This window comes from Rhizobium glycinendophyticum, assembly GCF_006443685.1.
GTDB lineage: Bacteria > Pseudomonadota > Alphaproteobacteria > Rhizobiales > Rhizobiaceae > Allorhizobium > Allorhizobium glycinendophyticum.
In genome coordinates, this window is record NZ_VFYP01000003.1 from 1 (window position 1) to 57,671 (window position 57,671).

The window sequence follows — 57,671 nt, forward strand, 5'->3', positions numbered from 1 at the left end:
TGACGCGTGAAGCTGGTTTGCCCGGCGGTCGGCTGCAGATCGCTCAAGAGTGACAGTTCGGCGTTCTTGTTGCGGGCCTTCAGCGTCTGCTCGAGCTCGAATTGTATGTCGAAATAATCCTCGATGACGGCCTTTCCGCGTCCCGTCACGAAGACGAAATGCTCGATGCCCGCTTCGATCGCCTCGTCGACCACATACTGGATGACCGGCTTGTCGACCACGGTCAGCATCTCCTTCGGCACCGCCTTGGTCGCGGGCAAAAAGCGAGTGCCGAGGCCGGCGACAGGGAATACGGCTTTGCGGAGCTTCTTAGTCTGAACCACTCATTCCTCCTCGAGGATCTAATCGATTTACGCCATCATACCGCAGTCACGGCCAGTAACATAGAATTGCTTAGAATTCGCAAAAGCGAACCGAAGACGGGGGCAGCCGGGACCACATGGTAAAGGTTTGTTGACCGAACAGCATTAACCTTGCGTGAACAGCCTTTGTTCCGGCTGCAAACCGTAGAACGAACGGGAGATGCCCATGAAAAGACACCATCCCAGCCTTCTCGGCGCAATCGCCTTGACCCTGTCGACGGCCTTGATGCCGGTGCAGGCTTTTGCCGATGCCGGATTCCAGAAATGGATTCGCGACTTCTATCCGATTGCCGCCAAGAGCGGCATCACGGAAAAAACCTACCGCCAGGCCTTTGCCGGCGTAAAGGAGCCCGACCAGTTCGTGCTGGAAAAGGCGGCCTATCAGCCCGAATTCAAATCCGAGATCTGGGACTACCTCGACAGCCGGGTCAACCCTTACACCGTCAAGATCGGTCAGGAAATGCTCGCCAAGCACGGCGGCCTGCTGAAGGCGCTGGAAAACCACTTCGGCGTCGACAAGCACGTCATCCTCGCCATCTGGTCGATGGAAACGAATTACGGGGCCGCCCTTGAGCGTCCAGACCGTCTGCACAACGTGCCGCGTTCTCTGGCAACGCTCGCCTATGCCGACAAGAAGCGGGCGAAATATGCCCGTACCCAGCTGATCGCAGCCTTGAAGATGCTGCAGAACGGCGACGTGTCGAACAAGAACCTGATGGGCTCCTGGGCAGGCGCCATGGGGCACACCCAGTTCATCCCCTCAAGCTACCTGCTCTATGCGATCGATGCCGATGGCAATGGCACGAGGGACATCTGGCACTCCGTACCGGATGCGCTGGCGACCGCGGCCAATCTGCTCGCCAAAAACGGCTGGCAGACCGGCCGCACCTGGGGCTATGAGACCGTGGTTCCGCAGGGCGGCTACAAGTTCGCCGGCCAGACCAAGACGCTTGCCCAGTGGCAGGCGCTCGGCTTTGCCCGTCCGTCCGGCAAGGGCTTCAAGAACGGCGCGGAGCGTGCCGAGCTGAAGATGCTCGGCGGCGGCAACGGCCCGGGTTTCCTGATGACCAAGAACTTCTTCGTCCTCAAGCGCTACAACGCCGCCGACAGTTATGCGCTCGGTGTCGGACTGCTCGCCGACGAGATCGCCGGTTATGGCGGCATGCAACAGCGCTGGCCGCGCCCGGATGGCACGCTCGACATGAAGGAAAAGTTCGAGCTGCAGACGCGGATGCAGGCGCTCGGTTACTACGACGGCAAGATCGACGGCAATTTCGGCTCCGGCTCCAAGGCCGCGATCGCCGCCATCCAGCAGCGCCTCGGCATGGCAGCCGATGGCCAGCCGTCGCGTGTGCTGCTCGAAGCCCTACGCAACTGAGACGGCCGACATCAGGACGGACCGCAGATTGACTTGCCGGCCGACGCGCTCCACAACGGGGCATCGCGTCGGCCGCACTTTTTTGGCAGGCAGAGAGCAGGAGCGGAGGAGATCGCAATGACAATTGGGCGCGTCGCTTTCAGCCGCCTGACCCGCCTTGCAAGCCTCGCTTTGGCCGTGGTGATCGCAGCCACCGCCTTGGTGACAGTCGAAACGCAAGCGCAGCAATTGGAGCGTCGCCGTACGCTGTTCGACGTGCTGTTCGGCACACGCCAGCCGGAATACGTGCCCCCGCGCGAGGTCCGGCGCCCGATCAGGGAGCCGCGTCCGCGCAAGAAGACCGGCGGCAGCATCACCAGGATCGACACCCGTGCGCCAACAAGCCGCGCCGTCCCCGCCGCCCCGCCGCCACCGGAGAAGCTGGAGAATGCAAAGAAGGTGCTGGTCATCGGCGACTTCGTTGCAGGCGGCCTGGGTGAGGGTCTGAAAAGCGCCTTCGAAGATGCGCCCGGCGTGGTGATTGAAACACGCTCCAACGGCTCCTCCGGCCTTGTGCGCGAGGATTTTTATGACTGGACCGGAATGCTTCCGGGCCTGATCTCGGAAATTCGTCCAAGCGTCGTTGTGATCCAAATCGGCGCCAATGACCGTCAGCAACTGGTGACACCGGCCGCGAAATACGATTTCCGCACCGACGACTGGTTTGCAGCCTATGCCACGCGCGTAACCGCGCTCGCTGAGATCGCCGTCAAAGCCAAGGTTCCGTTGATCTGGGTCGGCCTACCGGCATTCCGGACGCAGAACATGACGGCCGACGCGCTTCGGCTGAACACGCTCTACCGCACCAACATCGAAAAACTCGGCGGCGAATTCGTCGATGTCTGGGACGGCTTCGTCGATCAGGACGGTCGCTTTATCGTCACCGGCTCCGACATCAACGGCCAGCCCGTGCGCCTGCGCGGCAATGACGGGATCGGCTTCACGGCTCCCGGCAAGCGCAAGCTTGCATTCTATGTCGAGAAATCCGTGCGCCGCCTGCTCGGCGACATGAGCAGCCCGGACCTGATCCGCCTCGACGCCACCAACCTGCCGGCATTGATCGATCTGCCGCCCGTCGAAGAAGACAAAGGCATAGTCAGCACGCCGCCGATCGATCTTTTCGACCCGGAGCTTGACGGGGCAACCGAATTACTCGGCGGCGCGCCCCTGCCCGCCACCGGGCGCAAGTCACCGCGCGACATGCTCGTCCGGAACGGCAAACTCCCCGACCCGCCCGTCGGCCGCGTCGATTACGTGAAGCGCCCACTGGACACCGTCGCAACACCGTGATTCCACAAGAAATAGGGCCGCCCGTGAGCGACCCTTTCAAAGCTTGAACCGAAAGGTGCGTCTCAGCGCGGCAGCACACTTGCGCCCATCAGCGCTTCGTCGATCGCACGTGCCGCCTGACGCCCCTCGCGGATCGCCCAGACCACCAGCGACTGGCCGCGACGGGCGTCGCCGGCAACCCAGAGCTTGTCGACCGACGAGCGATAGTCCTTGTCGTTGGCAACGACATTGGTCGAGCCGCGACGGTCGGTGTTGAGCTCGAGCTTGCCGTCGAGTTCCTTCAGCACGCTGTCGGTGAACGGACCGGAGAAGCCGATGGCGATGAAGGCGAGATCGGCCTTGATGATGAACTCGGTACCGGCGATCGGCTTACGGCGCTCGTCCACCTGGCAGCACTTCACGCCGGTCAGCACGCCGTCTTCGCCGACGAATTCGAGCGTTGCCACCTGGAACTCGCGAACAGCGCCTTCCGCCTGAGAAGACGAGGTGCGCATCTTGGTTGCCCAGAAGGGCCAGACGGCGAGCTTGTCTTCGGTTTGCGGCGGGCGCGGGCGGATGTCGAGCTGGGTCACCTTGACGGCGCCCTGGCGGAAGGCCGTGCCGACGCAGTCAGATGCCGTGTCGCCACCACCGACGACGACGACATGCTTGCCGCCGGCCAGGATCGGATCGGCCGGCCAGCCGGCGCTGTCGATGTTTTCGCGACCGACGCGGCGATTCTGCTGCACGAGGTAGGGCATGGCATCATGCACGCCATGGAACTCGACGCCGGGAATGCCGGCCTCGCGCGGAGTTTCCGAACCGCCGCAATAAAGTACGGCATCATAATCTGCGCGCAGCTTCTCGACAGTCACGTCGACGCCGACATTCACGCCACAATGGAAGGTGACGTTTTCGCCCTTCATCTGCTCGACGCGGCGATCGATGAAGTTCTTTTCCATCTTGAAGTCCGGAATACCGTAGCGCAGCAGGCCGCCGGGCTTGGTTTCGCGCTCATAGACATGCACTTCATGACCGGCTCGGCCAAGCTGCTGGGCAGCGGCGAGACCCGACGGGCCGGAGCCGATGATCGCAACCTTCTTGCCGGTATGGATCGTTGCCGGCTGCGGCACGATGAAGCCGAGCTCGTAAGCCTTGTCGGCAATCGCCTGCTCGACAGTCTTGATCGCAACCGGCGTGTCTTCGAGGTTCAGCGTGCAGGCTTCCTCGCAGGGTGCCGGGCAGACGCGACCGGTGAATTCCGGAAAATTGTTCGTCGAGTGGAGGTTGCGGATCGCCTCCTCCCACTTGTTGTTATAGACGAGGTCGTTCCAATCAGGGATCTGGTTGTGCACCGGACAGCCGGTTGGACCATGGCAATAGGGAATGCCGCAATCCATGCAGCGCGCCGCCTGCTTGGTCACCTCGGCATCCGACATGGGGATGGTGAATTCGCGGAAATGGCGGATGCGGTCGGAGGCCGGCTGATACTTCGCCACCTGCCGGTCGATTTCCATGAAACCTGTAACCTTGCCCATGTCTGTTTTCCTCTAATTCACTTCTGTGTGGAAAATGCCCCTCATCCGCCTGCCGGCACCTTCTCCCCGCGAGCGGGGAGAAGAGGCAGCCCGCGCCGTTGGCGGTCCCCCTCGCCCCGTTTACGGGGAGAGGGTCGCCGAGCGGAGCGGAGGCGGGGTGAGGGGCGGACCCTGATTATTCCGCAGCCACGCCCATGCGCATGCGTTCCATCTCCTCAAGCGCACGGCGGTATTCGACCGGCATGACCTTGCGGAACTTCGGGCGATATTCGGCCCAGCTGTCGAGGATCTGCTTGGCGCGGTTCGAGCCCGTGTAATGCAGATGGTTCGAGATCAGCTGGTAGAGGCGCTCCTCGTCGTGGCGGGTCATGTCGCCGGACACGTCAACCAGGCCCTTGTGCATGAGGTCGCCGCCGTGATGGTGCAGCTTCTCCAGCATGTCGTCCTCTTCCGGAACCGGCTCGAGTTCGACCATGGCCATGTTGCAGCGCTTGGCGAAATCGCCGCTCTCGTCGAGCACGTAAGCCACACCGCCGGACATGCCGGCTGCGAAGTTGCGGCCAGTTTCGCCGAGCACGACGACCACGCCGCCCGTCATGTATTCGCAGCCATGGTCACCCACGCCCTCGACAACGGCGATCGCACCCGAGTTGCGCACGGCAAAACGCTCACCGGCCACACCGCGGAAGTAGCATTCGCCGGAGATCGCGCCATAGAGCACGGTGTTGCCGACGATGATCGAGTTCTCCGCGACGATGCGGGCATTCTCCGGCGGTCGCACGATGATGCGGCCACCCGACAGGCCCTTGCCGACATAGTCGTTACCATCGCCGACGAGGTCGAAGGTGATGCCACGCGCCAGGAAGGCGCCGAAGGACTGACCGGCCGTGCCGTTCAGCGTGACGTGGATCGTATCGTCCTTCAGACCCTTGTGGCCGTAGCGCTTGGCGACTTCCCCCGACAGCATGGCGCCAGCCGAACGGTCGACGTTCTTGATGTCGACGTCGAAGACAACAGGCTGCTTGGCTTCCAGCGACGGCATCGCCTTCTCGATCAGCTTGCGGTCGAGAATGTCGATGATCGGATGGTTCTGCTTCTCGGTCCAGTAGGTGGCAGACTTCGGCGCATCGACCTTGTGGAAGATCTTAGAGAAGTCCAGACCCTTCGCCTTCCAGTGGGCGAGCATCTCGTCCTTTTCGAGCAGTTCGGAAGCGCCGATGATCTCATCGAGCTTGGTCACGCCAAGCGAGGCCAGGATCTCGCGCACTTCTTCAGCAACGAAGAAGAAGTAGTTGATGACATGCTCCGGCGTGCCCTTGAAGCGCTTGCGCAGCACCGGATCCTGGGTCGCAACGCCTACGGGACAAGTGTTCAGGTGGCACTTGCGCATCATGATGCAGCCGGCCGCGATCAGCGGCGCGGTCGCAAAGCCGAATTCGTCGGCACCGAGCAGCGCACCGATGATAACGTCGCGACCGGTCTTCAGACCACCATCGACCTGCAGGGCGATGCGCGAACGAAGACCGTTCAGCACCAGCGTCTGCTGGGTCTCGGCAAGACCGATCTCCCAAGGGGAACCAGCATGCTTCAGCGAGGTGAGCGGCGATGCACCCGTGCCGCCATCGAAGCCGGAGACGGTGATATGGTCGGCGCGCGCCTTGGCGACACCGGCGGCAACCGTGCCGACGCCGACTTCCGAGACGAGCTTGACCGAGACATCAGCCTCAGGGTTGACGTTCTTCAGGTCGTAGATCAGCTGCGCGAGATCTTCGATCGAATAGATGTCGTGATGCGGCGGCGGCGAAATGAGACCGACGCCCGGGGTCGAGTGACGGGTCTTGGCAACGGTTGCGTCGACCTTGTGACCGGGCAGCTGACCGCCTTCGCCGGGCTTTGCACCCTGGGCAACCTTGATCTGCAGCATGTCGGCATTCACAAGGTATTCGGTGGTCACACCGAAGCGGCCGGACGCGATCTGCTTGATCGCCGAGCGTTCGGGGTTCGAGGAACCGTCGGCCAGCGGCAGGTAACGATCGCTCTCTTCGCCACCTTCACCGGTGTTCGACTTGCCGCCGATCCGGTTCATGGCAATGGCGAGCGTCGTATGCGCCTCGCGGCTGATCGAGCCGAAGGACATTGCGCCCGTCGAGAAGCGCTTGACGATATCAACCGCCGGCTCGACCTCATCGATCGACACAGGCTTGCGACCGAGGGCTTCCGCAGACTTGATCTTGAAGAGGCCGCGGATGGTGTTCATCCGCAGATTGCTCTCGTTCACCATCTCGGCGAATTCGCGATAGCGATCCTGGCTGTTGCCACGCACGGCATGCTGCAGGGACGCGATCGAGTCCGGGCTCCAGGCATGGTTTTCGCCGCGCATGCGATAGGCGTATTCGCCGCCGATATCGAGCGTGTTGGCGAGAACCGGATCCTTGCCGAAGGCTGAGTTGTGGCGAGCCACGGTCTCCTCGGCGATTTCGGTCAGGCCAATGCCTTCGATCGTTGTGGCTGTGCCGAAGAAATACTTGTCGACCAGTTCGGACGACAGGCCGACCGCGTCGAAAATCTGCGCGCCGCAATAGGACTGGTAGGTCGAGATGCCCATCTTGGACATGACCTTGAGGATGCCCTTACCGACAGCCTTGATGTAGCGATAGACGACTTCGTCTTCCGATACTTCCTTCGGGAATTCGCCGTGCTTGTGCATGTCGGTCAGCGTATCGAAGGCGAGATAGGGGTTGATCGCCTCGGCGCCGAAGCCCGCGAGACAGCAGAAGTGATGCACTTCACGCGGCTCGCCGGATTCGACGACAAGGCCGACGGAGGTGCGCAGCCCCTTGCGGATCAGGTGGTGATGCACGGCCGCGGTCGCAAGCAGCGCCGGGATCGCGATACGATCCGGGCCGATCTGGCGGTCGGACAGCACGATGATGTTGTAGCCGCCGCGAACGGCCGCTTCCGCCCGCTCGCAGAGGCGATCGAGCATTTCCGGCATGCCCTCTGCCCCACGCGCAACGTCATAGGTGAAGTCGAGCGTCTTGGTGTCGAACCGGTCTTCCATATGACCGATCGAGCGGATCTTTTCGAGATCGCCATTGGTCAGGATCGGCTGGCGCACTTCCATGCGCTTGGCGTTCGCCATGCCCTCATGATCGAGGATGTTCGGCCGCGGACCGATAAAGGACACGAGGCTCATGACGAGCTCTTCGCGGATCGGGTCGATCGGCGGGTTGGTGACTTGGGCGAAGTTCTGCTTGAAATAGGTGTAGAGCAACTTCGACTTGGTCGACATCGCCGAAATCGGCGTGTCGGTGCCCATCGAGCCGATCGCTTCCTGACCCGTCGTCGCCATCGGCGACATCAGGATCTTGGTGTCTTCGGTGGTGTAGCCAAAGGCCTGCTGGCGATCGAGCAGCGACACGTCGCGGCGCAGCGCGCGCGGCTCCACCGGCTTCAGGTCTTCGAGGATCAGCTGCGTGCGATCCAGCCACTCGCGGTAAGGATGGCTGCCGGCCAACGACGACTTTACTTCCTCGTCGGAAATAATGCGGCCCTGCTCCATATCGATGAGCAGCATCTTGCCCGGCTGCAGGCGCCACTTCTTGATGATCTTCTCTTCCGGCACAGGCAGCGTACCGGCTTCGGATGCGAGGATGACGCGGTCGTCGTCAGTGACGAGATAGCGGGCCGGACGCAGGCCGTTGCGGTCGAGCGTGGCACCGATCTGCTTGCCATCGGTGAAGCAGACGGCGGCGGGGCCGTCCCACGGTTCCATCATGGCTGCGTGATATTCGTAGAACGCCTTGCGTTCGGCGCTCATCAGCTGGTTGCCGGCCCAGGCTTCCGGGATCAGCATCATGACCGCATGGGCGAGCGAATAGCCACCGCGCTGTAGGAATTCCAGTGCGTTGTCGAAACAGGCCGTATCCGACTGACCTTCATAGGAGATCGGCCAGAGCTTGGAGATGTCGTCACCGAAGAGAGGCGAGGAGACCGATGCCTGGCGCGCTGCCATCCAGTTGACGTTGCCGCGCAGTGTGTTGATTTCGCCGTTATGGGCGACCATGCGATACGGGTGCGCGAGCTTCCACGACGGGAAGGTGTTGGTCGAGAAGCGCTGGTGAACGAGGGCGACGGCCGACTCGAAGCGCGGATCGGCGAGATCCTTGTAATAGGCGCCGACCTGATAGGCGAGGAACATGCCCTTGTAGACGATCGTCGAGGACGACAGCGACACCGGATAGAAGCCGGTTTCCTGGCCGCCATACTGATCGTAGATGCGGTTGGAGATCACCTTGCGCAGCAGGAACAGGCGGCGCTCGAACTGCTCCTGCGTCGCGGCATCGCGGCCGGCACCGATGAACACCTGAATCTGGCGGGGTTCAGTGGCGGCGATGTCCGGCGCCTTCGACAAAGACGAGTTGTCGACCGGCACGTCGCGATAGCCGAGCAGGGCCTGCCCTTCTGCAAGACAGACCTCGGCGATGACCTTCTTGAAATGGGCGATCTGTTCTTCGTCCTGCGGGAAGAAGAAATGCCCGACGGCGTATTCGCCGGCCTTCGGCAGGGTGACACCCTGCAGCGCCATCTCCTCGCGGAAGAAACGATCCGGAATCTGCACGAGAATGCCGGCACCGTCGCCCATCAGCGGATCGGCACCAACGGCGCCACGATGCGTCAGGTTTTCCAGGATGAACAGCCCGTCCTTGACGATCTGATGCGACTTCACGCCCTTCATATGGGCGATGAAGCCGACGCCGCAGGCATCGTGCTCGTTCTTCGGGTCATACAGACCCTGCTTGGCAGGAAGACCCGCGCGCACGACCGGCGTCTTGCCAGTCGATTCCGCGCCTGCGGACCGCTTGATCTCTTCGGATGACGTCATGCTCGTCATAGCCTTCCCTCCAGTGGGGCCCGGCGAAACCGGGCAGGTTGATCTGGAACCCTTCGCAGCTTCGGGCGCCAGACGACGAAGACCAACCCTGACCGGGTTACATCACCGCCGCATGACACCTGAGTTCGAGGTTCCGAAACTCGAATTAGGTCAATCAATCTGACCTAATTTTGAGGATTTCTATGACAGAATGTAACCTGTCTTGCAAGGGGACGCACGGAAAATTAACCGGCTGCCCGACGCTAAATTGCCACGTAGGGGCCTACGGCGCAATTTTATTTCAAGTCAGCATCCCTGCTATTCGCCTTCTTGCGGAATCGAGTCCTGCGACATAGTCCGCCGCGGACTGGATTGATCGTGTCGCGGAAATGCCTAATCTCGCCCTAACCCTCCCTGGCTCAGGAAATCACCATGTTCTTCGCATCCGACAATTGGTCCGGCGCCCATCCCAAGATCGCCGAAAGCCTGACCCGCTTCGCCTCCGGTTATGCCGCCGCTTACGGCACCAGCGATCATGACAAGCTGATCGAGGCGAAGTTCAACGACATGTTCGAACGCGAAGTCGCCGTCTTCTTTGTGGCGACCGGCACGGCCGCCAATTCCTTGGCACTGGCCAGCGTCGCCAAGGCCGGCGGCGTCACCTTCTGTCACTATGATGCCCATGTGAATTCCGACGAAGGCGGAGCGCCCGAGTTTCTGACCGGCGCCACCCGGCTCTTCCCGGTCGAGGGCGACAACGGCAAGATCGATCCGGAAGCGCTCGACATCGCCGTCTCCCGTTTCGATGTCCCCTCCGTCCATCACGGCCGCCCGATGGCGATCACCGTGACCCAGGCGACGGAAGCCGGGACGGTCTATTCGCTTGGCGAACTGGATGCCATCGCTGCGGTCGCGAAGGAGAAGAGCCTGCCGCTCCACATGGACGGCGCCCGCTTTGCCAATGCTCTGGTGGCGCTGAAAGCGAGCCCGGCTGAAATGACCTGGAAGCGCGGCATCGACATCCTCTCTTTCGGCGGCACGAAGAATGGCTGCTGGTGTGCCGAGGCGATCATCTTCTTCAAGCCCGAAATGGCCGAGGAAATGCCCTATATCCGCAAGCGATCGGCCCAGCTCTTTTCCAAGACCCGTTTCATATCGGCCCAGCTCGAAGCCTATCTTGAGAACGATCTGTGGCTGGAACTCGCAGCGCATTCCAACGCCATGGCCGACCGCCTGCGCGCCGGCCTGACCGCCAAGAACACCACCCGACTCGCCTGGGATACCACCGCCAACGAGGTTTTCGCCGTTGCCGACAAGGATGCGGTGGCCCGCGCCCGCGCCAAGGGCGCGATGGTCTATGACTGGCTGCCGCCCCGCGACATGCCGCACCTGCTCGGTGCAAACGAAACGCTCCTGCGTCTTGTAACGAGCTTCGCAACCACCGAAGAAGAAGTCGATCAATTCATAGAAGTCGTCTGAACAGCACCATTCTTACAAGCATATCGAACATCAAGAATACAATAATCATTGATTTTCCAATCGGTGATCCGCTCGCCATGATCTCCCTGCCGGCACCCATTCGGGCCGGTTTGGGAAACAGCTTCACGATCCGAGGAGAAGCCATCATGAGCAAGACCACCACCAATGCCGCAGCACTCGCAGCCGCCGTTACCATGGCCGTCGGTGCCGCAGCCCTCCTGTCGGGTCCCGCCGCCGCACAGGGAAAGGAAAAGTGCTTCGGCGTCGCCATGGCCGGCAAGAATGACTGCGCCGCAGGCGCCGGCACCACCTGCGCCGGGACATCCAAGGTCGATTACCAGGGCAATTCCTGGAAATACGTCGCCAAGGGCACCTGCCTGACCATGGCGCTGCCCGACGGCCGCATGGGTTCGCTCGAAGCCCTCGATCGCGACCTTCCGAAAGCCTGAGCCTCTCCCGTCCCGGCCCCTGCGGCACACCGCAGCGGCCGGGATGCGGCTGGACCATCCGTCAGGCTGAGGAAACCATCATGCCGTCACAGCAATCGATCCCGACCATTAAACCCATGCTCCCGCCCCGGAGCGGCGCCGGCTTCAAGCCCCAACATGCGGATGCCATCCTCTCGGATGATTTCCGCATCGGCTTCCTCGAAGTGCATGCGGAAAACTACATGGGCGCAGGAGGCCACCCGCACCGCATCCTCACCCGCATGCGCGAGGATTTCCCCCTCTCGGTCCACGGCGTTGGCCTGTCGATCGGCAGCCCCAAGGGCCTTGATTCGGCCCACCTCACGAGGCTCAAAGCCGTCGTTGACCGCTATCAGCCCGCCCTGGTCTCCGAGCACCTCGCCTGGTCCACCCATGACGACCACTTCTTCAACGACCTCCTGCCCGTGCCCTACGACGAGCACACTCTGAACCGGGTTTGCGATCATATCGACCACGTGCAGGACGTGCTGGAACGAAAAATCCTGCTGGAAAACCCCTCGACCTATGTCGCCTTCGAAGCGGCCACCATGAGCGAGACGGATTTCATTCGTGCCATCGCCCGACGTACCGGCTGTGGCCTGCTGCTCGACATCAACAACGTCCATGTCTCCGCCACCAATCATGGCTACGACGCCCTGGACTACCTCGATGAATTCCCGTTGCGCGAAGTCGAAGAGATCCATCTCGCCGGCCACGCGGCCGATGAGGACGATGCCGGCCTGCCGCTCCTGATCGACAGCCATGACAGGGCGGTGGACGATGTCGTCTGGTCGCTCTACCGGGAGGTGCTGGCCCGCACGGGACCGCTTCCGACACTCATCGAATGGGACAATGACGTGCCGGACTGGCCAATCCTCAGGCGAGAGGCTGAGCGGGCGGACGCCATTCTGGACCTCTTCGGCGAACGACGGCTCGGGCTGCGCCATGCGTCCTGATCCCGTCACCAATGGCGACTTCGCCGCAGCGCTCGTCAATCACGACCTCCCCGCGCCTGCCGGTCTCCACCGATCCGGCGCACGGGTGGCCCGCCGCTTCGCCGTCTACCGCAACAATGTCGCGGTATCGCTGGTCGACGCGCTCGCCGCGATCTATCCCACGCTGCAGAACCTCCTCGGCGAAGAGTTCTTCCGCGCCATGGCGCATGTCTATATCCGTGACAACCTGCCGACCTCGCCGCTGATGTTTACCTATGGCGCGAGCTTTCCTGCCTTTGTCGAAGCCTTCGGTCCAGCCCGCGACCTCCCCTTTCTCGGCGACGTGGCACGTGTCGAGCGGGCCTGGCTGGACGCCTTTCATGCTGCCGACCGCGCACCACTTGACCCGCTCGCCCTCGCAGGCGTGGCGCCGGACACTCTGCCCGAGATTCGTTTCGAACCCCATCCAGCCAGCCATTTACTCAGACTGCCACATGCTGCCGGCACCATCGTCGGCCGCGACCGGGCCGGTCTTCCGCTGGATGGTCTGGACCCCTTCCAGCCCGAAGCCGTGCTGATCACCCGCCCTACCTATGATGTCTCGGTCACGGTTCTGACGGCTGCGGCCTCTGTTTTCATCGACGCGCTGATGACAGGAGGCACCTTCGAAGAAGCCTGCGACGCGGCCGAAAGCGCAGATCCCGGGGCCGATATCGCCGGCATCCTCACGCTTACACTCGCCAGCGGCGCTTTCAACGGATTGAGACTTCCACAGAGAGGGGCAGCCCGATGATCCACCAGCTTGTTTCCCTCAAACATCTTTACGACAGGATTGTCGCGCTCGTGGAACGGCTCCTCGATCGCTGGTTCCTCGGCCTCGCAGCCCGTTTCGTCTTCGCCGCGGTTCTGCTTCCTTACTACTGGAATTCGGCGATGACGAAGTTCGATGGTTTCCTCTCGATCAGTGACAGCGCCTATTATCAGATTGCGCTTCCGGCCGTGGATGCAGCTGGCGGCGATGTTTCAGCGGTTGCTCGTTTTCCTTGGGGGCTGATGGTGATCTTCGGCACGTATGGCGAGACGATCCTGCCGATCCTCGTCGTCCTCGGTCTCTTCACCCGGATTGCCGCAACCGGCATGATCGGCTTCATCCTCGTCCAGAGCCTCACCGATATCCTCGTGCACAAGGTCGATGCCGCGACCATCGGCGCGCTCTTCGACCGCTTCCCCGACAGCGTCATCCTCGACCAGCGTCTGCTGTGGATCTTTCCGCTGCTCTATCTCGCGGTGAAGGGCGCAGGCTTCCTGTCCCTCGACAAGATCCTGTGCACGCTCTGGACCAGGCGCTTCGCTTGAGCACAAACGAAAAGGCGGCAGGCTTTCGCCCGCCGCCTTCAACATCCGCATGCTGCTGAGGCTTAGTTCACGTGTGCCTCAATGGCCTTCGGCGCAGCGCCGGCGGCCTCCGCAGCAATTGCGATGCGGCGCGGCTTCATGGCCTCCGGGATGTTACGCAGAAGATCGATGTGCAGCAGGCCGTTCTTCAGGGAAGCGGCGGTCACCTCGACATGGTCGGCAAGCTGGAAGCGGCGCTCGAAGGCGCGCTTGGCGATACCGCGATAGAGGAACTCGCTCTGCTCGGCCTTTTCGTCCTCGGCCTTTTCACCCTTCACGGTCAGCACATGGGCATGTGCCTCGATCGAAAGCTCGCTTTCGTCGAAGCCGGCAACGGCCATGGTGATCCGGTAGAGGTTCTCGCCGGTGCGTTCGATGTTGTAGGGCGGATAGCTCTGAGCCTGCTCCGGCTGTCCGAGGCTGTCGAGCATCGTGAACAGGCGGTCAAAACCGACGGTGGAGCGGTAGAGCGGGGAAAAATCGACGTGACGCATTGTGTCCTCCTGGAAGCGACGTTGGCGTTTTGGGTTCGCCCACATCCCGCAACGGGCGATGCAGGCTAAGGTCACGGACCCTTTCGGCGTCCGCATCAACGATGTGGGAAATCGGTTTTGCGAATTCAAGATCGCCTGCATCAACCGCAGCGTCGTATCGATGAATCCGGCATGAACGGGAGGTTCAAGACCGGTTCAGCCCTTCCCCGCTAAACCATCGGCATCGGTTGTCTCGAACCCGATGGGCCGGAGATATCGCCCCTTCCACTCCGGTCGCTTTCGCCGGGACCGCATTCTCCGTTTGCGGTTCCGGCTTTTTCCTTTGACCTTTTGCGGGGGCCATCCTATCCCGGATCAAGAACACCGCACTCAACGGACAGGCAGTTCTGAGGATGGAAGCGACACTCTACGCCACCCCCGGCAACCCCATTCCCGGAACGCCCCTCGTCGGTTTCTTCAAGGGCCATCGCGGCGTCAATCTGCGCTACGCGGTTTTCAAGTCCACTGCGGAAATGACCCGTGGCACGATCGTGCTGCTGCATGGCCGGAACGAAACCATCGAGAAATATTTCGAAACGATCAGCGAGATGAATGCGCGCGGCTTCTGGGTCGCGACCTATGATTTTCGCGGCCAGGGCGGCTCGGACCGATTGATCAAGGATTCGCGCAAGGGCCATGTCGGCCGCTTTGATCACTACATCAGGGATCTCGAGATCTTCCTCGAACAGATCGTCCTGCCCGACACCCGCCTGCCCTTCTTCCTGGTCGCCCATTCGACCGGCGGCCTGATTGCGCTCAAAGCCGCCCCACGGCTGGCCAACCGTATCGAGCGCATGGTGTTGACGGCGCCATTTGTCGGCCTCGGCGGTCAGAAAACCTCTCCGGATAATATCCGTCGCCTGGCGACCCTTGCCACCTTCACCGGCTTCGGGGGGATTTGCCTGAACAAGGACGAGCCGCGCAAGGATTTCGACGGCAACCCACTGACCACGGATCCGCAGCGCTTCGCCCGCAACCAGCGGCTCGTCTTTGACCATCCGGAGCTTTTCCTGGGCCCGCCGACCGCCCGCTGGCTTTACGAAAGCCAGAAGGCGATTGCCGAAGTGCGCACCCCCCGCCACCTCGCCTCGATCACCGTTCCCACCGTCATCGTGGCCCCCGGCAACGATCCGATCGTGCCCTTTCATTACCAGGAATCCCTGGCGCAGTATTTCCGTGCCGGGCAATTGGTGCCGATTGCCGGCGCCCGCCACGAGATCCTGCAGGAGCAGGACCGCTACCGCACCCAGGCGCTGGCCGCGCTCTTTGCCTTCATCCCGGGCGGAGATCCAGAAGAGACTGATCCTGTCGGGACGCTCACCGACAGCCGCCTCGACGCCTGACGGTCACCGCCGCTTGAGCATCTCCATCACCTCGGCATGCACGGCCTTTGAGCCTGCGGCGATGATCGAGCCGCCGGCTTCCGGCCGCCCGCCATCCCAGGTGGTGATGACGCCGCCCGCCTGCTCGATGATCGGGATCAGCGCGCCGACGTCATAGGGCTTCAGCACCGTTTCAATGACGAGATCGATATGGCCGGCCGCGAGCAGGCAATAGGCATAGCAGTCGACGCCGTAGCGGAAGAGCTTCGCACGATCTTGCACCGCCTGATAGCGCTCGACCTCCCAGCCCTGGAAGAGGTGCGGCGAGGTGGTGAACAGGATCGCGTTTTCAAGACTGCCGCAGTCCCGCACCTGATTCTGTCGCTCGCCGTCAGGCCCGAAATACCAGGACTTGTTCCCATCGGCGAAATAGCGCTCGCCGGTGAACGGCTGCTCCATCAGTCCCATCACCGAGCGTCCATGCTCCTGGAAGCCGATCAGCGTGCCCCAGACCGGAACGCCCGAGATGAAGGCCCGCGTTCCGTCGATGGGATCGATCACCCAGAGCTGCTCGCTGTCCATACGGATATTGGCGTGCTCTTCGCCGAGGATACCATGATCAGGGAACTCCGCCTCGATCAGCCGGCGAATGGCCGTTTCCGCCGCCTGATCGCCCTCGGTCACCGGATCGAAGCCCCGAGCCTCTTTGTTGACGACCGAGAGGCCGGAGCGGAATCGCGGCAGGGTCTCTGCCTTGGCGGCATCGGCGAGGCGAAAAAAGAAGTCACGGGTGGGGCGCATGAGAGGTTCCGCTTAAGGAGTGAGGGCGCCAGTCTTAATGCCTGCCGGGCGGAAAGAAAACCGTCTGAACGGCTGCACTTCTCACGCCACCCTCCAGGCCGGCCAATGGAAACTGCGCATTTTTTCGCCACGATTAAAAAACAGCCGAGATTCACCTTGACAATGGTGCACCGCAACACATAACGTCTTACCTACAGTCTCTGACTGTAAATACCCTCCTTGGGTGTTTCCTCCCTAGACTTGAAGCCGCGCCCCGTGCGCGGTTTTTTTTATCTTCGGATAGCGCGAACAGCCCATCACACGATCCGCAGTGGGACTCGGCCGGCAAAAGCGCATTTGCGGAAAGTTGAAGGAAAGGCGGCTTATTCGGCGGCCAGCGCCTGATCACCGAAATAGTCGGCGACGAAATCGGCCATCTGGCCCATGAAGATGGCGAGAGATCCGGCCAGCATGTCGAAATCCGGCCGCTTCTCCAAAGTTGCCTCGTCGATATAGAGTGAGCGGTTGACCTCGATCTGCAGTGCATGCAGGTCGCGGGCCGGCCGGCCATAGTGTTCGGTGATGAAACCACCGGCATAGGGCTTGTTGCGCACGGCGACAAAACCCAGCTCTTCGAGGAATTGCAAGGCCGCCCGCGACAGCTCCGCCGAGGCACTGGTGCCGTATCGATCGCCGACGATGAAGTCCGGCTTGATACCGCTGCCGGCGACACGGATATTGCCGGGCATCGAGTGGCAGTCGATCAGCACCCCCAGCCCGAAGCGGGCATGGGTGCGGGCGATCAGCCTGCGCAGGCAGGCATGATACGGCTTGTAGCAGGTCTCGATCCGCTCCATGGCGGAAGAAAGCGGCATGCGCCCCTCGTAGATTTCCATGTTCTCGGCGACAATGCGCGGAATCGTGCCGAGCCCGCCGGCCACCCGCGCCGAATTGCTGTTGGCATAGGGCGGCAGCGGATCGGAAAACATCCGCGGATCGAGCTCATAGGGCTCGCGGTTCACATCGACATAGGCGCGCGGGAAATGTGCGACGAGCAACGGCGCCCCAAAACTCGGCGCAGCCGAGAACAGCTCGTCGACGTAATGATCTTCGGATCGGCGAATCGAATGGTCGTCCAGTCGCGACTCATCGAGGAAAGCGCTCGGATAGCAGCGGCCGCTATGGGGCGAGTTATAAACGAAGGGAATGGTCTGGACGGCGGGTTCGCGAATCTCGAAAGGCTCGAATTCGTTGGTCATCCGCTCCCCAGTTCCTCTTCTTTACCAAGTCACAAACTTGTTGTGTTCGCCATGTTGCCAGCCGGCTGTCGCAAAGTCCATACTCCTGAAAATGGCGGAGCAGGCTCACGATTTCGTTGTTCACCGGTTCTTTACTGGGCAGGACCTAGAGTGAGCGGCTGCGAGCGTCCAATGCAATCGAATACAGCGGTCCCTAAATGACACAGAAAATCCTTCTCGCCGAAGATGACAACGACATGCGCCGGTTCCTGGTGAAGGCGTTGGAAAAGGCGGGCTACAAAGTTTCTTCCTTCGACAACGGCGCCAGCGCATACGACCGCCTGCGCGAAGAGCCTTTCTCCCTTCTCCTCACCGACATCGTCATGCCCGAGATGGACGGCATCGAGCTGGCGCGCCGCGCCACCGAACTCGATCCGGACCTGAAGGTGATGTTCATCACCGGCTTTGCCGCTGTCGCCTTGAACGCCGATTCGAAGGCTCCGAAGGACGCCAAGGTCCTGTCCAAGCCTTTCCACCTTCGCGATCTCGTCGACGAAGTGAACAAACTCCTTGCTGCGTAAGGCCTGCCGAAGGGATTGAAAAAATCTCTTCACAAAACTGCAAAATGCCTATTGACGGGCGAAGCGGTTTTGTGGTCTTAAGCCGCCATCGGATGGGCGTGTAGCTCAGCGGGAGAGCACTACGTTGACATCGTAGGGGTCACAGGTTCAATCCCTGTCACGCCCACCATTCGAATTCTTTCAAGGGCTTGCCGGAAACGGCGAGCCCTTTTCGATTTTGCCTCTGCCACCACATCTACTGCCTTTCATGCCGTCACTTCCCTACGCACGAACACCTTTTCACCCATGCTGATTCGGACGTCCGTTGACGCCAAGGTAGAATGGCGATTACCTCAATCAATTTCTGATCGCTGGAAGACCCCGCAAGGCATAAGAGGGGCATATCGTGTCGCATTCGTATGTGGCCTTCATTGATGAATCAGGAGACGACGGGCTCGGCAATTTTCGCGAGCCCGGGCGTCGCGGTGGCTCTTCCAGATGGCTTATTCTGTCCGCCTGCGTCTTTCGACAGGTTTACGCGCTTGAAGCGGTCAGATGGCGAGATTCAATCTCGGAGAAGTTCGTCAACAAGAAGAGCCGCACACTTCACTTTATGGACCTCAATCATGGCCAACGAACCGTAGCCGCGCAGACGATCGGCTCACTGCCCTTGCGAACAATCAGCGTGCTGGCGGCAAAGCCGCCCATTCCGACAGGCATTTATACAGCGCGAAATCAGCTTTACTTCTACTTGGCGCGCTATCTCGTCGAACGAATCTCCTGGCTCTGCCGTGATCATCGCCCACAGGTCCCCGAAGGCGATGGACGAGTAAAAATTACCTTCTCCCGTCGTGGCGGCATGTCGTATCAGAGCTTTCGTGCGTATCTATCTCTGTTAAAAAAACAGCCTGATCCCGCGATCAAAATCCATTGGCCAGTGATAGACATCGAAGCGGTGGACGCACACGATCACGACAAAAACGCGAGCCTTCAATTAGTCGATGCCGTTGCCTCATCTTTCGCGGCAGCGGTCGAGCCCGACTTCTATGGAAACTGCGAACTACGCTACGCAGAGTTGCTCCGCCCCGTGACATATCATCGGGGAGGCAACTATCTGAGCTATGGCGTAAAAATGGTACCCAAATACCAAGAGTGTGACCTGAACGCGCAACAGAGCAGGTTCATCGAACTTTTCAAATGAAACGGCAGCCCCCCGGCCCATGATTGCGATTGCTCGCCTGCAGTCTTTCGAGTGCTCTGGGTTTTTCCGGCGCGTGGCTGCCTGACTTCTATTTAGCACTATTGCAGCCGAATTTCTATGGCTAACTGAGATGCCGGTCACCCCACCACCGTCACCGCATCCCCCACATACACCACCACATAGCCTCCATCCGCTTTCAGCGCCCGTGCCTTCGCTTCCAGTTCCCCGAGATACGGCGCCCGACGCCAGTCTTCGCCGCGCTCAGGGTCAACAAGCACCGTCAGTTGCGGCCCCTGCGCGTAAAGCATCATGCCGCTGATAGAAGGCTCCCACTCAGGCCCGAGCGATGCATCCGTCCGCCACAGGCAATAGAAGTCGCGACAGGTGGCGGGCCGGGCAGCATAAGCAGCACAGCCGCCACCGGTCAGACAGTGGCGACAGGGCTCGTTGGCGGGTTTGTCCAACTCGTCGATGTCGGGAAGGATGCAGCAAAGCGAGCAGGTGCCGCAGCGACGGGCTTCGACGAGAGCAGGACCCGCAACGCTCTGCAAATCCGTCATCTCAGTCCGCCGGGCCAATGGTAACGTTCAGCGGCGAAAGCCCCTCCACCGTCCCGACCAGCCGGTCGCCGGGCTGCACCGGTCCAACGCCCGAGGGCGTGCCGGTATAGATGAGATCGCCGGGAGTCAGGTGATAATAGCGCGAGAGGTGGCTGACGATCTCCGGCACCGACCACACCATGTCGGAGAGTTCGCCCTCCTGGCGGGTCGTGTCATTGACGGTCAGTTCGATACGCTGCCCGGCAGGCGCAAACTCGGCGGCTTGCGTGATCCGGCCGATCCCGGCGGAATGCTCGAAGGACTTGCCCATGTCCCAGGGACGCTGCTTGTCTTTCGCCGCTTGCTGCAGGTCGCGCCGGGTCATGTCGAGGCCGACGGCGTAACCGAAGATGACGCCTGCAGCGTCTGCGGCCGAGACCTGAAAGGCGGGTTGGCCGATCGCGATCACCAGTTCGATCTCGTGGTGGCAATCCTCGGTGCCCGGCGGATAGGTCATGATCCCGCCGCTCAAGACCAGACCCGTCGGTGGCTTGGTGAAGTAGAAGGGCGCTGCCCGGTCAATCGTATTGCCCATCTCGGCAGCATGGGCAGCATAATTGCGCCCGACGCAGAAGATCCGGTGCACGGGGAAACCTTCCGCGAGACCCTCGACGGGCAGGAGCGGTGAGGCGGGAACGGAAAACAGCGGGACGGTGGGGTTCAAGGGGATGTCTTTCATGGCAGCGATGAACACGGTTCTCCGCGCATCTGCGTCGGATATCAAACCGACTTGACCACAACAGGCGGCACGCGGCAACGCGTCCAGCGGCGAAATTAAGGACGATCATGCACCGCACTTGGAACCATCGCCCAAACATGTAACAAAATCCGCGCCCCCGCGTTTGGGTTGCGTCGATCGCCTTGCGCACGATGCCTCATTCGGACGTCGCGCGAGGCAGGCACTGCGAAATTCGGTCGGACCTTCCGCTGCCCGGCCAGACCTTGAAAGGCAAGAAAGCATGAGCACCAAGATCGTGCCGGTCATCATGGCCGGCGGCAAGGGAACCCGTCTCTGGCCACTCTCGCGCGCCGCCGCCGCCAAGCAGTTCATCCGTTTCCTCGGCGACGAGACGCTGTTGCAAAAGACCCTGATGCGCGTTTCGGACGAGGCTCTTTATGACGCACCGCTTGTCGTAACCAATGAAGATTTCCGCTTCCTCGTGGCAGAACAGGCGCGCGAACTGGACGTGAAACTTGACGGCATCGTGCTGGAGCCGGAAGCGCGCAACACGGCCGCAGCCGTCGCCGCAGCAGCCGTCATCGTCTCCCAGCGCCATGGCCGCGATGCGCTGATCCAGATCCTGCCCTCGGACCATGAGATCACCGTCGACGACACCTACCGGGCGTGTGTCGCAAGTGCCGCAGATGCCGCCCGCAGCGGCAAGATCGTCACCTTCGGCATCACGCCCACGGAGCCGGCCACTGGTTATGGCTATATCGAGATCGGCGCCGAGATCGGCAATGGCGTGCACGAGGTCTCGCGCTTCGTGGAAAAACCCAATGCCGACGTGGCCCAGCAGATGCTGGACAGCGGAAACTACGCCTGGAATTCCGGCATGTTCGTGTTCTCGGCAGGCCGGATGATTGAGGAATTGAAGGCGCTGGCCCCCGAGGTTCTCGCAGCAGTCGAGAAATCCGTCGAACAGGCCAAGGGCGACCTCGACTTCACCCGCCTCGACGCCGAAAGCTTCGCCGAAGCTCCCAGCATTTCCATCGACTATGCCGTAATGGAAAAGACCGCCAATGCCGCTGTCGTTCCCGCAGCCATCACCTGGTCCGACCTCGGCAGCTGGGATGCGATCTGGAAGCTCGCCGGTGGCGACGAGAACGGCAATGTCGTGAGCGGCAACGCCACTGTCAGCGACACCACCAATTCGTTGATCATGTCCCGCGAGGCCCATCTCGCCGTCCAGGGCATGGACGGCGTCGCCGTCATCGCCTCGGAAGATGCCGTCTATGTCGGCCGCCTCGACCGCAGCCAGGACGTTGGCAATCTCGTCAAGCTGCTGGCGGCCAACAAGGAAACGGCAGGCCTCACCGAAAATCACCCCACGGCGCTGCGCCCGTGGGGCGGCTACACTTCGGTTCTCAATGGCGAACGCTTCCAGGTGAAGCGCCTTTTCGTTCATCCGGACAAGAAGCTTTCACTGCAGAAGCACTATCACCGTGCCGAACATTGGGTCTGTGTGCGCGGCACCGCCGAGGTCACCATCGACGACAAAGTGACAGTGCTCAACGAAAACCAGTCGATCTATATCCCGCAAGGCTCCGTCCACCGCCTCGCCAATCCCGGCAAGATCCAGCTCGAGGTGATCGAGGTGCAGACCGGATCCTATCTCGGCGAAGACGACATCATCCGCCTGGTCGACGAATTCGGCCGCAGCTGACGATCATCAATCTGCGTAACCTGTGCGGCCCGGAAGCTTCGGCTCTCCGGGCCGCTTGCTTTATGGCGCTGCATTGCACAAGATCGATGCAAGCCGGAAAAAGCGGCACGGGCGAACAGCGAAGCGGTAACGAATGTCGATCAAGGCAAGCATCTATCATCTCACCCATTACAAGTATGACAATCCGGTCCGCCTTGGACCGCAGATCATCCGGCTGAAGCCCGCCGCCCATTCCCGCACCAAGGTTCTCTCGCATTCGCTGAAGGTCACGCCCGAGAACCATTTCGTCAATCTGCAGCAGGATCCCTACGGCAACTATCTCGCCCGCTTCGTCTTCCCAGACCCGGTGACCGAGTTCAAGATCGAGGTCGATCTCGTCGCCGACATGACGGTCTACAATCCCTTCGACTTTTTCACCGAGGAAGAAGCGGTCAAATGGCCCTTCGACTATCCGGCCGACATCCGCGATGACCTGACGATCTACATGACGCCGGAGCCGGCCTCTCCGGCGCTACAGGCTTTCCTCGCCACGCTCGACATGACGCCCGGCCAGGGCACCGTCGACATGGTGGTCGGTCTCAACGCCCGCCTGCAGCAGGAAATCGGTTACGTCATCCGCATGGAACCGGGCGTCCAGACGCCGGAGGAGACACTGACCTCGGCGCGCGGCTCCTGTCGCGATTCGAGCTGGCTGCTTGTCCAGATCCTGCGCCATCTCGGCCTCGCCGCCCGCTTCGTTTCCGGTTACCTGATCCAGCTCACACCGGACCTGAAGGCGCTCGACGGCCCCTCCGGCACCGAAGTGGACTTCACGGACCTACATGCCTGGGCCGAGGTCTATATCCCAGGCGCCGGCTGGATCGGCCTCGACCCGACCTCCGGCCTTCTGACCGGCGAAAGCCACATCCCCCTCGCTGCGACCCCGCATTACAAGAACGCCGCACCGATATCCGGCGGCTATATTGGCCAGGCCAACACCGAATTCGCCTTCGACATGCAGGTGAAGCGGGTGGCCGAACATCCGCGCATCACCAAGCCGTTTTCCGACGAGAGTTGGGAGGCGCTGAACGCGCTGGGCCTGAAGGTCGACGCCGACCTCCGCGCCCACGACGTGCGTCTCACCATGGGCGGCGAACCGACCTTCGTGTCGATCGACGACTTCCAGTCCGCCGAATGGAATACCGATGCAGTCGGCCCGACCAAGCGGGATCTGGCCGACAAGCTCATCCGGCGCCTCCGCGAGCGCTTCGCGCCCGGCGGCTTCCTGCATTACGGCCAGGGCAAATGGTATCCGGGAGAGAGCCTCCCGCGCTGGACCTTCTCGCTCTACTGGCGGAAAGACGGCAAACCGATCTGGCACGATCCCACTCTCATCGCTGCCGAGAACGAGGAAACCGGCGTCACCCATGAGAAGGCCGAAGCGCTGATGGCCGCGATCGCCGACGAGTTGGAGATCGAGCCCGAGATGATCATCCCGGCCTATGAAGATCCCGCCGAATGGATCATCAAGGAAGGCAGCCTACCCGAGAATGTCGATCCTTCGAATTCCAAGCTGGAAAGTCCGGAAGAGCGGGCCCGCATTGCCAAGGTCTTCGAGCGGGGCCTGACCACGCCGACCGGTTATATCCTGCCGGTCCAGGCCTGGAACGCCAAGGCCGGTGGACGCCGCTGGGTCAGCGAAAAATGGCGCACCCGGCGCGGCAAAATTTTCCTCATCCCCGGAGACAGCCCCATCGGCTTTCGCATGCCGCTCGGCACGCTGCCCTATGTGCCGCCGTCGCAATACCCTTATATCCACACCACCGACCCCTCGATCCCGCGTTCGCCCTTGCCCGATTACGGCCCGAAGGCGAGCGAAGGCCGCGCCATGCCGGAAGCCTCCCGCAAGAGCGGGGATAGCCAGCAGGATCGCAACGAGCAAAACATCACCGGTTCTGCCGGCGACATCAGGGGAGCCGTCCGCACCGCGATGAGCGTCGAGCCGCGCGATGGCCGGCTCTGCGTCTTCATGCCGCCGGTAGAAGCGATCGAGGACTACCTGGAATTGGTGGCCGCAGCCGAAACCGCCGCCCGCAATCTCGGCCTTCCCGTTCATATCGAAGGCTATGCCCCGCCGCAGGACGAACGCATTAACGTCATCCGCGTCGCCCCCGACCCGGGTGTCATCGAGGTAAACATCCACCCCGCCTCCACCTGGGAGGAATGCGTCGCCACGACAAATGCCATTTATGAGGAAGCGCGCCAGACGCGGCTCGGCGCCGACAAGTTCATGATCGACGGCCGCCACACCGGCACGGGCGGCGGCAACCACGTCGTCGTGGGTGGTGCCAATCCCGCCGACAGCCCCTTCCTGCGCCGGCCAGACCTTTTGAAGAGCCTCGTGCTGCACTGGCAGCGCCACCCGGCGCTCTCCTACCTCTTCTCCGGCATGTTCATCGGCCCCACCAGCCAGGCGCCACGCTTCGACGAGGCCCGCCACGACAGCCTCTATGAACTGGAGATCGCGCTCGCGCAGGTGCCGCTTCCGGCAACCGGTGCGGCCGCCCCCCTGCCCTGGCTCGTCGATCGGCTGTTCCGCAATCTTTTGACCGATGTCACCGGCAACACGCACCGCTCGGAAATCTGCATCGACAAGCTGTTCTCGCCGGATGGCCCGACAGGCCGTCTAGGCCTCGTCGAATTCCGGGGCTTCGAAATGCCGCCAAATCCGCGCATGTCGCTTGCCCAGCAATTGCTGGTCCGCGCCCTTATCGCCCGCTTCTGGAAAAATCCGATCGGCGGCAGCTTCGTGCGTTGGGGCACCAGCCTGCATGACCGTTTCATGCTGCCGCATTATCTCTGGCTGGACTTCCTCGAAGTGCTGGCGGATCTCCGCGAGAACGGCTTCGACTTCAAACCGGAATGGTTTGCAGCGCAGCTTGAATTCCGCTTTCCCTTTGTCGGAGAAGTCGAATACGAGGGCTCCAAGCTCGAACTGCGCCAGGCGCTGGAACCCTGGCATGTCATGGGCGAGGAAGGCGCGATCGGCGGCACTGTCCGTTATGTCGATTCCTCGGTCGAGCGCCTGCAGGTTCAGCTGGAGACGGCCAATCCGGAACGTTATGTCGTGGCCTGCAATGGCCGTCAGGTGCCGCTTCGCAAGTCCCTGGTCAATGGCGTGGCAGTCGCCGGTGTGCGGTACAAGGCCTGGCAGCCCGCATCGGGCTTGCATCCGGTGCTGCCCGTCAACACACCGCTAACATTCGACATCTATGATACATGGTCTGCCCGGTCGATCGGAGGCTGCGTCTACCACGTCGCCCATCCAGGAGGCCGGAATTACGATACTTTCCCTGTGAACGGGAATGAAGCGGAAGCCCGTCGGCTTGCACGTTTCGAGCCTTGGGGCCATACAGCCGGCTCCTATCCATTATGGCCCGAGACCGTGTCGCCGGAGTTCCCGCACACTTTGGACCTGAGACGACCGCAGGGTATCTGATCCGATGGCACAGAAGACGGCAGCGGAGCTTTCTCCGCCGGACCCAGCAAATGGCACGGCCCGCGTGGCCGGCTATCGCGCGCTGGCGGGTGCTGCCGACGAGATGATTGACAACAAGGGAAATGTCCGGCCGGTCTGGCAGCCCTTCGTTTCCGCCATCGAGACCATGGCGGAGCACGAGCTGGACGAACGTTTTGCGCGAGCCGATCGCTATCTGCGCGATGCAGGCGTGTTCTACCGCGCCTATGGCTCCGGCGGATCGAGTGAGCGCGCCTGGCCGTTTTCGCACATCCCGGTTCTGATTTCGGATGCGGAGTGGCAGGTGCTGGCCGATGGCCTTGTCCAGCGTGCAAACCTGCTCGAAGCGGTCGTCGCAGACATCTATTCGGAAAACCGGCTGGTGCAGGAGGGCTTCCTGCCGCCGCAGCTGATTGCTTCCAATCCGGAATTCCTGCGTCCGCTCGTCGGCATCAAGCCCGCCGGCGGCCATTATTTGCATTTCTGTTCCTTTGAAATCGGCCGCGGCCCTGACGGTAACTGGTGGGTGCTGGCCGATCGGACGCAAGCGCCCTCGGGTGCCGGCTTCGCCCTCGAAAATCGCGTCGCCACAGCCCGTGCCTTTTCCGACCTCTATGCGGAAACCCATGTGCACCGCCTCGCCTCCTTCTTCGGCGCCTTCCGCAAGGCACTTCAGGCACGCCAGCAGAGCACCGACGACCGCATTGCCGTGCTCTCGCCGGGCCCGGCGAACGAAACCTATTTCGAGCACGCCTATATAGCCCGTTACCTCGGCATCATGCTGCTGGAAGGCGAGGATCTGACCGTCGTCAATGGCAAGGTGATGGTGCGCACGGTGGCTGGCTTGAAGCCCGTCAGCGTTCTCTGGCGCCGCCTCGACGCCGCCTTTGCCGATCCGCTGGAGCTCGACCAGAATTCCTACATCGGCACGCCCGGCATGGTCGACGCGCTGCGCAATAGCTCCGTCACCTTCGTCAACGCGCTCGGCTCCGGCATCCTCGAAACCCGCGCGCTGCTCGCCTTCATGCCGACGCTGTCGCGCCACCTGCTCGGCGAAGAGCTGAAGCTGCCCTCCATCGCCACCTGGTGGTGTGGCCAGAAGGCCGAGCGCGAGCATGTCGCCCGCCACCTCGACCGCATGGTCGTCGGCTCGGCGTTTTCCCGCCTGCCCTTTTTCGACGACAATGGCCGCTCGGTGCTCGGCTCACGCTACAAGGACCCGCAGAGCCGCAGCATCTCGGAATGGTTGGAAGCCGAAACCGGCAATCTCGTCGGCCAGGAAGTGGTCACCCTCTCGACCACGCCTGCGATGGTCGACGGCAAGCTGACGCCGCGGCCGATGTCGCTGCGCGTCTTTGCCGCCCGCACTCAGAACGGCTGGCAGATCATGCCCGGCGGTTTCGCGCGGATCGGCAGCGGTTCCGACGTATCTGCCATTGCCATGCAGTCGGGCGGCAGCGCGGCCGACGTGTGGATCGTCTCCGACAAGCCGGTCGATCGCACCTCGCTGCTGCCGGCAGAAGAGAGCTTCACCCGCAACATGCCCGGCAGCCTGCCGAGCCGCGCGGCGGACAATCTGTTCTGGCTTGGCCGCTACATCGAGCGCGCCGAAGGCGTGCTGCGCATCCTGCGCGCCTGGCATGCCCGTTTCGCCGAAAGCGCCAACCCCGAACAGCCGCTGCTCGCCTTCGTCAGCGACTATCTCTCCGATATCGACGTCGACACCAAGACCGGCGTCCCGGAAAGCCTGCTGCGCAACATCGACAGCGCCGTCTATTCGGCCAGCAACATCCGCGACCGTTTCTCGCCAGACGGCTGGCTGGCGCTGAACGACCTGTCGAAGACGGCGAAACGTTTCCACGAGCGGGTCAAACCCGGCGACGACGCAGCGCATGCCATGACCATTCTCCTGCGCAAGCTCGCGGGCTTTGCCGGTCTGGTGCATGAAAACATGTACCGCTTCACCGGCTGGCGCTTCCTCACCATCGGCCGCCTGCTCGAACGCGGCCTGCACATGACCCGCCTGCTCGGCCGCATGACCGGCCCTGATGCACCAGACGGCGCGCTCGACATGCTGCTGGAGATCGGCGACAATGTCATGACTCATCGCCGCCGCTACAATGTTTCGACGGCACGGCTCACGGTCACGGACCTGCTGGCGCTCGATCCGCTCAACCCACGCTCCATTCTCTTCCAGCTCAACGAGATCCGAATCGAGGCCGAGCAGTTGCCGAACGCCATGGTCAACGGCCAGATGTCGATGCTCTTCCGCGAAGCCATGCGCCTGCATTCAGGCCTGGCCGTCATGACGCCGGAGGCAATGACGGCCGAGGTTTATACCAATCTCGAGCGCGAGCTGGAGAAGTTCTCCGATATCCTCGCCCGCACATACCTGAATTGAACCGATGCTGTACGATCTCTCGCTCCACATCGGTTACAGATACGAGGTCCCGGCATCGGGCGCGCATCACATGCTGCGCCTCCTGCCGCTCTCGCTGCCAGACCGCCAACGCCTGATCGCCGGCGCTGTCACCGTCACTCCCGAACCGGACGAACTCGCGACTTTCGAGGATTTCTTCCACCACACGACCCGCCACGCGATCCTCCGCGCGCCGCACGAGAAGCTCGACATCCGCATGCAGGCGCGTGTGATGGTTCAGGCTCTCCCAGTCCCCGCCGACTTCTCCCCGATCCTTGATCGGCTGCCGCAGGAACTCGCCGAGACCTGGACGCTCGACGCGGAATCCCCGCATCATTTTCTGGGCACGAGCCCCCGCCTGCCGCGCGACAAAGAGATTGCCGCCTATGCCCGCAAAGAGCTGAAACCAAGCCTGACGGTGCGCCAGATCGCCGAACAGCTCTGTGCCCGCATCCATCGCGACTTCAGATACGATCCCGAGGCGACCACCGTCGATACGACACCCGCCGAGGCCTTCACCAAGAAGCGCGGCGTCTGCCAGGACTTCTCTCACGTGATGATCGTGGCGCTGCGCAGCCTTGGCATTCCCGCAGGCTATGTCAGCGGTTTCCTGCGCACCATCCCGCCGCCGGGCAAGGAACGCCTCGAAGGGGCCGATGCCATGCATGCCTGGGTGCGCGTCTGGTGCGGCAAGCTGACCGGCTGGATGGAATTCGACCCGACCAACAACATCCCCGCCGGCACCGACCATATCGTCGTCGGCTATGGCCGCGACTACTCGGATGTTGCTCCGGTAATCGGCGTACTGAAGAGCTACGGCAGCCACAAGACTGATCAATCTGTCGATGTAATCCCAGTGAAGCAGTAAATCCGGTTATTGGCTCGAATTTTATCGACTTGCTTAAGCCGAATGGAACGTGTCCGCCCCTATAAGTCATCCACAGACTGCGTTTGGATGGACATGATGGCTAGGACCAAGACACAGCATTCCTCGATCTTCTCACGCCTGATCGCCTGCCGATCCGGCAATTTCGGCATGATCACCGCGTTCATCCTGCCGGTCGCTGCGGCCGGTGCAGGTGTCGCCATGGATTTGAATCGCATGATCCAGATCAAGAGCGCTCTGCAGGACTCGACCGACTCAGCCGTTCTTGCGGCCGCAAACGCACTCGCCGTGAAAAACATCTCGGACGACGAGGCCATGTCCCTCGCAAAGAAGTTCATGGCCTCGCAATTTTACAATGTTGTCGAAGGCAAATCGAGCATCGACACCAACAACTCTTCTTCCATCGACAAGGCGGCCATTGGCAGCGTCGAGCGTACCACGTCGACTTCGGGCAAGAGCTTCGACGTCAAGCTCAACAGTTCCTACACGATGAAGACAAACGGCATGACAGCTCTGCTGGGCTGGAAGGAGGTGACGATCAAGGTCTCCTCCACCGCACGCAGCACGACAGAAAGCAAGAATGCCCTGTCGATGTTCCTCGTGCTCGACCGCTCCGGCTCGATGGCCGAGGACACGACCACGGTCAATGACGCACAGCCGACCAAAACGGTTTACTACGACTGCAGCTATTACCAGGGGAGAAAATACATCTCCAAGACCTGCAGCTATCAGGCGACCAACTACTACACCAAAATCGACTCGCTGAAGCTCGCCGTCGCCAGCCTCACGACACAGCTGAACACGGCGGATCCGGAGACCAAATACGTCCGCACCGCCGCTGTTTCCTACAATGCCAGCATGCAGACGCCAACGACAATGGCGTGGGGCACCGCCACGTCCCTGTCTTATGTGCAGGCGCTGACGGCAACCGGCGGCACCGACTCCTCCGACGCCATGGCGCGGGCTTACACGGATGTCTCGAGCTCTCTGGAAGACACGGCCCATAAGAACAAAAACGGCCAGGTTCCGAGCAAGTTCATCATCTTCATGACCGACGGTGACAACAACTACTCGAGCGCAGACACCAAAACCAAGGCGACCTGCGACACCGCCAAAAAGGCTGGCGTCCAGATCTTCACTGTCGCCTTCATGGCACCGAGCAACGGGCAGTCCTTGCTTCAGTATTGCGCCTCCAGCACGTCCAATTATTACGACGCGCAGAATGCCACGCAGCTTGTCGCCGCTTTCAAGGAAATCGGTGACAAGGCGGTTCAGGCCTCCACCCGCCTGACCAACTGACCCGCTTCCAAAGCGTTTGCGGAAATTTGCACTGGCTTGGCCGCGCCCGATCAAGGCGCGGCCTTCCTATGCCCGCGTCGTGTCAGCATTCATCAGGTAAATCAGCAGGTTGCATCACGAAGGCGAGCAATCAACTATTTCGCACGGCCGCTCACCGGCCTGTTGCATGTGTATCATATCGATGCGTAAACTGGCGACGAAGGGGGTGACCGCCGAAAGCGGATCTGGTGGTGCCCTGCGAACCGAGCAAAGCCAGGCGGACCGATGATCAAGACCCTCCATAAAGCCGACCTTCCCCTTCCCAAGCGCGGCGCGTCCGATCCGGCCTCTCTGGCCGGCGAGATCATGGACAAGCTGACCTACAGCATCGGCAAGGACGCGAAGGTCGCCACCCCGCACGACTGGCTGACAGCAACCATCCTCGTCGTGCGCGACCGCATCATCGACACCTGGATGGAATCGACGCGCGCCACTTACATGAACAATGGCAAGCGGGTCTATTATCTGTCGCTGGAATTCCTGATCGGCCGGCTCCTGCGCGATGCCATGTCCAACCTCGGCCTCATGGACGACATTCGCGAGGCGCTGTCCTCGCTGTCCGTCGAATTCGACGTCATTGCCGGCCTTGAACCGGATGCCGCTCTCGGCAATGGTGGCCTCGGCCGCCTCGCCGCCTGCTTCATGGAGAGCATGGCGACCGTGAACATTCCGGCTTATGGTTACGGCATCCGCTATGTGCACGGCCTCTTCCGCCAGCAAATGGCGGAGGGCTGGCAGGTCGAGCTGCCGGAAAGCTGGCTTGCCCATGGCAACCCTTGGGAATTCGAGCGCCGCGAAAGCTCCTACGAAGTCGGCTTCGGCGGCACGGTCGAGACGATCGACGCACCGGATGGCGAACTGCGTTACGTCTGGAAGCAGGGCGAACGTGTCATCGCCACCGCATATGACACGCCGGCTGTCGGCTGGCGCGGCGAGCGGGTGAATACCCTGCGACTGTGGTCTGCCCAGCCGATCGACCCGATCCTGCTCGACGCCTTCAATGCCGGCGACCACATCGGCGCACTGCGCGAGAGCAACAAGGCCGAATCGCTGACCCGCGTGCTCTACCCTGCCGACGCCACGCCGGCCGGTCAGGAACTACGCCTGCGCCAAGAATTCTTTTTCTGTTCCGCCTCGCTGCAGGACATTGTCCGCCGTCACCTGCAGCAGGGCAACACGCTGGCCCAACTGCCGGAAAAGGTGGCAATTCAGTTGAACGACACCCATCCGGCCGTTTCCGTCGCCGAATTGATGCGCCTCCTCGTCGATGTGCATGGGGTCAACTTTGACGACGCCTGGGAGATTTCTTCCAAGACCTTTTCCTACACCAACCACACGCTGCTGCCCGAAGCGCTGGAAAGCTGGCCGGTTCCGCTCTTCGAACGGCTTCTGCCGCGTCACATGCAACTGGTCTACGCGATCAACGCCAAGATCCTGCTCGATGCCCGCAAGAACCGCGGCTTCAACGACCAGGAAATCCGCCACATCTCCCTGATCGACGAAAGCGGCGACCGCCGCGTGCGCATGGGTAACCTCGCCTTTATCGGTTCGCATTCGATCAACGGCGTCTCGGCGCTGCACACCGAACTGATGAAGGAGACGGTCTTTGCCGATCTCCACAAGCTCTACCCGACCCGTATCAACAACAAGACCAACGGGATTACCCCACGCCGCTGGCTGATGCAGTGCAACCCGGATCTGACCAACCTGATCAAGGAAGCGATCGGCGCTGAATTCCTCGATGATGCGGACAAGCTGAAGGCGCTCGACGCCTTCGCAGACGACGCGTCGTTCCAGGAGAAGTTCGCCGCCGTCAAGCGCGCCAACAAGGTGCGTCTGGCAAGCCTTGTCGCCGGCCGTATGGGTATCCGGCTCGATCCGGAGGCGATGTTCGACATCCAGATCAAGCGTATTCACGAATACAAGCGCCAACTCCTCAACATCATCGAGACGGTGGCGCTCTTCGACCAGATCCGTTCTCATCCCGAGCGCGACTGGGTGCCGCGCGTCAAGCTTTTTGCCGGCAAGGCGGCTCCGAGCTATCACAACGCCAAGCTCATCATCAAACTTGCCAACGACGTCGCCCGCGTCATCAACAATGATCCCTCCGTGCGCGGCCTGCTGAAGGTCGTGTTCGTGCCGAACTACAATGTTTCTCTGGCCGAAGTCATGGTGCCCGCTGCCGACCTCTCCGAACAGATTTCCACCGCCGGCATGGAAGCGTCTGGAACCGGGAACATGAAGTTCGCGTTGAACGGTGCATTGACCATCGGAACACTCGATGGCGCCAATGTCGAAATGCGCGACCATGTCGGGGAGGAGAACATAGTGATTTTCGGAATGACCGCGGACGAGGTCGGACGTGTCAGGGCCGAGGGACACAATCCCCGCGCTGCCATCGACGCGTCACGCGAATTGCAGCAGGCCCTTTCCTCGATCGCTTCGGGCGTGTTTTCACCCGATGACCGCGACCGCTATGCCGGCCTGATGCAGGGCATCTACCAGCACGACTGGTTCATGGTCGCCGCAGACTTCGACGCCTATGCCCAGGCCCAGCGTCAGGTTGACGAAATCTGGAACGGCAAATCCGGCTGGTATTCCAAGACTATCTGCAACACCGCACGCATGGGCTGGTTCTCGTCCGACCGCACCATTCGCCAGTACAATGCGGATATCTGGAGAGCCTGATGGCAAAATCGCCGAAGAAGAACGGTGTCGACCCCAAGCCGGATACACCGTCGGCGGACGAAATTGAGGCAATCATCAACGGCACGCATGGTGACCCCTTCGCCTTTATCGGCCTACAGCAGCATGACGGCGGATTCGTCGCCCGCTGTTTCATTCCGGGGGCCGAGACAGTCACCGCCCATACCCTGTCGGGTGAGGCGATCGGCGAACTGACGCAGCGTCACGAGGCAGGCTTCTTTTCCGGAATCGTCAGCGCCACGTCCCTGCAGCCGATCCGCTACCGCGCCACTCGGGGTGACGATGAATGGATGGTCACGGACCCCTACAGCTTTTGGCCCATTCTGGGCCCAATGGATGACTACTTCATCCGAGAAGGCTCTCATCTCAGGCTCTTCGACAAGATGGGCGCCCATCCGATCAGGCATCAGGGCGTGGATGGTTTTCACTTCGCCGTCTGGGCTCCGAACGCCCGCCGGGTATCCGTCGTCGGCGACTTCAACGACTGGGACGGCCGTCGCCACGTGATGCGGCTTCGCCGCGACACCGGCATCTGGGAGATCTTTGCCCCGGACGTTCGCTCGGGCGCCAGCTACAAGTTCGAGATCATCGGCCCGCATGGCGAACTGTTGCCGCTGAAGGCTGACCCTTACGCACGCCGCGCCGAGATGCGCCCAAAGAATGCCTCGGTGACGACAGGTGAACTGGAGCAGATCTGGGACGACGATGCCCATCGCAAGCACTGGGCGAGCATCGACCAGCGACGTCAGCCGGTGTCGATTTATGAAGTCCATGCCGGGTCCTGGCAACGGCGTGACGATGGCTCGATGCTGACCTGGGACGAGATGGCCGAGCGCCTGATCCCTTACTGCGTCGACATGGGCTTCACTCATATCGAATTCATGCCGATCGCAGAGCACCCCTATGACCCCTCCTGGGGCTACCAGACGACGGGGCTCTACGCGCCGACAGCGCGTTTCGGTGAACCGGAAGGGTTCGCCCGCTTCGTCAATGGCTGCCACAAGGTTGGCCTCGGCGTCATCCTCGATTGGGTCCCGGCGCACTTTCCGACCGACGCGCATGGACTTCGTCACTTCGATGGGACGGCACTCTACGAACATGCCGACCCTCGCCAGGGCTTCCACCCGGACTGGAACACGGCGATCTATAATTTCGGTCGCCTGGAAGTCCTGTCCTACCTGATCAACAACGCTCTCTACTGGGCGGAAAAATTCCACATCGACGGCCTGCGCGTGGATGCGGTCGCGTCGATGCTCTACCTCGACTACTCCCGCAAGGAAGGCGAGTGGATCCCCAATGAATATGGTGGGCGGGAAAACCTGGAGGCGGTCCGCTTCCTCCAGCAGATGAACCACCATGTTTATGGCAGCCACCCGGGCATCATGACCATCGCCGAAGAGAGCACTTCGTGGCCCAAGGTCTCGCAGCCTGTGCATGAAGGCGGTCTCGGCTTCGGCTTCAAGTGGAACATGGGCTTTATGCATGACACGCTGAGCTATTTCGCTCGGGACCCGATCTACCGGAAACACCATCACAGCGAACTGACCTTCGGCCTGCTCTATGCCTTCTCGGAAAACTTCGTGCTGCCGATTTCTCACGACGAAGTGGTACATGGCAAAGGCTCGATGATCGCCAAGATGCCCGGCGATGACTGGCAGAAATTCGCTAATCTCAGGGCCTATTACGGCCTGATGTGGGGCCATCCAGGCAAGAAGCTCTTGTTCATGGGCCAGGAATTTGCCCAGTGGGGCGAATGGTCGGAAGAGCGTTCACTCGACTGGAACCTGCTAGCCTATGCCCCGCATGAAGGCATGCGCCGGCTGGTCCGGGACTTGAACTTCACCTACCGCTCGAAGCCGGCGCTGCATGCGCGCGATTGCGAGGGTGAAGGCTTCGAATGGATCATCGGAGACGACCAGGACAATTCCGTCTTTGCCTGGCTGCGCAAGGCGCCGGGCGAAAAGCCGATCGCCGTGATCTGCAATCTGACACCGAACTTCCACGAACGCTACGAATTGAGCTTGCCTGCGGCCGGCCGTTGGCGTGAGATACTCAACACCGATGCCGAGATTTATGGCGGCAGCGGCAAGGGCAATGGTGGTCGCGTGGAGGCGCATGCCACGGGAGGCGAATGGGCAAAGGCGGGGCTCACACTGCCGCCGCTCGCCGTGATCATGCTGGAATTGGAACAATAAGGGGAGGATACACATGACGGAAAAGAGAACAAAAAGCCTGTCGCGCGATGCCATGGCCTATGTGTTGGCCGGTGGCCGCGGAAGCCGCCTCAAGGAACTGACGGACCGTCGCGCTAAACCCGCCGTCTATTTCGGCGGCAAGGCCCGCATCATCGACTTCGCCCTGTCGAACGCGCTCAATTCCGGCATCCGCCGCATCGGCGTCGCCACTCAGTACAAGGCCCACTCCCTCATCCGCCATCTGCAACTCGGCTGGAACTTCTTCCGTCCCGAGCGTAACGAGAGCTTCGACATCCTGCCCGCCTCGCAGCGCGTTTCGGAAACGCAGTGGTACGAAGGCACGGCCGACGCCGTCTACCAGAATGCCGACATCATCGAATCCTACGCGCCGGAATACATGGTCATCCTCGCCGGCGACCACATCTACAAGATGGACTACGAGCAGATGCTCCAGCAGCACGTGGATTCAGGCGCCGAGGTGACCATCGGCTGCCTGGAAGTGCCGCGTATGGAAGCGACTGGCTTCGGCGTAATGCATGTCGATGCCACCGACCGCATCATCGACTTCGTCGAAAAGCCGGCCGATCCGCCGGGCATTCCCGGGAATCCGGATCTGGCGCTGGCCTCGATGGGCATCTACGTCTTCCACACAAAATTCCTGATGGAACTGCTGCGCCGCGACGCCGCCGATCCGGACTCCAGCCGCGACTTCGGCAAGGACATCATTCCTTACGTCGTGAAGAGCGGCAAGGCTGTCGCCCACCGCTTCGCCCAGTCCTGCGTCCGCTCCGATTTCGAGCGCGAACCCTACTGGCGCGACGTCGGCACGATCGATGCCTATTGGCAGGCCAACATCGACCTGACCGACATCGTCCCCGAGCTCGATCTCTACGACAAGAGCTGGCCGATCTGGACCTATTCCGAGATCACCCCGCCGGCCAAGTTCGTTCATGACGACGAGGGTCGCCGCGGCTCGGCGATTTCCTCGCTCGTCTCCGGCGACTGCATCATCTCCGGCTCCTCGCTCTACAAGAGCCTGCTCTTCACCGGTGTACGTGCCAATTCCTATTCCCGCCTCGAAGGCGCGGTCGTCCTGCCCAAGGTGCAGGTCGGTCGTCATGCGCGCCTCACCAATGTCGTCATCGACCATGGCGTGGTGATCCCGGAAGGGCTGATCGTCGGGGAAGATCCGGAAATGGACGCCAAGCGCTTCCGCCGCAGCGAAAATGGAATTTGCCTCATTACACAGTCGATGATCGACAAACTGGGTTAGCCACGTCCATGAAGGTCCTTTCGGTCGCTTCCGAACTCTACCCGCTGATCAAGACAGGGGGCCTGGCCGACGTGGCCGGCGCCCTGCCCTTGGCGCTTGCCGCCCACGGGGTGGAGACGAGAACCCTGATCCCGGGCTATCCCGCAGTGATGAAAGCGGTCAAGGCACCGAAAAAGATCCATGAATTCGGAAGCCTGCTGGACGAGCGCGCGACCCTTCTCTCGGCTCGGCACGAGGGGTTGGATCTCCTGATCCTCGACTGCCCGCAACTCTACGAGCGTTCGGGCGGCCCCTATCTCGACACCCATGGCCGCGACTATCCCGACAACTGGAAACGGTTCGCGGTCCTCTCCAAGGCAGGCGCCGAAATCGCCGCAGGTGCGCTGGCGGGTTACAAGCCCGACCTCGTGCACGTGCACGACTGGCAGAGCGCGCTGGTGCCGGTCTACATGCGCTATGCCGAGACCGCGGAAGTGCCGGGCCTCCTCACCATCCACAACATCGCCTTCCAGGGCCAGTTCGCCGCGTCGCTCTTTCCCTATCTCGAACTCCCCGGCCATGCCTTTTACGAAGCGCTCGAATATTACGGCACCCTGAGCTACCTGAAGAGCGGCATCGTGACCTCCTACGCCGTCTCGACCGTCAGCCCCTCTTATGCCGATGAAATCCTGACGCCGGAATTCGGCATGGGGCTCGAAGGGCTGATCGCCAGCCGTGGGGCCGATCTCTATGGCATCGTCAACGGCATCGATGCCGATGTCTGGAACCCTGCGACTGATACGCTCCTGCCCGCCGGCTATTCCGCAGCCACGCTGAAGAAGCGTGCCGGCAACCGCGCGGCCCTCGTCGAGCGGTTCGGCTTGGATGCGGACGATGGTCCGATCTTCTGCGTGATATCGCGGCTGACCTGGCAAAAGGGCCTCGACCTCTTGCCCGCCGTCATCGATGAACTGGTTGCCCTCGGCGGCAAGCTCGCCATCCTCGGCTCCGGCGACAGCGACATCGAGGCAGCGCTGCAGGGAGCAGCGGCCCACAATCGCGGCCGGGTCGGCATGGTGCTTGGCTACGACGAAAAACTCTCGCACCTGATGCAGGCCGGATCTGACGTCATTCTCGTGCCCTCGCGCTTCGAGCCCTGTGGGCTCACCCAGCTCTACGCATTGCGTTACGGCTGTATCCCGCTCGTCGCCCGTACCGGCGGTCTCGCGGATACGATCATCGACGCCAACGAAGCGGCGCTGGCCGCCGGCGTGGCGACCGGCGTGCAATTCTCTCCCGTTACGGCAGACGCGCTGCGTCGCGCCATCCGCCGCACCATCCGGCTCTACCGTGACCAGCGTCTCTGGTCGCAGATGCAGAAGCAGGGCATGAAGTCGGACGTCTCCTGGAACAGGAGCGGCGTGACCTATGCCGAACTCTATCAACGCCTCGTCTCGAAAGGCCAGTAATCGATGATCTCGACCGTCTCCACGAAACCCTATGCGGACCAGAAGCCCGGCACCTCGGGACTGCGCAAGAAGGTTCCGGTCTTCCAGCAGGAAAACTACGCCGAAAACTTCATCCAGGCGATTTTCGACAGCCTGGAAGGCTTTACCGGCCAGACGCTGGTGATCGGCGGTGACGGCCGCTACTACAACCGCGAAGTCATCCAGAAGGCGCTGAAGATGGCCGCCGCCAATGGGTTCGGAAAGGTCATGGTTGGCAAGGGCGGCATCCTCTCGACGCCGGCTGCCTCGCATGTCATTCGCAAATACAAGGCCTTCGGCGGCATTGTGCTCTCTGCCAGCCACAACCCCGGCGGCCCGACCGAAGACTTCGGCATCAAATACAATATCGGCAATGGCGGCCCGGCACCGGAAAAGATTACCGACGCGATCTTCGCCCGCACGAAGGTGATCGACAGCTACAAGATCGCTGACGTCGCCGACATCGACCTCGACACAACAGGCAGCTTCGATCTCGCCGGCATGACCGTCGAGGTGATCGATCCGGTCACTGACTATGCCGACCTGATGGAAACCCTCTTCGATTTCCCAGCGATCCGCGCGTTGATCGCCGGCGGCTTCCGCGTGGTGATAGACAGTATGAGCGCCGTCACCGGCCCGTATGCCGTGGAGATCCTGGAAAAGCGCCTCGGCGCTCCCGCCGGTTCCGTGCGCAACGAAATCCCCCTACCCGACTTCGGCCACCACCATCCGGATCCCAACCTGGTGCATGCCAAGACCCTCTACGACGATGTCATGAGCGCCGACGGCCCGGACTTCGGCGCCGCCTCCGATGGCGACGGCGACCGCAACATGGTGGTCGGCAAGGGCATGTTCGTCACACCCTCCGACAGCCTGGCGATGATCGCCGCCAACGCCACCTGCGCCCCCGGCTACAGACAAGGCATCGCCGGCATCGCCCGCTCCATGCCGACGAGCGCCGCCGCCGACCGTGTGGCGGAAAAGCTCGGAATCGGCATGTACGAGACCCCGACCGGCTGGAAATTCTTCGGCAACCTGATGGATGCCGGCAAGGTCACCGTCTGCGGCGAAGAAAGTTTTGGCACCGGCTCCGACCATGTGCGCGAAAAGGACGGCCTCTGGGCGGTGCTCTTCTGGCTCAACATCGTTGCCGCGCGCAAGCAGAGCGTGAAGCAGATCGTGGAGGCCCATTGGGCGGAATACGGCCGCAATTACTATTCGCGTCACGACTATGAAGGCGTTGAGACCGACAGCGCCAACGCCCTGGTCGCAGCGCTCCGCGCCAAGCTCGACAGCCTGCCCGGCACTAGGATCAACGGCCTGACCGTGACGGCCGCCGACGACTTCGCCTATCACGACCCGATCGACCACTCCGTCTCGAAGAACCAGGGCATCCGCATCCTCTTCGAAGGCGGCAGCCGCATCGTCTTCCGCCTCTCCGGCACCGGCACCTCAGGCGCGACGCTGCGCCTTTACGTCGAGCGCTACGAGCCCGACGCGAGCCGCCACGGCATGGAGACGCAGGCAGCGCTGGCGGATTTGATCGCGGCGGCGGAAGAGGTGGCGGAGATCAAGCGGTATACGGGCATGAGCGAGCCGACGGTCATTACGTGACGGTTTAGAAGACTGTGCGGCCGGGAGCGGCGGCTCTGGCGAAATACATCACTACCTTCGCTCAGCGTAGAGAGACTGCGGCCTAGCTATCTCCCAAGACTTGGCCCGTAGCACCGAGATAAAGGGTGATCAGGCGGACCAGCTCCTTGTGCATCGCCTGATCATGGATCGCGCCGCGCCGCGCCGCATTGTGGATCACCCCGTCGATGGCGTCGGACAGTACGCGCCCGGCGATTTGATCGGCGGCATTGGGTGATCGATTTCCATGGGTCGCAATGGCATTCGCGAAATAGGATAGGTATTCGATCTCGAACTTGCTTTCGGGATTTCGATACTCTTCTGAACTGGGAGCTTCGTCCAACAGGACGCGATGCAGTCCGGGATGCACACTGTGAGCCGCGACCACGGCTTCGACCAGTCGGACCGCGAAGTCCGCCGGTGTGATCTCACCCGCCGGGAGAGAGCGCATTGCAGCCATACTGTCATCCAGATGTTGACTGCGAATGGCGTCCACGAGAGTGAGCTTGTCGGGAAAGTACTGGTACAGCGAGCCTATGCTCACGCCGGCCAATTCGGCAACTCTGTTGGTCGTAAACCCCGCCCATCCTTCATTGCTCAGAATACGAGCACCTGCCTCTACAATTGTTTCCACAGTTGCGCGAGAGCGGGCTTGTCTCGGCTCCTTACGCATCATGGATCGCCGTTTTGCAATGCGAGTAGACAAGAGTGTTGCTCCGGAGAAAATGTGAAGGACTTACTCGCATTTAAAGCATCAAAGGACCGGAGATCAATGAGCACAATGCTGCAATCACTTTACGAATATCAGGCTTGGGCCAATGTCGACCTGTTCGACAAACTCGAAAGTTTGGACCACGAACATAACAAGTCAGAGCTCCAATCCGCGCTTCGCCTGATCAGCCATAACTATGTTGTTTCGCAGATATTCGCCGGCCATCTCCAAGGCATTCCACATGGCTATGGCTCTGACAACCTCGAAATCACGCCTCCGCTGACCGATCTCAGGGCCTCTGTCACATCAGCGGACCAATGGTACCTTGATTATATACGCTCAGCATCCCGTCCGGCGCTCTCTGAGGCCGTGGCCTTCACCTTCACCGACGGCGACAAAGGCTTCATGACCCGCGAAGAGATGCTGACCCATGTTGTTTTGCATGGCGGATATCATCGCGGAGAGGTGGGCCGAATCCTGTCGCAGCGCTCCATTACCCCGCCGTGGGACACTTTTGCCGTCTACCTCCATCACACCGATGCTGATCGGCGTATGCAGGGCATGCGGATATCCGTGAGTGTATGAAGGAGTTGCCACCCCAAGATGGGTCAGGAGGTCTGGGAAGCCGTTAAACAACGGAAGCGTTGGGCCAAGACATTGCGCAACGATTGACTCCTACATCACATCCACTATTCTGGATATATGGATGAAAAATCGACGATCGCGGCCCTTGCCGCCCTGGCGCAGCCGACCCGGCTCCAGACTTTCCGCCTGCTGGTGGCGCATGAACCCGATGGCGTTCCCGCCGGCGAACTCGCCCGCCTGATCGGCGTGCCGCAGAACACCATGTCGGCGCATCTCTCGACGCTCTCGCAGGCAGGTCTCGTCACGGGCGAGCGCCAGAGCCGCTCGATCCTCTACCGCGCCGATCTCGATCGCTTCCGCGCGGTCGCGCTTTACCTGCTCAAGGATTGCTGCGGCGGCAATGCCAGCCTCTGCCAGCCGCTGATCGACGATCTCGCCTGCTGCAGCGCGAGGGCAGCGCCGGGACTATCTCAATGACCGACCTCCCCCGTCGCCTCACCGCCGAAGCGGTCGGCACCGCAATCCTGGTCGCAACCGTCGTCGGCTCCGGCATCATGGCCGATCGTCTCTCCGACGATGTCGCGGTCTCCCTGCTCGGCAACACGATCCCCACGGGCGCGATCCTCTTTGTGCTGATCACGATCTTGGGTCCCATCTCCGGTGCCCATCTCAACCCGGTTGTCACAATGGTCTTCGCTCTTCGGAAGGAGTTCGAGGCCTCCGCAGTCCTGCCATACGTTCTCGCCCAGATCCTCGGCGGCGTCGTCGGTGCCCTCATCGCCCATGTGATGTTCGAGCTGCCAGTCTTGCAGATCTCGGAAACGGTTCGTACGGGCTCTGCCCAATGGACGGCCGAGGCGGTAGCAACCTTCGGCCTGCTCCTCACCATCCTCGGCGGCCTGCGCTTCAAGGCGGACGCTATCCCCATGCTGGTCGGCCTCTATATCACGGCGGCCTACTGGTTCACGGCATCGACCTCTTTCGCCAACCCGGCCGTGGCGATTGCCCGAAGCCTGACCAATACCTTTGCCGGCATCCGCCCGATCGACCTTACCGGCTTCATTCTGGCGCAGATTGCCGGGGCATTAGTCGCGGCCGCTATCGCTGCCTGGCTTTTTGCAGAGAGCCGCAACGAGATCCCCCCCATTGTCCCGGAAGGAACGGAACGTCCATGACCGTCACCATCTATCACAACCCGGCCTGCGGCACCTCGCGCAACACGCTTGAGATCATCCGGCATGCCGGCATCGAGCCCACGGTCATCGAATATCTGAAGACCCCGCCGAGCAAGGAAGATCTGGCAAAGATGATCGCCGATTCCGGACTGTCGGTGCGTCAGGCGATCCGCGAAAAGGGCACGCCCTACGAGGAGCTCGGCCTCGCCGATCCCGCCCTCTCGGAGGACGAACTGCTCGACGCCATGATCGCGACACCGATCCTGATCAACCGCCCGCTCGTCGTCACCGAGATGGGCGCCCGCCTCTGCCGCCCGTCCGAAGTCGTGCTCGACATCCTGCCCGCCGACGCCTTCACCTCCGCCTTCGTCAAGGAAGACGGCGAAGCCGTTCTCGATGCGGAGGGCAAGCGCATTGTCTGACTTGAATGTAGACCTGCCCGCCGCCGATCTCGATCACCTGCGTTTGCCGGACCTGGAGGCGCTGCGCCGCCCCTTCTCAAGCCACAAGCCGCGCATCCTGATCCTCTATGGTTCGCTGCGGCAGGTGTCCTTCAGTCGGCTGCTGGCGATGGAAGCCAAGCGCCTGCTCGAACATTTCGGCGCCGAGGTAAAGGTATTCGACCCCTCGGGCCTGCCCCTGCCCGACGATGCGCCTGTCGGCCATCCGAAGGTCCAGGAATTGCGTGAGCTCTCTCAGTGGTCCGAAGGTCAGGTCTGGGTCAGCCCCGAGCGCCACGGCACGCTGACCGGCATTATGAAAGCGCAGATCGACTGGATTCCCCTGTCCGTCGGCGCGATCCGCCCGACCCAGGGCAAGACGCTCGCCGTCATGCAGGTCTCCGGCGGTTCGCAGTCGTTCAACGCCGTCAATGCCATGCGCCTGCTCGGACGCTGGATGCGGATGATCACCATCCCGAACCAGTCATCAGTCGCCAAGGCATACCAGGAATTCGACGGTAACGGCCGCATGAAGCCCTCGTCCTATTACGAGCGCGTCGTCGATGTCTGCGAGGAATTAGTGAAGTTCACCCTGCTGACGCGCGACATCTCCGGCTACCTCACCTATCGCTACAGCGAGCGCAAGGAAGCGGCGTTAAAGGGTGTGAACCTCAAGGCCGTGTGAGCGCAACCACACTGGTCGGCAGTCGCCCGCCTGCTATTGTTCCCATTGAGGCGAGCGAATCAACCAGACCGCGAGGCGACCCATGACCATGCCAATGCTCGGAGCCACCCTTGGCAAGACGGGTGCCGATTTCCGCCTCTGGTCGCATCATGCGGATCGCGTCGAACTATGCCTCTTCGATGGGCGGGGCGAGACAGAATTTGACCGTCTATCGATGACGCGTGGCGAAGGTGATGTGCACCACGTTTTCGTTCAGGGGATGAAGGAAGGCGCCCGCTACGGCTTCCGCATCCACGGCCCCTATGATCCGGCGCAGGGGCACTGGTACGATCCGTCCAAACTGCTGGTCGACCCCTATGCGACTGAACTAGACCGCCCCTTCATCTATGATGTCAGGCTCGGTCAGTTCGGCATCGATACCGCGGCCCTGATGCCGAAGGCGATCCTGAAGGCCCACAAGCCGGTGAGACCCATGATGCCGCTCGGCGAGCGCTGCGGCTTCATCTACGAGGTCAACGTCAAGGCCTTCACCATGCTGCATCCGGATGTGCCGGAGGCCGAGCGCGGCACGCTGAAGGCGCTTGCCAATCCCTCGGTCCTCGCGCATTTGCGCCGCATCGGCGTCGACATGGTCGAACTCATGCCGATCACCGCCTGGATCGACGAACGGCACCTGCCCCCCCTAGGCCTCACCAACAGCTGGGGTTACAATCCCGTCGCCATGATGGCGCTCGACCCGCGCATCGTGCCCGGCGGTGTCGGGGAACTGCGCGAGACGGTCGCCGCCCTCCATGCCGAGGGCATCGACGTCATCCTCGACCTCGTCTTCAACCATACGGGCGAAAGCGATGTCTTGGGCACGACGCTGTCGCTGCGCGGCATCGACAACCGCTCGCTCTTCCGCCACGTGGCTGATGACCCCGGCACGCTGGTCAACGACACCGGCTGCGGCAACACGCTCGCCTGCGACCATCCCTTTATCCGCCGGCTGATCGTCGATACGCTGCGCCACTTCGTGCTTTCGGCCGGCGTGGATGGTTTCCGCTTCGACCTCGCGCCGATCATGGGGCGCCACTGGGACGGCTTCCATCAGGATGCCCCCACGCTTCGCGCCATCCTTGAGGACGAGGTGCTTGAGGATCGCGTCTTGATTGCCGAGCCCTGGGACATCGGGCTCGGCGGCTACCAGCTCGGCCGCTTCCCGCCCGCCTTCCTTGAATGGAACGACCGCGCCCGCGACACCTTCCGCCGCCACTGGCGGGGCGACGCCTGGACAACGGGCGATCTTGCAACGGCACTTGCCGGCTCCGCCGATCTCTTCGCCCATGACGGCCACGGCCAGACCCGCAGCGTCAACTTCATCGCCGCCCATGACGGCTTTTCCCTCTACGATCTCGTTTCCTATGAGCACAAACACAACGAGGCAAATGGCGAGGAAAACAGGGACGGCCACAACGAGAACCATTCCTGGAACAATGGCGTCGAGGGTGAAACGTCAGACAAGGCGATCCTGAAGAAGCGCCGGGAGGATGTCGAAGCCCTGCTCTCGACGCTGTTTGCCAGCCGCGGCGCGGTGATGCTGACGGCGGGCGACGAGTTCGGCCGCACCCAACGCGGCAACAACAATGCCTATTGCCAGGACAATGCGCTGACCTGGCTTGACTGGTCGAAGGCCGATGCGCAACTGATCGAAACCACCGCCCGGCTTGCCGCCATGCGCCAGCGTTTCTCCTGTTTCATGGACGCAAGTGTGCTAACCGGAGAGGGCGACGTGACATGGCTGAATACCGACGGCCAGCCGATGGCGGTGGGCGACTGGGAAAAGCCCGATCTCGGCGCTTTCACCATGATGCTCGCCAGCATTGATCGTGAGACGGGCACTGAGTGTCGGGTCGCCGTCCTGTTCAACAGATCTTCAGAGCCACGAGACTTCGTCCTTCCGACGCAAGACAAGCGCAAATGGCGCCGGCTGGAGACTGGCCGCAACGCTGCCAAGATCGTGGTAAAATCCCGTAGCGTGGATTTCTGGACCCAAAGCTGAGTTTTTGCACCGCAGTGATGTTAGCCTCTTTCGCCTGACATCAAGCGGCTGTAGCTTGCGGGAATTATTGAAGGATCGGGTTCTTTTGATGCCGCAAGAGATTTCACTGAGAGACGTTCCCGGCCTCGTGGGCGCCGTGGTCGGGGTTTCCGACTGGATCACCGTCGACCAGCCAATGATCGACGCCTTCGCCGGCGCCACCATGGACCACCAGTTCATCCACACCGACCCCGTGCGCGCGGCGGCAGAAACGCCTTTTGGCGGCACGATCGCTCACGGCTTTCTCACCGTGTCGCTGCTCTCGGCGATGAACTACAATTGCCTGCCAAAGATCCGCGAACAGACGCTGGGCATCAATTACGGCTTCGACAAGCTACGCTTCATGTCGCCGGTAAAAACCGGCAAGCGCATCCGGGGAAGTTTCAAGCTCGCGGGCGCGCGTTTCCGTGGCGCCGGCATGCTGATGCTGACCTATGAGGTCACCGTCGAGATCGAGGACGAGCGCAAGCCCGCGCTCACCGCCGACTGGATCACCATCTCCCAGTTCGACCCGAAAGATCGTCCCGAAGGGGTCTGACACGAAAGGCGCCCGCGACGATGAGCGAGGACCGCGCAGACCTGATCCGCCAGAGTTTCCTTCGCCAGGCCAAGGCCTGCGCCGATCTCGGCTCTCCCTTCACCGCCCGCCTCTGCGCGCTGGCGGCAGAGCGGTTGACGGAAGAAACCCGTGTTGGCGCAACGGTCCTCGGTTGGTCGGGCAACCCCGACGGTACCGGCGATGCACTCGCGCTGCGGCTCGCCGGCACGCTGCACGCCCTTGTTCGCTCCGGCCAGGACCCAGCACTTGCAGCCGTCTACCCGCCCCATGCCGTCGACGACGACACGCTCTGGGCCGCGATCGAGGCCGCGATGCGCCGGGACGAAGCCTTCATGCTGGAGCGCCTGAAATCCGCCCCGCAGACCAACGAGGTGCGCCGCTCCTCCGCCCTGCTCCCCGGTTTCCTGACCATTGCGGCGCAGACCGGCAAGCCGCTGATCCTCTCGGAAGTCGGCGCCAGCGCCGGGTTGAACCTTCAATGGGATCGCTACAGCTACCGCCTCGGGGATTTCAGCTGGGGCAAGGTCTCGGCCGTCGGACTCGCCCCGCGCTGGGAGGGTCCGCCGCCACCGCAAGCCCCAATCGAGATCACCGAACGGGCCAGCTGTGATCTGAACCCGCTCGACCCCGCCTCGGAAGACGATCGCCTGCGGCTCTTCTCCTACATCTGGGCCGACCAGCAGGACCGCCTCGATCGCACGGCAGCAGCGCTTGAAATGGCAACCGAAAGCGGCCTGAAGGTGGAAAAGGCCGATGCCATCGACTGGCTGCGCAAGCGCTTGACAACGCCGCGTCCGGGAATGGCCCACGTGATCTACCACACCATCGCCTGGCAATATCTGCCACCGGCGCTGAAGGCCAAGGGTGAAGCCCTGATCGCCGAAGTGGGCGCCCGCGCGACAGAGGCCGCCCCGCTGGCGCGCCTGCAGCTGGAAGCCGACGGCAAGCCGGAAGGGGCAGCCATCCTGCTCACGTTCTGGCCGCCGGGGGAGACCCGCGAGATTGGCCGGGCGGATTTTCACGGGCGCTGGGTGAAATGGGTTGGGTGGGGAGGTTCAGCCGTCTGAGTTGAAGCACCCAGTGGAGTTGGGCCGCACATGGATGATGATCATGGGCAATCAGCAGTTCTCATCAGGGATATGGAACTCTTCAGCGGTTACGCGCTCACCCGTGGTGAACCTGCCAGACCGAGAAAGACAAGCACAGCCTGATTGAGCCGTAGGATATCGGCGTCATCCAGCCGTCCCACCCTTGTACCGACCTTGGACTTCGGGACTGTCGTAATCTTGTCCACCATGAGGCGGCAAGGCGAATGCAGCCCATTCCGTTCATTTGGCGCCACAGGCAGGCGAAAGAGCGGCGCTTCGGTCTCGTCTGTGGTGAATGCGCAGATCGTGATCGAATCCGTCGCGTCAAACGCCTCATCCTGGACCACGACAACGGGGCGAGGCTTTCCCGCATAGTCTTTACCACCGGAAACTGTCCAAATGTCGCCGCGTCTCACGCGTCTTCACCATCTTCGAAGTCGATGTCGGACGCCGCATCGATGAATGCCTGATCGTTCAGTGCTTCAGCGCTCATTGCAACGGCTAGTGACTGCCGATGCGCTTCCGCCTTAAATGACGGAGCACGAACATCCGGCACCCAGATCTGAATCGGCCGCAAGCCTTGCGCCCGTAGGCGTGCGCGATGTTCGCTCACCTTCACGCGGGAGGGCTTTGGTTTGGCGGTGGAGGACATGGAGGCTCCATCTGCTTCGCATCTTTGTTTTCAAGAGTTGTGACCGGAGAAACGGAAACGGTGTTCCGACAACAGCTCAGTTACATGTAACCTATCATGGCCTCACGCAGATTGCGAGCCTTGTGATGCAGAGTGCGCAGGATAGAGGAAGCGGTAGAAAATCGGACCAGGCTGGCATCTCACAACCCAAAACAGAAAAAGGCCGGGTCACCCCGGCCTCCTCAAATCCCGTCGAACACTCGCCCCTCAGAGCGAGGCATCCTCCGCACCTTCGGCGAGCATGCCGAAGGCATATTCCGCAAAGGACCGCCAGCATTCCACCCGGAACGTATCTTCCTCGACGCGGTGGAGGATGATCTCGATCTTGCCGAACACCGTGCGCGTCACGGCGCCCACCGGGAAGGCGGCGAGAGAGAGGTCGAGCGGGCAGGCAGCGTTGAGCGTGTCGGCAGCGGCAGGTCCCGAGACGATGATCGCGGTGTTGCGGTGGGAGATGTCGGTCGCCGAATGCACCACGCCGGAGGCGGCGCAATCGGCCATCAACGCGTCACCCTTCTCATCGATCAGGAACCATTCGTCCGGACCGATCCAGAAAGCCGTGCGGCCCTTGGCCGAGACGGACGTCTTGGGCTTTGTCGGAAGCGTGAGGCCAAGCGACTTCGAAAGACCGGCAACGCCATCTTCACCGGCGCGCAGCGAAACGCGGGTGGCGGGAAGCGCCGGGGTGAGGCGCACCTTGGCGCTGCCGCCCTGGAAGCCGGCAAGAACGGTCTTGCGTTCTGCAACAGACATATCAGCCATGGATGCGGCCTCCTTCCTTGTCAAAGAATACCATGTCGGTGACCTCAACCGCGATGGTCTTGTCCTTCATCGGCACGTAGAGCGTCTCGCCCATGCGGGCGCGGCCACCGGCCACCATGGCAATCGCAATCGAGCGACCGAGGTTTTCCGACCAGTAGGACGAGGTAACATGTCCGAGCATGGTCATCGGCTTCGGCTGGTTCGGATCGGCAACGATCTGCCCGCCCTCTTCCAGTACCTCGTTCGGGTTCTTCGTCAGAAGGCCAACAAGCTGCTTGCGGCCTTCCTTGACCAGATCCGGACGCTTCATGCCGCGAATACCGACGAAATCGGTCTTCTTCTTCGACACCGCCCAGGAGAGGCCCGCATCGTCAGCCGTCAGCGTGCCGTCGGTATCCTGACCGACGATGATATAACCCTTTTCGGCGCGCAGCACGTGCATGGTCTCGGTGCCGTAGAGGCAGGCGCCGAGCGACTGGGCGCGTTCCCAGATCTGACGGAAGACGTCAGCGCCGAAATCGGCGGGCACGTTGACTTCGAAACCGAGCTCGCCGGTGAAGGACACGCGGAAGAGACGCGTCGGCACGCCGCAGAACTTGCCTTCGGCCACGCTCATATGCGGGAAGGCCTCGTTCGAGATGTCGATGCCCTCGACGAACGGCGCGATGATGTCGCGCGCCTTCGGGCCCTGGACGGCGATGACCGCCCATTGCTCGGTGGTCGATGTGAGCCAGACCTTCAGATGCGGGAATTCCGTCTGCAGATAGTCTTCCATGTGGTTCATGACGCGCGGCGCACCGCCCGTCGTGGTGGTCACATGGAAGCGATCCTCGGCCAGGCGACCGACGACGCCATCGTCATAGATGAAGCCGTCTTCGCGCGTCATGATGCCGTAACGCGCCTTGCCGGGCTTCAGCGTGTCCCAGGCATTGGTGTACATCAGGTTCAGGAACTCGGCCGCATCGGGGCCGACCACCTCGATCTTGCCGAGCGTCGAGGCGTTGAAGACGCCGGCTGCATCGCGCACCGTCTTGCACTCGCGATTGACGGCGGCATGCATGTCTTCGCCGCCCTTAGGGTAGTACCAGGCGCGCTTCCAGTTGCCGACATCTTCATAGACGGCTCCCTGGGAGACTTCATAGGCATGCATTGGCGTCTTGCGCACCGGATCAAACAGCGCATCGCGCGAATGGTTGATCAGCGTGCCGAAGGTGACGGGAGTATAGGGAGCGCGGAAGGTGGTGAGACCGACCTGCGGGATCTCCTTGCCCAGCACTTCCGCCGCGATGGCAAGGCCATGCATGTTGGAAAGCTTGCCCTGGTCGGAGGCCATGCCGTTCGTCGTGAAGCGCTTGATATGCTCGATCGAATGCATACCCTCGCGCACGGCAAGGCGGATGTCCTTGGCGCAGACGTCGTGCTGGAAGTCGACAAAGGCCTTGACGTTGTCTTCGCGCCCTGCCCCTTCCGCAGCGCCGATCATGCCGCCGGTCCAGGCATGGGCATTCGCACCCGACAGCGAAATGGCTGGCGTCTCGGTCGCACCCGCAGCCTTGGCGGAGGAGAGACCGGCAGCGGTTGCCTCGTCGAGCAGCACCTGCAGATCGTCGGTGCCGTTGCAGCCGCCGACGCAGATGCAGTCCTGGGCGTAGACGTCAGGCAGAAAGCGCTGGTTGGCAGCATCGAACTTCAGCTTGCCGCGCGACTGCGAGAACATGTGCACGGACGGCGTCCAGCCGGCGCACATCAGGAGCGCATCGACCTCGATCTTGCGGGTGGAGCCGCCGCCATTGCGGCGAACTGTGATCGAGCGGACACGCAGGCGACCAGCGGTATCGACCACGCCGTGACCGGTGAGCACTTCGATGCCCAGCGCACGCGCCTGGGCCAGAACGCTCTCGCCCGGCTTTTCACGCGCATCGACGATGACGGGCACCGATACGCCCGCCTTCTTCAGATCGATCGCCGCTTCATAGGCCGAGTCATGCGCGGTGTAGACACCAACCTTGGCACCGACGGCGACGCCGAAATGGTTGAGATAGGTGCGACCGGCCGAGGCCAGCATGATGCCCGGACGGTCGTTGTTGGCGAACACCATATGGCGTTCGATTGCGCCGCTAGCGATGATCACGCGCTTGGCACGCACCTGCCACAGCCGCTCGCGCGGCTGGTTCTTGGCCGGCTTGGCGATGTGGTCGGTGACACGCTCGACCAGCGCCACGTAATTGTGGTTGTGATAGCCGAAGGCCGTCGTGCGCGAGAGCACGGTGACATTCGACATGCCCTTCAGCTTGGCGACAGTCGCTTGCGCCCAGTCCCAGCCGCTTTGGCCGTCGACCATCGCACCCGTGTCGAAGTGGAAGGCACCGCCCATTTCCGGCTGTTCGTCGACGATCATGACGCGCACGCCCGTCTGGGCGGCAGCCAGTGCCGAAGCGAGACCGGCGGCACCACCACCGATCACCAGCACGTCGCAATGGGCGTAACGGTTGGCGTAATGATCCGGATCCGCTTCCTTCGGTGCATGGCCCAGACCGGCGGCGCGACGAATGAAGGGCTCATAGATGTGGTGCCAGGCGGCCTTCGGCCACATGAAGGTCTTGTAGTAGAAGCCGGCGGCAAAGAAGGGCGACAACAGATTGTTGACCTCGCCGATGTCGAGCGACAGCGACGGCCAGCGGTTCTGCGTCTCGATCTTCATCCCGTCGAAGACTTCCTGCACGGTCGCCCGCACATTCGGCTGGCGGCGGGCTGCGTCACGCGAGACGTCGAGCAGTGCATTTGGCTCTTCCGGACCTGCGGTCAGGATGCCGCGCGGACGGTGATACTTGAACGAGCGACCGGCGAGATGCATGCCGTTGGCGATCATGGCGGAAGCCACGGTATCGCCTTCGTAAGCGGTCAGCGTGCGTCCATCGATGGTGAAGCGGGCGGTCAGCGCCGGCGTCAGGCGGCCTTTGCCGGGAATACGGTTGGCAGCACTCATGCCTTCTCTCCCTTGGTGACGGTGGCGGACTGGAGCGTCGCAGGATCGGGCATGGGTTCACCGGCCTTGTAGGTCAGCAGGATCTTGTCGGAGATGGTGTCGCGGGCGGCATTGAAGAAGCGCCCGCAGCCATGGATGTGGCGCCAGCGTTCGAAGATCAGGCCCTTCGGGTTATCACGCAGGAAGAAGTAATCCGCGAACTCCTCGTCCGTGATCGAAGCGATGTTTTCCGGGCGCGCGATATGCGCTTCACCGGCGGCGCGAAATTCGAGCTCGGCACGCTCTTCTTCGCAATAGGGGCATTTGATGACCAGCATGGTGAGTGATCCCTGAAATCAGTGCGCCACGGCAGCGGCGGCTGCCTCGTCGATGAGGCGGCCGGTGCGGAACCGGTCGAGCGTCAGGCCCTGGGCCAGCCGATGCGGCTCGCCCTTGGCGATGAGATGAGCAAAGAGGTTCGCCGAACCCGGCGTCGCCTTGAAACCACCCGTACCCCAGCCGGCATTGACGAAGAGGTTCGGAACCGGCGTGACGCTCTGGATCGGCGAACGGTCGGCCGTGTTGTCGGTGATGCCGCCCCACTGGCGCATCATCTTCACGCGACGGAACATCGGGAAGAGCTCGCAGATGGCGTCGAGCGTATGCGTGATGATCTGCATGCCGCCGGTCTGGCTATAGGAGTTGTACTGGTCGGTACCGGCACCGATGACCAGCTCGCCCTTGTCCGATTGCGAGATATAGGCATGCACGGTGTTCGACATGACCACGCAGGGGAAGATCGGCTTTAGCGGCTCGGAGACGAGCGCCTGCAGCGGCGTCGAGTGAACGGGAAGACGCACGCCCGCCATGCCCATGACCACGGAGGAATGGCCGGCAGCGGACACGCCGATCTTCTTCGCGCCGATGAAGCCCCTGGTCGTGTCGACGCCGGTGACTTCACCATTGGGGCCACGACGGATGCCGGTGACTTCGCAGTTCTGGATGATGTGCACGCCGCGATCGGACGCCGCACGCGCATAACCCCAGGCCACCGCATCGTGACGGGCCGTGCCGCCACGGCGCTGAAGAGCAGCACCATTGATCGGGTAGCGCGCAGTCTTGGAGATATCGAGCGGCGGGCAAAACGCCTTGGCCTGCTCCGGCGTCAACCACTCATTGTCGATGCCATAGAGATTATTGGCATTCACATGGCGCTTGAAGGACTGCTGGTCATGCACATTGTGCGACAGCATCATCACGCCGCGCGGCGAATACATGACATTGTAGTTGAGGTCCTGGCTCAGGCCCTCCCAGAGCTTCAGCGAATGCTCGTAAATGTCCATGCTCTCTTCATAGAGATAGTTGGACCGGATGATCGTCGTGTTACGGCCGGTATTGCCACCGCCGAGCCAGCCCTTCTCGATGACAGCGACATTGGTAATGCCGTGCTCCTTGGCGAGATAGTAGGCCGCGCCGAGGCCATGGCCGCCGGCACCGATGATGATCACGTCATAGGACTGCCGCGGCTCGGGAGAGACCCATTGAGCCTCCCATCCCTTGTGGGCACGCATGGCCTCACGGACAACGGCAAAGACCGAATATTTGCGCATTCGCCTTAAACTCCTGTGGTTCAGGCACGGGGAAGATGGATACTCCTCGCAAATCAAGTTGCGCCATGACGTCCGTTTTGCGACGCAATACCACCCGTCTTTCGACACGCCCTCTCGCCCCACTCCCCACACGAATTTTATCGGCTAGAGGGCTTGCGCCATATGGACTTTTCAGGGTGGATCTGATAATTCGCACCCCAATCGCCGGACTCAAGTGGCCGCGCGAAGCATATTGCTGTTTCCGTAGATGTGGCGTTCATCGACGGAAGGACATAAACCCTTAGAACCAAAGGAACGGGATAAACGTGCAGGTACTAGTCCGCGACAACAACGTTGACCAGGCGCTCCGCGCTCTCAAGAAGAAGCTGCAGCGCGAAGGTGTCTTCCGCGAAATGAAGATGCACGACTTCTTCGAAAAGCCGTCTGAAAAGCGCGCACGCGAAAAGGCCGAGGCTGTTCGTCGCGTCCGCAAGCTGGCGCGCAAGAAGATGCAGCGCGAAGGCTTGCTGCCGGCTGCTCGCGGTCGTTGATCGGCCCCGTTTTAGACGTTTTCCTGTGAGATGAGGGCGGGGGCGAAGCGAATCGCCGCCGCTCTTTTGATATCCAACACGAACTATCGCTGTCACCGGGCCTTCAATGGCGCTGGCAGCGGCCGGATGATGCGCTCCATGATGAACAGCCCCGTGCTCCCGACCGCCTTCAACGCCATCAGCAGCAAACGCCTGATCACAGCGACCGCCCTTCTCGGCGTGCTCGCTCTGGCCGGTTGCGCAACGACGACCGAAACGACGGACGTAATCCGCATCGACCGGGCACAGGGCTCGGAAGAAAACATTGCCTCGCTCTCGGCCGTCATTCAGTCCAATCCGCGCGATCCTGAAGGCTACAATGTTCGAGGCTCAGCCTATGGTCGTGCCGGCCAGTTCAGGCAGGCGCTGGACGATTTCAACACCGCCCTGCAGATCAACCCGCAATTCTACCAGGCCTATGCCAACCGCGCGCTCGTCTACCGCAACATGGGCAAGCCGGTCGAAGCGGCTGCGGATTACAATTCGGCTCTGAAGATCAACCCGAACTACGACGTCGCCTATATCGGGCGCGGCAACATTTATCGCCAGGCTGGTCGCGTCGACGAGGCCTTTGGCGACTTCAACCGCGCCATCCAGCTCAACACCACCGACGGCCGTGCCTATCACAACCGCGGCCTCATCTACCAGCTGCGCGGCCAGCACGACAAAGCGATTGACGACTTCTCCAAGGCGATCTCGCTGTCCTCGAGCGCACCCGAACCCTATAACGGCCGCGGCGTCTCCTATATCGCTCTTAACGACGACGAAAACGCCTTTGCCGACTTCAATCACGCGATCGAGCTGAACGACAAGCTCGCCGAAAGCTGGGCCAATCAGGCGCTGGTCTACGAGCGTCGCGGCGACAAGGCCCGTGCGGCCAAGTCTTATTCGCACGCCCTCCAGCTGGACCCGAAGTATCTGCCGGCCAAGCAGGGCCTCGACCGGACGCGCGGCGGCGCTTGATCACTCACCGTCGCAGCAGATCGACGAACGGCGGGGGAACCCGCCGTTTTTTTGTCCCTTAATCGGCAGGAACAACCACGCGAAAAACGCAGAAAGGGCGACCCACGTGGTGGATCGCCCCTTGATATGCAACCCGCCAGATAACGGGCTTCCGAACTTGCTCAACGCATAAGGAAGACGCCAGCGACGCTCAGCACGATCCAGATGAACGTGCCGCCGAGGAAGCCTGCACCACCAAAGAAACCGGCAGCCATGGCGATCATCAGGGCAACGATGATGGCGGTGCCGTATTTCGTGCCGGCAATGAAAAGATCATAGGTCTTGTCGTGTTCCCGGTAGTCCATCGAAGCACCGATTTCGACAGGACCAGAATGCTCTTCGCTCATATTCGATCTCCCAGTTCAATCGCGGGCCGCACCGGCGGAGAATCTCATCCTGCGCCGCAAACGGTGAATTTCGTCTTTTTCCGCATACACAAAGGTCGGACTGAGCGCAATCGCAACTCGTGACCTGCGTCAATAATCCAGCCCTGCGATCGCGCCGCTGATCTTTCCATTGGCGACCAACCGCGCCGAAGGCAGAATGGTCAGCGGATCGATGCGCCTGAGAATTTCCTGACGGCCGAACATCAGCCGACGCTCATGCACACCGGAATCAAAGAACGGATAGCGCCGCAGGAGCTTGTCTCCGGTAGTGTGGGTGTTTGTGGCCATCAGTGTCAGTTCGAGCCCGTAGATCTCGGTCATCCGCCGTTCCACGATGGTTTCAGCATAGAAGACGCGCTTGTAGAATGCGGCGTGGTGGGGCCGCACATGCTGCAATACGCGATCCGCCTTGAAATATGCGGCCGCCACGATGCTGGGCCGCAGTGTGATATAGGGGAGAATTGGTAACTCGGCCGCAACGGCGGGATCAATGGCGAACCGTGCGGGATCGATCAGGGTCAGGCCCGCGTCGAGATAGGCCTCCATCACGTCGGGAAATACCCCGGCCGACTGGGACAGCGGATGCTCCGGGGTGACGTGATGCAGCCGGATCGTGCTGACCAGTTCCTCGAAGTAATAGATACCGAAGACGAAGGCGTGGGGATCGAAATCCGCATCATCGATCATGCTAGGGACAGCGACCGGCAGAACATTGGCAGCCTTGTAAGCCTTGTAGCGAAGCTGCTCTATCGTCTCCAGGTCTTCGCTCGTCTCAATCCGCCTGTATTCGACGTGGTCGAGATAGCGCATCAATCGTTCTGCAAAACCCTCAAGTTCCATGGCCATCTACTCATTACGGTTCGCCCTCCCTAAGGGCTAACACGCAATATTAACCATTGCCTCCCCCCAAAATTAACAGATTATTAAGACACTGGTTGTTAAGGTTAATGAAAGGTTAACACCCAAGCGGGAGCGCGAGAAACACTTCGAGAGTGGCCCGTAATCATGCAACGACGGCGTCGCCCTTGCCATTGCGGGCCTGAACGTTACGAGCGAGTTCAGTGACGGCGACCGGGCTGATGGGAGTGGAAAAGACATATCCCTGGATAAGGTCGGCGCAATGATGTTTGGACAGAAGCGCCAGTTGCTCGCGATTTTCCACACCTTCGACGACGATGCTGAGGTCCAGCCCGCGGCTGAGGTGGACGATCCCGCGCAAGAGCTTCAGCCGGCGTTTGTTTTCGCCGATGTCCCGCACGAAGGATCGATCGATCTTCACGACGTCGATCGGAAGTGTGTCGAGGTAGCTCAAACTTGAGAAGCCCGTGCCGAAATCGTCGATCGCGATGGTGATGCCGAGGCTGCGCAACTGTTCCAGAATGGCGCGCGCAGATGATAGCTCCTCGATCAGGCTACTCTCCGTCACCTCCAGATGCAGGCGCTGCGCGACCAGTCCCGTCTCGGCCAGGATCGTCTTCAGGCTATCCACGAGACCTTGCGATCGCAGGTCCTGCACCGACAGGTTTACCGAGACGCTCAGACCCTCCGGCCAGGTCCGGCAATCGCTGCAGGCGCGCCGCAGCACATGGAGCGTGATCGCGGAGACGATCCCCATTTCCTCGGCGATCTGGATGAAGATGTTGGGCGCAACCGGTCCCTTTTCCGGGTGATGCCAGCGGGCAAGGGCCTCACAGCACCGGATCTCGCGGCCGTCTGGCGTAAACATCGGCTGGTAGACCACGGTGATGTCACCATTCTCGACCGCCGCACGGAGATCTTCCTTCAGGCGCTGCCGCTCCAGATAGCGGGCATCCATTTCTCCAACGAAAAGGGTGAAATGCCCCTTGGCCCGGGCCTTGGATTCAAGCAGCGCAATGTCCACCTTGACCGGCCACTCTTCAGCCGGCAAGGCTGCACTGTCGAAAACAGCGGCACCGGCCGAGAACGACACCGGCAGTCTAACCTCTTCAATATCGTAATTTCCGCCGGCAGCCGCATGGATCGCGCGCATCTCGGCCTCAAGATCGAGTTGATCGTCGGCATTCGGGAAGAACAGCACGAACTGGTCGCCCACCATATGCCCGGCAATGCCCTTCCCAGCCACAAGCGCCGTCAGGCGCGCGGCAATCGCCGTAAGCAGCCGATCTCCCGTCAGGTGACCCTTCAGGTCATTGACATGCTTGAAATCGACGACATCGAGCAACATGAAGCCGACCTTCGAGCCACAGCCGCCCTGCTGCTCCAGCCTTTCACTGACGAGTTCGCTGAAATAGCCCCGCTGCGGCAGATCTGTCAGCGCATCATAGCGCGCCATGTGCAGGATCTTACGATCCGCGCGGACACGTGCGGTCACATCTTCGAAGATCAGCACCACGCCACCTTCTGCCCGCCGGCTCGCGGAGAACTCCAGAACGAGGCCTTCGGAGAAATGCATCAGCGCCCGGCTGGAGATCCCTTGCGTCAATTGAGAGAGCTGCGCCTGCAACAGGCTCGGCATCGAACCGTCGACGAACGTGTGGCGCACGCCATAGCGAAGAACGACATCGAGATCGCACCCCGCAAGCCGCGTGCGGTCGCCCAGATGCAAGAGTTCGCA

The 57,671-nt window shown here is 61.7% G+C and carries 48 protein-coding genes and 1 tRNA gene (1 of these 49 running past the window's edge); 31 read left to right on the top strand and 18 right to left on the bottom strand.

From position 1 onward, the window contains the following. Positions 1-323, bottom strand: a 323-nt coding sequence (locus tag FJQ55_RS17105) for a sugar phosphate nucleotidyltransferase (RefSeq protein WP_246085181.1), incomplete at its 3' end; no start/stop codon positions are given. Between the two features lie 199 nt (positions 324-522). Here FJQ55_RS17105 and FJQ55_RS17110 point away from each other — a divergent pair. Both FJQ55_RS17110 and FJQ55_RS17115 read left to right on the top strand, forming a co-directional pair. Further along, entirely contained in the window at positions 523-1,740 is a 1,218-nt protein-coding gene (locus FJQ55_RS17110) for a lytic murein transglycosylase (protein WP_167507752.1), read from the top strand. Positions 1,741-1,857: 117 nt separating this feature from the next. Next, on the top strand, positions 1,858-3,069 hold the full coding sequence (locus FJQ55_RS17115; protein ID WP_140830103.1) for an SGNH/GDSL hydrolase family protein: 1,212 nt from the start codon (positions 1,858-1,860) through the stop codon (positions 3,067-3,069). Between the two features lie 62 nt (positions 3,070-3,131). Here FJQ55_RS17115 and FJQ55_RS17120 read toward each other — a convergent pair whose 3' ends face one another. Next, positions 3,132-4,586 (bottom strand): glutamate synthase subunit beta, encoded by a 1,455-nt coding sequence (locus tag FJQ55_RS17120; protein ID WP_140830106.1) that lies wholly within the window; start codon positions 4,584-4,586, stop codon positions 3,132-3,134. 175 nt (positions 4,587-4,761) lie between these two features. After that, a complete protein-coding gene (gltB, locus tag FJQ55_RS17125) occupies positions 4,762-9,480 on the bottom strand; it encodes a glutamate synthase large subunit (protein WP_140830108.1) in 4,719 nt (1,572 codons plus the stop codon). 411 nt (positions 9,481-9,891) lie between these two features. Here gltB and FJQ55_RS17130 point away from each other — a divergent pair, with 411 nt between their 5' ends. The 5 genes from FJQ55_RS17130 (at position 9,892) to FJQ55_RS17150 (ending at position 13,696) form a co-directional block, all read left to right on the top strand. Continuing rightward, the gene (locus tag FJQ55_RS17130; RefSeq protein WP_140830111.1) at positions 9,892-10,938 is read left to right on the top strand and encodes a threonine aldolase family protein; all 1,047 of its coding nucleotides are present in this window, start codon (positions 9,892-9,894) and stop codon (positions 10,936-10,938) included. A gap of 146 nt (positions 10,939-11,084) precedes the next feature. After that, positions 11,085-11,387, top strand: a complete 303-nt coding sequence (locus FJQ55_RS17135) for a BufA1 family periplasmic bufferin-type metallophore (RefSeq protein ID WP_140830113.1) — start codon at positions 11,085-11,087, stop codon at positions 11,385-11,387. Between the two features lie 107 nt (positions 11,388-11,494). Continuing rightward, positions 11,495-12,361, top strand: coding sequence for an MNIO family bufferin maturase (gene bufB, locus FJQ55_RS17140; protein WP_140830892.1), 867 nt, complete (start codon positions 11,495-11,497; stop codon positions 12,359-12,361). Continuing rightward, on the top strand, positions 12,351-13,133 hold the full coding sequence (locus tag FJQ55_RS17145; protein WP_140830115.1) for an HvfC/BufC N-terminal domain-containing protein: 783 nt from the start codon (positions 12,351-12,353) through the stop codon (positions 13,131-13,133). The genes bufB and FJQ55_RS17145 overlap by 11 nt, the downstream gene beginning before the upstream one ends. Further along, positions 13,130-13,696 carry a DoxX family protein gene (locus tag FJQ55_RS17150; protein ID WP_140830117.1) on the top strand — a complete coding sequence of 189 codons (567 nt, stop codon included), beginning with the start codon at positions 13,130-13,132 and terminating at the stop codon, positions 13,694-13,696. Before FJQ55_RS17145 ends, FJQ55_RS17150 begins: the two co-directional genes overlap by 4 nt. A gap of 62 nt (positions 13,697-13,758) precedes the next feature. Here FJQ55_RS17150 and FJQ55_RS17155 read toward each other — a convergent pair whose 3' ends face one another. Then, a complete protein-coding gene (locus FJQ55_RS17155; RefSeq protein WP_140830119.1) occupies positions 13,759-14,229 on the bottom strand; it encodes an Hsp20 family protein in 471 nt (156 codons plus the stop codon). Positions 14,230-14,621: 392 nt separating this feature from the next. Here FJQ55_RS17155 and FJQ55_RS17160 point away from each other — a divergent pair, with 392 nt between their 5' ends. Then, complete coding sequence (locus FJQ55_RS17160) at positions 14,622-15,611, top strand: alpha/beta fold hydrolase (protein WP_140830121.1); 990 nt, start codon at positions 14,622-14,624, stop codon at positions 15,609-15,611. A gap of 3 nt (positions 15,612-15,614) precedes the next feature. Here FJQ55_RS17160 and hisN read toward each other — a convergent pair whose 3' ends face one another. Together hisN and FJQ55_RS17170 are read right to left on the bottom strand one after the other, a co-directional pair. Next, a complete protein-coding gene (gene hisN / locus FJQ55_RS17165; RefSeq protein ID WP_140830123.1) occupies positions 15,615-16,391 on the bottom strand; it encodes a histidinol-phosphatase in 777 nt (258 codons plus the stop codon). 362 nt (positions 16,392-16,753) lie between these two features. Continuing rightward, positions 16,754-17,629 carry an N-formylglutamate amidohydrolase gene (locus tag FJQ55_RS17170; protein ID WP_140830126.1) on the bottom strand — a complete coding sequence of 292 codons (876 nt, stop codon included), beginning with the start codon at positions 17,627-17,629 and terminating at the stop codon, positions 16,754-16,756. 197 nt (positions 17,630-17,826) lie between these two features. Here FJQ55_RS17170 and cpdR1 point away from each other — a divergent pair, with 197 nt between their 5' ends. The 3 genes from cpdR1 to FJQ55_RS17185 all read left to right on the top strand — a co-directional run bounded on the left by cpdR1 (position 17,827) and on the right by FJQ55_RS17185 (position 19,369). Next, a complete protein-coding gene (gene cpdR1 / locus FJQ55_RS17175; RefSeq protein WP_006726917.1) occupies positions 17,827-18,189 on the top strand; it encodes a response regulator CpdR1 in 363 nt (120 codons plus the stop codon). A 94-nt stretch (positions 18,190-18,283) separates the two neighbouring features. Then, positions 18,284-18,358, top strand: a tRNA-Val gene (locus tag FJQ55_RS17180). Positions 18,359-18,574: 216 nt separating this feature from the next. Next, complete coding sequence (locus FJQ55_RS17185) at positions 18,575-19,369, top strand: DUF3800 domain-containing protein (protein ID WP_161596994.1); 795 nt, start codon at positions 18,575-18,577, stop codon at positions 19,367-19,369. A gap of 137 nt (positions 19,370-19,506) precedes the next feature. Here the strand turns inward: FJQ55_RS17185 and FJQ55_RS17190 are convergent, their stop codons facing one another. Beyond that, positions 19,507-19,929 (bottom strand): hypothetical protein, encoded by a 423-nt coding sequence (locus FJQ55_RS17190; protein ID WP_140830130.1) that lies wholly within the window; start codon positions 19,927-19,929, stop codon positions 19,507-19,509. Position 19,930: 1 nt separating this feature from the next. Beyond that, positions 19,931-20,632 carry a fumarylacetoacetate hydrolase family protein gene (locus tag FJQ55_RS17195; RefSeq protein WP_246085182.1) on the bottom strand — a complete coding sequence of 234 codons (702 nt, stop codon included), beginning with the start codon at positions 20,630-20,632 and terminating at the stop codon, positions 19,931-19,933. 295 nt (positions 20,633-20,927) lie between these two features. Between FJQ55_RS17195 and FJQ55_RS17200 the strand changes: the two genes are divergently transcribed. The 10 genes from FJQ55_RS17200 to FJQ55_RS17245 all read left to right on the top strand — a co-directional run bounded on the left by FJQ55_RS17200 (position 20,928) and on the right by FJQ55_RS17245 (position 39,748). Continuing rightward, a complete protein-coding gene (locus FJQ55_RS17200) occupies positions 20,928-22,355 on the top strand; it encodes a mannose-1-phosphate guanylyltransferase/mannose-6-phosphate isomerase (protein ID WP_140830132.1) in 1,428 nt (475 codons plus the stop codon). Positions 22,356-22,488: 133 nt separating this feature from the next. Further along, a complete protein-coding gene (locus FJQ55_RS17205; protein ID WP_140830134.1) occupies positions 22,489-25,833 on the top strand; it encodes a transglutaminase family protein in 3,345 nt (1,114 codons plus the stop codon). Between the two features lie 4 nt (positions 25,834-25,837). Continuing rightward, the gene (locus FJQ55_RS17210) at positions 25,838-28,252 is read left to right on the top strand and encodes a circularly permuted type 2 ATP-grasp protein (RefSeq protein ID WP_140830136.1); all 2,415 of its coding nucleotides are present in this window, start codon (positions 25,838-25,840) and stop codon (positions 28,250-28,252) included. Between the two features lie 4 nt (positions 28,253-28,256). After that, the gene (locus tag FJQ55_RS17215) at positions 28,257-29,138 is read left to right on the top strand and encodes a transglutaminase family protein (RefSeq protein WP_140830138.1); all 882 of its coding nucleotides are present in this window, start codon (positions 28,257-28,259) and stop codon (positions 29,136-29,138) included. Between the two features lie 96 nt (positions 29,139-29,234). After that, positions 29,235-30,455 (top strand): VWA domain-containing protein, encoded by a 1,221-nt coding sequence (locus FJQ55_RS17220; RefSeq protein ID WP_161596995.1) that lies wholly within the window; start codon positions 29,235-29,237, stop codon positions 30,453-30,455. A 264-nt stretch (positions 30,456-30,719) separates the two neighbouring features. After that, positions 30,720-33,182: a glycogen/starch/alpha-glucan phosphorylase gene (locus tag FJQ55_RS17225; RefSeq protein ID WP_140830142.1), complete on the top strand. Its 2,463-nt coding sequence runs from the start codon at positions 30,720-30,722 to the stop codon at positions 33,180-33,182. Continuing rightward, entirely contained in the window at positions 33,182-35,395 is a 2,214-nt protein-coding gene (gene glgB, locus FJQ55_RS17230) for a 1,4-alpha-glucan branching protein GlgB (RefSeq protein WP_140830144.1), read from the top strand. Before FJQ55_RS17225 ends, glgB begins: the two co-directional genes overlap by 1 nt. 13 nt (positions 35,396-35,408) lie before the next feature. Continuing rightward, positions 35,409-36,668 (top strand): glucose-1-phosphate adenylyltransferase, encoded by a 1,260-nt coding sequence (glgC, locus tag FJQ55_RS17235; RefSeq protein ID WP_140830146.1) that lies wholly within the window; start codon positions 35,409-35,411, stop codon positions 36,666-36,668. Between the two features lie 8 nt (positions 36,669-36,676). Beyond that, the gene (gene glgA / locus FJQ55_RS17240; protein ID WP_140830148.1) at positions 36,677-38,116 is read left to right on the top strand and encodes a glycogen synthase GlgA; all 1,440 of its coding nucleotides are present in this window, start codon (positions 36,677-36,679) and stop codon (positions 38,114-38,116) included. Positions 38,117-38,119: 3 nt separating this feature from the next. Beyond that, positions 38,120-39,748, top strand: a complete 1,629-nt coding sequence (locus FJQ55_RS17245; protein WP_140830149.1) for an alpha-D-glucose phosphate-specific phosphoglucomutase — start codon at positions 38,120-38,122, stop codon at positions 39,746-39,748. Between the two features lie 82 nt (positions 39,749-39,830). Here FJQ55_RS17245 and FJQ55_RS17250 read toward each other — a convergent pair whose 3' ends face one another. Continuing rightward, entirely contained in the window at positions 39,831-40,472 is a 642-nt protein-coding gene (locus FJQ55_RS17250; RefSeq protein WP_342781718.1) for a TetR/AcrR family transcriptional regulator, read from the bottom strand. Positions 40,473-40,538: 66 nt separating this feature from the next. Between FJQ55_RS17250 and FJQ55_RS17255 the strand changes: the two genes are divergently transcribed. The 8 genes from FJQ55_RS17255 (at position 40,539) to FJQ55_RS17290 (ending at position 47,069) form a co-directional block, all read left to right on the top strand. After that, positions 40,539-41,063 carry a DinB family protein gene (locus tag FJQ55_RS17255; RefSeq protein WP_140830151.1) on the top strand — a complete coding sequence of 175 codons (525 nt, stop codon included), beginning with the start codon at positions 40,539-40,541 and terminating at the stop codon, positions 41,061-41,063. A 117-nt stretch (positions 41,064-41,180) separates the two neighbouring features. Next, entirely contained in the window at positions 41,181-41,540 is a 360-nt protein-coding gene (locus FJQ55_RS17260; protein ID WP_140830153.1) for an ArsR/SmtB family transcription factor, read from the top strand. Beyond that, entirely contained in the window at positions 41,537-42,238 is a 702-nt protein-coding gene (locus tag FJQ55_RS17265) for an aquaporin (protein WP_140830155.1), read from the top strand. The genes FJQ55_RS17260 and FJQ55_RS17265 overlap by 4 nt, the downstream gene beginning before the upstream one ends. Continuing rightward, positions 42,235-42,660, top strand: a complete 426-nt coding sequence (gene arsC, locus FJQ55_RS17270; protein ID WP_140830157.1) for an arsenate reductase (glutaredoxin) — start codon at positions 42,235-42,237, stop codon at positions 42,658-42,660. The genes FJQ55_RS17265 and arsC overlap by 4 nt, the downstream gene beginning before the upstream one ends. After that, positions 42,635-43,363 carry an arsenical resistance protein ArsH gene (arsH, locus tag FJQ55_RS17275; RefSeq protein WP_140830159.1) on the top strand — a complete coding sequence of 243 codons (729 nt, stop codon included), beginning with the start codon at positions 42,635-42,637 and terminating at the stop codon, positions 43,361-43,363. The genes arsC and arsH overlap by 26 nt, the downstream gene beginning before the upstream one ends. Before the next feature lie 82 nt (positions 43,364-43,445). Beyond that, entirely contained in the window at positions 43,446-45,404 is a 1,959-nt protein-coding gene (gene glgX / locus FJQ55_RS17280; RefSeq protein WP_140830161.1) for a glycogen debranching protein GlgX, read from the top strand. 88 nt (positions 45,405-45,492) lie between these two features. Further along, positions 45,493-45,981: a MaoC family dehydratase gene (locus FJQ55_RS17285; RefSeq protein WP_140830163.1), complete on the top strand. Its 489-nt coding sequence runs from the start codon at positions 45,493-45,495 to the stop codon at positions 45,979-45,981. 20 nt (positions 45,982-46,001) lie between these two features. Further along, a complete protein-coding gene (locus FJQ55_RS17290; protein WP_140830165.1) occupies positions 46,002-47,069 on the top strand; it encodes a DUF2332 domain-containing protein in 1,068 nt (355 codons plus the stop codon). 89 nt (positions 47,070-47,158) lie between these two features. Here FJQ55_RS17290 and FJQ55_RS17295 read toward each other — a convergent pair whose 3' ends face one another. The 6 genes from FJQ55_RS17295 to FJQ55_RS17320 form a co-directional block, all read right to left on the bottom strand. Continuing rightward, positions 47,159-47,506, bottom strand: a complete 348-nt coding sequence (locus tag FJQ55_RS17295) for a type II toxin-antitoxin system PemK/MazF family toxin (protein WP_140830167.1) — start codon at positions 47,504-47,506, stop codon at positions 47,159-47,161. After that, positions 47,503-47,742, bottom strand: a complete 240-nt coding sequence (locus tag FJQ55_RS17300) for an antitoxin MazE family protein (RefSeq protein WP_140830168.1) — start codon at positions 47,740-47,742, stop codon at positions 47,503-47,505. Before FJQ55_RS17300 ends, FJQ55_RS17295 begins: the two co-directional genes overlap by 4 nt. A 246-nt stretch (positions 47,743-47,988) precedes the next feature. Beyond that, a complete protein-coding gene (locus FJQ55_RS17305) occupies positions 47,989-48,543 on the bottom strand; it encodes a sarcosine oxidase subunit gamma (RefSeq protein ID WP_140830170.1) in 555 nt (184 codons plus the stop codon). After that, entirely contained in the window at positions 48,536-51,529 is a 2,994-nt protein-coding gene (locus FJQ55_RS17310) for a sarcosine oxidase subunit alpha (RefSeq protein WP_140830172.1), read from the bottom strand. Before FJQ55_RS17310 ends, FJQ55_RS17305 begins: the two co-directional genes overlap by 8 nt. Further along, positions 51,526-51,846 carry a sarcosine oxidase subunit delta gene (locus FJQ55_RS17315; RefSeq protein WP_136538109.1) on the bottom strand — a complete coding sequence of 107 codons (321 nt, stop codon included), beginning with the start codon at positions 51,844-51,846 and terminating at the stop codon, positions 51,526-51,528. Before FJQ55_RS17315 ends, FJQ55_RS17310 begins: the two co-directional genes overlap by 4 nt. 18 nt (positions 51,847-51,864) lie before the next feature. Continuing rightward, positions 51,865-53,118 carry a sarcosine oxidase subunit beta family protein gene (locus tag FJQ55_RS17320; protein ID WP_140830174.1) on the bottom strand — a complete coding sequence of 418 codons (1,254 nt, stop codon included), beginning with the start codon at positions 53,116-53,118 and terminating at the stop codon, positions 51,865-51,867. Between the two features lie 305 nt (positions 53,119-53,423). Here FJQ55_RS17320 and rpsU point away from each other — a divergent pair, with 305 nt between their 5' ends. Together rpsU and FJQ55_RS17330 are read left to right on the top strand one after the other, a co-directional pair. Further along, positions 53,424-53,648 (top strand): 30S ribosomal protein S21, encoded by a 225-nt coding sequence (gene rpsU / locus FJQ55_RS17325; RefSeq protein WP_062280187.1) that lies wholly within the window; start codon positions 53,424-53,426, stop codon positions 53,646-53,648. A 153-nt stretch (positions 53,649-53,801) separates the two neighbouring features. Then, positions 53,802-54,650: a tetratricopeptide repeat protein gene (locus FJQ55_RS17330; protein ID WP_425467555.1), complete on the top strand. Its 849-nt coding sequence runs from the start codon at positions 53,802-53,804 to the stop codon at positions 54,648-54,650. 161 nt (positions 54,651-54,811) lie between these two features. Here FJQ55_RS17330 and FJQ55_RS17335 read toward each other — a convergent pair whose 3' ends face one another. From FJQ55_RS17335 to FJQ55_RS17345, 3 genes are all read right to left on the bottom strand, one after another. Next, positions 54,812-55,036, bottom strand: coding sequence for an aa3-type cytochrome c oxidase subunit IV (locus tag FJQ55_RS17335; protein ID WP_140830179.1), 225 nt, complete (start codon positions 55,034-55,036; stop codon positions 54,812-54,814). Between the two features lie 129 nt (positions 55,037-55,165). Then, on the bottom strand, positions 55,166-55,915 hold the full coding sequence (locus FJQ55_RS17340) for an N-acyl amino acid synthase FeeM domain-containing protein (protein ID WP_140830181.1): 750 nt from the start codon (positions 55,913-55,915) through the stop codon (positions 55,166-55,168). A gap of 163 nt (positions 55,916-56,078) precedes the next feature. Further along, positions 56,079-57,671, bottom strand: the 3' portion of a protein-coding gene (locus FJQ55_RS17345; RefSeq protein WP_140830183.1) for a putative bifunctional diguanylate cyclase/phosphodiesterase. 717 nt of this gene lie beyond the right edge of the window; 1,593 of the gene's 2,310 nt are visible here — the last part of the coding sequence; its start codon lies off the right edge, out of view; it ends in the stop codon at positions 56,079-56,081.

Coding starts and splice junctions, on each gene's coding strand:
- FJQ55_RS17145 (WP_140830115.1), top strand. CDS start 12,351: ATGCGTCCTGATCCCGTCACCAATGGCGACTTCGCCGCAGCGCTCGTC.
- FJQ55_RS17285 (WP_140830163.1), top strand. CDS start 45,493: ATGCCGCAAGAGATTTCACTGAGAGACGTTCCCGGCCTCGTGGGCGCC.
- FJQ55_RS17115 (WP_140830103.1), top strand. CDS start 1,858: ATGACAATTGGGCGCGTCGCTTTCAGCCGCCTGACCCGCCTTGCAAGC.
- FJQ55_RS17255 (WP_140830151.1), top strand. CDS start 40,539: ATGAGCACAATGCTGCAATCACTTTACGAATATCAGGCTTGGGCCAAT.
- FJQ55_RS17130 (WP_140830111.1), top strand. CDS start 9,892: ATGTTCTTCGCATCCGACAATTGGTCCGGCGCCCATCCCAAGATCGCC.
- FJQ55_RS17150 (WP_140830117.1), top strand. CDS start 13,130: ATGATCCACCAGCTTGTTTCCCTCAAACATCTTTACGACAGGATTGTC.
- FJQ55_RS17335 (WP_140830179.1), bottom strand. CDS start 55,036: ATGAGCGAAGAGCATTCTGGTCCTGTCGAAATCGGTGCTTCGATGGAC.
- FJQ55_RS17310 (WP_140830172.1), bottom strand. CDS start 51,529: ATGAGTGCTGCCAACCGTATTCCCGGCAAAGGCCGCCTGACGCCGGCG.
- glgA (WP_140830148.1), top strand. CDS start 36,677: ATGAAGGTCCTTTCGGTCGCTTCCGAACTCTACCCGCTGATCAAGACA.
- FJQ55_RS17155 (WP_140830119.1), bottom strand. CDS start 14,229: ATGCGTCACGTCGATTTTTCCCCGCTCTACCGCTCCACCGTCGGTTTT.
- glgC (WP_140830146.1), top strand. CDS start 35,409: ATGACGGAAAAGAGAACAAAAAGCCTGTCGCGCGATGCCATGGCCTAT.
- FJQ55_RS17220 (WP_161596995.1), top strand. CDS start 29,235: ATGGCTAGGACCAAGACACAGCATTCCTCGATCTTCTCACGCCTGATC.
- arsC (WP_140830157.1), top strand. CDS start 42,235: ATGACCGTCACCATCTATCACAACCCGGCCTGCGGCACCTCGCGCAAC.
- FJQ55_RS17170 (WP_140830126.1), bottom strand. CDS start 17,629: ATGACCAACGAATTCGAGCCTTTCGAGATTCGCGAACCCGCCGTCCAG.
- arsH (WP_140830159.1), top strand. CDS start 42,635: ATGCGGAGGGCAAGCGCATTGTCTGACTTGAATGTAGACCTGCCCGCC.
- FJQ55_RS17110 (WP_167507752.1), top strand. CDS start 523: ATGCCCATGAAAAGACACCATCCCAGCCTTCTCGGCGCAATCGCCTTG.
- hisN (WP_140830123.1), bottom strand. CDS start 16,391: ATGCGCCCCACCCGTGACTTCTTTTTTCGCCTCGCCGATGCCGCCAAG.
- glgX (WP_140830161.1), top strand. CDS start 43,446: ATGACCATGCCAATGCTCGGAGCCACCCTTGGCAAGACGGGTGCCGAT.
- FJQ55_RS17245 (WP_140830149.1), top strand. CDS start 38,120: ATGATCTCGACCGTCTCCACGAAACCCTATGCGGACCAGAAGCCCGGC.
- FJQ55_RS17210 (WP_140830136.1), top strand. CDS start 25,838: ATGGCACAGAAGACGGCAGCGGAGCTTTCTCCGCCGGACCCAGCAAAT.
- FJQ55_RS17190 (WP_140830130.1), bottom strand. CDS start 19,929: ATGACGGATTTGCAGAGCGTTGCGGGTCCTGCTCTCGTCGAAGCCCGT.
- FJQ55_RS17315 (WP_136538109.1), bottom strand. CDS start 51,846: ATGCTGGTCATCAAATGCCCCTATTGCGAAGAAGAGCGTGCCGAGCTC.
- FJQ55_RS17340 (WP_140830181.1), bottom strand. CDS start 55,915: ATGGAACTTGAGGGTTTTGCAGAACGATTGATGCGCTATCTCGACCAC.
- FJQ55_RS17160 (WP_140830121.1), top strand. CDS start 14,622: ATGGAAGCGACACTCTACGCCACCCCCGGCAACCCCATTCCCGGAACG.
- FJQ55_RS17290 (WP_140830165.1), top strand. CDS start 46,002: ATGAGCGAGGACCGCGCAGACCTGATCCGCCAGAGTTTCCTTCGCCAG.
- FJQ55_RS17320 (WP_140830174.1), bottom strand. CDS start 53,118: ATGCGCAAATATTCGGTCTTTGCCGTTGTCCGTGAGGCCATGCGTGCC.
- FJQ55_RS17260 (WP_140830153.1), top strand. CDS start 41,181: ATGGATGAAAAATCGACGATCGCGGCCCTTGCCGCCCTGGCGCAGCCG.
- gltB (WP_140830108.1), bottom strand. CDS start 9,480: ATGACGAGCATGACGTCATCCGAAGAGATCAAGCGGTCCGCAGGCGCG.
- FJQ55_RS17300 (WP_140830168.1), bottom strand. CDS start 47,742: ATGTCCTCCACCGCCAAACCAAAGCCCTCCCGCGTGAAGGTGAGCGAA.
- cpdR1 (WP_006726917.1), top strand. CDS start 17,827: ATGACACAGAAAATCCTTCTCGCCGAAGATGACAACGACATGCGCCGG.
- FJQ55_RS17215 (WP_140830138.1), top strand. CDS start 28,257: ATGCTGTACGATCTCTCGCTCCACATCGGTTACAGATACGAGGTCCCG.
- FJQ55_RS17265 (WP_140830155.1), top strand. CDS start 41,537: ATGACCGACCTCCCCCGTCGCCTCACCGCCGAAGCGGTCGGCACCGCA.
- FJQ55_RS17205 (WP_140830134.1), top strand. CDS start 22,489: ATGTCGATCAAGGCAAGCATCTATCATCTCACCCATTACAAGTATGAC.
- glgB (WP_140830144.1), top strand. CDS start 33,182: ATGGCAAAATCGCCGAAGAAGAACGGTGTCGACCCCAAGCCGGATACA.
- FJQ55_RS17200 (WP_140830132.1), top strand. CDS start 20,928: ATGAGCACCAAGATCGTGCCGGTCATCATGGCCGGCGGCAAGGGAACC.
- FJQ55_RS17225 (WP_140830142.1), top strand. CDS start 30,720: ATGATCAAGACCCTCCATAAAGCCGACCTTCCCCTTCCCAAGCGCGGC.
- FJQ55_RS17120 (WP_140830106.1), bottom strand. CDS start 4,586: ATGGGCAAGGTTACAGGTTTCATGGAAATCGACCGGCAGGTGGCGAAG.
- FJQ55_RS17305 (WP_140830170.1), bottom strand. CDS start 48,543: ATGGCTGATATGTCTGTTGCAGAACGCAAGACCGTTCTTGCCGGCTTC.
- FJQ55_RS17135 (WP_140830113.1), top strand. CDS start 11,085: ATGAGCAAGACCACCACCAATGCCGCAGCACTCGCAGCCGCCGTTACC.